We start from the raw sequence: 57,671 nt of genomic DNA, 5'->3' as shown, positions 1-57,671 counted from the left end.
CCCAAAGCGAGGCCGAAGGCACGAACGATTGTCATCACAGGCGCAAGCGATGGCATTGGAAAGTCGGCAGCTTTCACTCTGCATGCTGCTCATCAGTACGATGACTCTCCCACCGAGCTAGTTCTCGTAGGTCGTAACCCAGAGAAAACCCGGTCTGTCGCACAGCAGATTAATGCGAAGTACTACACCGCTGATTTCTCTGACCTCAGTGAAGTTCGAGCTCTGGCGCAAACACTCAAAGACAACCATCCGCACATTGATGTCCTCGCGAACAACGCTGGCGGATACTTCGATGGCCCGCTGATCACGAAAGACGGCTACGAGCTCACATGGCAGGTGAACTACGCAGCGCCGTTCTTACTGACCACACTGCTTCTCGACAAACTGATCAGCGCCAACGCCACTGTCGTCAACACCTCGTCAGTAGCTGCCCAGTACCTGAGCCGATTCTCGTTTAAAGACACGCAATCGCTCAGTCGCTTCAGTTCCCGGCGCGCCTACGGAAACTCCAAGTTGGCGCAGGTGATGTTCACTCACGAGCTGCATCGTCGCTTTCACAGCCAAGGTCTGAATGCGGTGGCGTTTCATCCTGGAGTAATTGCCACGAACTTCGCGTCCGGCACTCGCGGGCTTCTCGCACTCGGTTATCATTCGGCGGCCAGAAAGGTCATGAGCGACGTCGCAAAGGGTGGTGAGAATCTCGCCTACTTCATCGATGGCACTCCAGACATCGCGTGGAAGTCAGGGCTGTTCTACAACGACCGTCGCACTCCGGGAAAGATCCGCAAGATTGCGTACGACGATTCTTCAACGGAAAAGCTCTACGACATGACGGAACGCTACCTACAGCTGCGCGAACACTAGGGAGCTCAACGGTCCCTGTTGCGAGAGTTGGCCAAATTGGGATCGATCCTGGCCACCTACTACTCTTGTTGACCATGACCACCCTTGCCGAGGAAGCCACACGCCGCCGCACATTCGCTGTTATCGCCCACCCGGACGCTGGTAAATCCACGTTGACCGAAGCGCTGGCGCTGCACGCACACGTAATTTCCGAGGCAGGTGCTGTCCACGGCAAGGCCGGCCGTAAAGCAACCGTTTCTGACTGGATGGAAATGGAAAAGGATCGCGGTATTTCTATCGCATCGTCCGCGCTTCAATTCGAGTATGCCCCGGAGGACCATGAGGGCGAGCCTTTCATGATCAACTTGGTGGATACCCCAGGTCACGCGGACTTCTCGGAGGATACCTACCGAGTTCTCACTGCTGTCGATGCTGCTGTCATGCTTGTCGACGGTGCGAAGGGCCTTGAACCCCAGACTTTGAAGCTGTTTAAAGTCTGTAAGGCAAATGGCATTCCTATTGTCACGGTGATTAACAAGTGGGACCGCCCCGGCAAGGCTCCACTCGAGCTCATGGACGAGATCTATGAGGAAATTGAGTTGCAGCCAACTCCCCTGTTCTGGCCAGTCGGCGACGCTGGTGACTTCCGTGGCTTGCTACACCGTGGCGAAGATGGCGAAGCAATCGAGTTCATTCGCTTCGAACGCACCGCTGGTGGATCCACCATCGCATCGGAGACGCACCTTACTCCTGACGAAGCTGCAGCTGAGCAGGGTGACGCGTGGGAAACCGCCGCGGAAGAGTCGGAGTTGCTATCCGCCGACGGCGCGGATCACGACCAGGAAATGTATCTCGCCGGCGATACCTCACCAGTGATTTTCGCCTCGGCCATGCTGAACTGGGGTGTCCACCAGATTCTGGATACTCTTTGCGAGCTTGCGCCGGCTCCTGCTGCTCGCGAATCTGACCCGAACGCAGTCGCTGCTGCGGCGGGATCTGGCCAGACGGCGATCGTCGAGAAGCGTGAGCCTACCGATCCGTTTGCTGGCGTCATTTTCAAGGTGCAGGCCGGAATGGACGCGCATCACCGAGACAAGTTGGCGTTTATGCGCGTTGTGTCTGGCGAGTTTGAACGTGGCATGCAGGTGACGCATGCGCAGTCGGGCCGTTCCTTCTCTACGAAGTACGCGTTGACGGTGTTTGGCCGTACCCGTTCGACGGTCGAGACTGCCTACCCTGGCGACATCGTGGGCCTCGTCAACGCTGGTTCTCTTGCCCCAGGCGACACTATCTACGCTGGTCCAAAGGTCCAGTTCAAGCCAATGCCCCAGTTCGCGCCGGAGCATTTCCGAACGCTGCGGGCGAAGAGCCTCGGCAAGTACAAGCAGTTCCGTAAGGCAATCGATCAGCTTGATGCCGAAGGCGTGGTCCAAATTCTGCGTAACGACGCTCGTGGTGACGCAGCACCCGTCATGGCTGCTGTCGGCCCGATGCAGTTCGAGGTCATGCAGGGTCGTATGGAAGTCGAATACAACGTGGAGACCGTCACGGATCCAATTCCATACTCAGTTGCGCGTCGTACTGACGAAAAGACAGCCCCAGAGTTGGCGAAGCAGCGTGGTGTAGAAATCTTCACTCGCTCCGACGGGGCTATCATCGCCTTGTTCGGTGACAAGTGGAAGCTGTCCTTCATTGAGAAGGAGCATCCAGAGTTCACCCTTGAAACACTGGTTGCCGACTAGCGTCGCGCTGGCACCGAGGAATCGTCTCGGAACAACTTTGGTGCCAGCCACAAGCTGACGTATACAAGCCCCACTAGTACGGGAACTTCGATCAGCGGGCCAATGGTTCCAGCCAGCGCTTGCATTGATGTTGCACCGAACGTGCCGACGGCGACTGCGATTGCCAACTCGAAGTTGTTGCCTGCAGCCGTGAACGCTACCGACGCAGATTTCGCGTAGTTAAGGCCGACTGCCTTGGACGCGAACAGAGCGACAACGAACATAATGACGAAGTAGCCCAACAGTGGCACAGCAGCACGGACGACGGTGCCCGGATTCTTGGTAATCGCTTCTCCCTGGAGGCTGAACAGGAGCACGATCGTGTACAGCAGACCGATCAGAGCTAGTGGCGAAATCTTTGGCAAGAATGTGCCCTCGTACCATTCTCGACCCTTGGTCTTCTCACCGATGATGCGGGATAGGGCTCCGGCAAGCAGTGGAATACCGAGGAACACGGCGACACTGCCGACGATGGACCAGAATGAGAAATTGGCGGAGGTCGTCGGCAAGCCAAGCCACCCTGGAAGAACTTGCAGGTAGAACCAACCAAGCACGCCATAGAGAAGTACTTGGAACACAGCATTGATGGCGACGAGGACGGCGGCAGTTTCACTGTCTCCGCAAGCGAGGTCGTTCCAAACCAGAACCATCGCGATGCAGCGTGCGAGACCGACAATGATCAAGCCAGTGCGCAGCTCGGGGCTATCGGGCAGGAATGTCCAGGCGAGAGCGAACATCAGAGCGGGGCCGATGAGCCAATTCAGCACAAGTGAAATGGCCATGAGTTTACGGTCAGCGGTGATTTCGGCAGTCTTGTCATAACGTACTTTTGCTAGTGGCGGATACATCATGACCAGCAGGCCGATGGCAATCGGGATCGAAATGCTACCGATCTCCATCGCACTGAGCGCATCATTGATCCCAGGCAAGAGTCGACCCAGCACAAGGCCTAGCCCCATCGCGAGGAGGATCCACACGGCGAGCCAACGATCGAGGAATGACATTTTCGAGGCGGCTGTGTCGTGCCGTTCGACACTGTGGTCAGCTGTCTTTTCAGCAGTGTTCATGGTGGTCAACTTACTCCATATATCGATACTTGTCGATACATCTAAATGACCACGTGTTTTTCACCGGCGACGTACAGTAAAGACATGAATACCCACGACGATGAGACCTGCAGCCAATCCGCCTTAATTCAGGATTCTGCAGCAGTTGCTCCCATCGTTGACATACTCAAAGCCCTGGGTGATAAGACCCGCCTGCAACTCGCCCTGTACATCGACTCTTCGGACGAGCCGGTCTGCGCTTGTGCATTTCCAGAGGCCTTCAATATGAGTCAATCCACCGTCTCACACCACCTGGGCAGGCTTGTCGACGCCGGCATCCTCAATCGAGAAAAGCGTGGCAAGTGGAGCTTCTTCAGTATCGCCGCCTCTTTCGACGCAGAGCTCCTTGCACTCATCCAGCGGCAAATTTAAAGCCTGCACGGATCTCGATCGCCAATTCCGCCCATCCTGCATTGAGGCGCACTCCCACCTCGGGTGAATGCAACTCAATAGATGAGTGACATTCCCCACACGGCAGATTTACGCAACAATTTTGACCCTAATTTAATAATATTTATCTCCGCAGGCCATACGCTCGACATCGATTAAACCAACACCCCTGTTGCTATATAATCGCAGGTCAAGGCAGGCTTTCCTTGCTTGCCGGAATACCTAACGACCCTTAGATTCGGAGTTATCAGATACGCAGTCAGTAGTTAGACACCACCTAGGGAGTCCCATCATGACCACCACAGTTTCCGCTTGCACCGCTTCCGATTGCTCATTCAACAACGGTGGCTGCACCGCACTCGCCATCACCATCATTGACACCAAGGCACCGACGTGCGGCACTTTCGTAAACCTCGATGCCCGTGGCAAGGCGGGCGACGCCGACAGCAAGGTTGCCGTTTGCCATCGCCTCGATTGCGTCCACAACAGCGAACTCACTTGCTCTAACGAGACGGTCGAAATCACCGGCGCGGACGCACAGTGCGCTAACTACGAATCCGCGTAGTAGCATTCGCACGAGCATCGTGAGAGTGCCTACTGGCACTCAACTTCAGTAGACAGCACCCAAGAGAAGTAGCGCGCTTCAGCAAACGAGGCGCGCTACTTCTCTTTTCGAAGGCGAGCTGTCACCAAGGCGACACCTCCCCTCCTCAACCCGGTATCAGATACGCATAGAAACGTGCCGAGCTGAGGCTTCTACGGAAAGGGCCGCTAACTCCTTTTCCAGGCTTTCAAAAGTCGGGGATGTACGAACGAATGGAATTTCAACAGTGGTCACCACAAAACCGGCAACCTCCATCAAGGTCACTCCATCTTTATTGACATCAACTACGTAGATACCTTCATCGTGTTTGGTATGCAGAACATTGCCTCGAGCCGAGACAGCATACGCATTCAGCATTCCCGCGCTCGCCACTGCAACCAGGTGCGACAAGGTAACCGCACCACGCAGAACTACTGCTTCACACGCAGCGATCTCATCACCATCAACCTCACAGAGCTGCTGCGCTTCAGGTAGGAGTTCCCTGAAGTTGAACGACACTGGTCCGGCAACACCGTGGAAGAACAGTCGATCCAGATGAATGACACCTACGCGAACACGACCGTCACTTTCGCCCCATCTGATTTCGACGAGCGCATGGACACTTGATGCAACAATGTCGGCGCTGAATTCAGGGGCTTTCTTCTCGACATCCATGCGGGCAGGCATATCGCCGAACCCCACGACATCACTTTCAAGGCAAGTGAAAACCAGTTGCCCCTGGCTATTGACCCCATGAGCAAGCACTTCGATGCGAGCACGAGCATCAATTTTGTACGGCACAAGAGTCATAGCACCGACTCCCGCCAAGATGCGACACACCTGAGAAGTAGCGATGTCACGGTTCATGAAAGCTCCCCTTTTCATTAGGCAAGGCTAAACTATTTCACCTTGCCTAACTTGTCAAGGGGTTTCGACAAAACTACCAGGAAAACTCACTGGGCACGCCGGTGCCCAGCAAGTTGCTACCGTCGCTAGTCCTCCGGCAGTGGTGGCTCCTTGCGCAAATCTCGCGCCGTCGCCTTACGAACTTCCCTTGGCTCCTCATCCCTCTTGCTAAATCCAGGCAAGCCACTTCCCGCGATTCCACTAGCACCGAAAATATTCGGCAACTTTTCTAAAGCTTCTCGCCCCACGTCAATTGACCTGCGCAACACTTCACCGCCGGCTTCGCGCGTCTTCCCGAACGCATCATTTGCCATATGTTCCGCTTTACGACGGAACTCTCGGCGCTTTTCGTCCCGCTGACGCTTCACCTCAGCAATATTGTTCTGGCGCTCGCGCTCCTTTTCGAATGCTTCAACATTCTTCGACTCTGCGTCGGAAAGCGCTTTCGACGACGCCGCGGCATCATCCCATGCCTCCTCCAAAGACTCGGCGAGGTACAGCATGGAATCAATACGCTTTTCCACATCGCGCAACTTCTCGCGGTAGCCCGCCTGAATGTCGAAACGACGCATGATTCGGCGCGCGCGACCAGCAGCTTCGCGCCACGCGGCAATAGGACCCTGCTGGATCGAATCGTCCACGATGAACCTCATCGCCCATGGATCAACCTCAGGCGAGGCAAGCTTGTTGCGGACTCGCTCTTCACGGTCCAGCACTTCTTGCACGAGCATTCGCGCGCGCTCCTCTGCCTGAGAAGCACGATTAGTACGGGAGTTATCTGGTCGGAACGTCACGTGGCCTATCCTAATCAACTTCGGGTCGGGCTAGTCTATAACTATGATTACGCTGCCCGAGCTTCTGTCACCGATCGACCCCGAGGCACCACTACTTGTTGTTGCGGCTCACGAGGAAGCTGAACATCTCGACAGCGATTGGCCAATCCTACTCACCGGCATCGGGCGCATTCGAGCTACTTTTGCGCTTACCGACGTTCTCGCCCGAGGGCCACTGCCCCGCGAAATTATCAACATTGGCACGGCAGGCGCGTTAAAGAACGTGTCTGGCGTACATCGTGTTGGCCATGTTGAGCTGCATGATTTCTCACATTCGTCGATACGCAGAATCACCGGAGATACGGCATACCCGCCGATTCAACTAAATGACGATGAGGACTGCCTACGGCTGGCGACCGGCGACGTATTCCTGGAAGATCCGGCGATGCGTCGCAAGTTGGCGAAGCGGGCAGACCTCGTTGACATGGAGGGATACGCAATTGCGTGGGTGGCGCGCCGTTATGATGTGCCGGTTTCGCTCATCAAGCTCGTGTCAGACTCCGCCGGTCGAGACGCCGGAAAGCTGTGGGCAGATGGTGTCGAAGAGTGTTCCAGGGTGATGTCCGACTTCTTGAGTCGCACCCAAGTAACAAATCCCCAAGACACAAACACGCCGTAAACAAGGTAGAGCACTGCGGATGGGTAATAGCCACCGGCGAAAAGCAGCGGCACGCCAACAATATCGACGGCAATCCAGATCAACCAGAATTCGTTGATTCCGCGCGCCATACCCCACGTTGCCAGCATCGACCCGATGAAGATCCACGCGTCAGCCCACGGTCCCCACGAACCCAGTGCTTGGAAAACCTTGGCGCATGCGATCGTTCCGACAACTGCGACGAGGAGTAACCCGATGCGCTCCTGCGTGGTCGCCCACCGTGGATCGACGGCTTCTCCGCTTACATTCTGCGCGCTTGCGTTACGACGAGTCTGTCCCCACTTCCACCAGCCATACAGGCTGACAGCCATGAACATCACTTGTCGTCCTGCTTGCCCATAAAGGTCAAGGTTTTGCGGAGTATGGAAAACACCGCCGAGGAAGACAGTAAACAACAAAATGTTGCCGATGATGCCGATTGGCCATGCCCACACCATTCGTTTCATTCCAAAGTAGGCGGAACCGAGGCCGAAAACGTTGCCGACAATTTCCCTGATAAGGATCGGAGCACCAGCGATTGTGACCTGTGCCGTCAAGAAATTGTGCATGAAAAAATCCACGAGAAAAACTCCTTCTCTTCCATCCGGACTATGACCGTCGGTTTTGGATTCCAACCAAATCTGCTGACCTTCCGTGCCCGGAAGCGCTCGCGGACTTATTTCACTGACCAACTGCGAGACTGCATGTTGGTACGACCACGCGATCGTAGATCGCTGGCCATGAACTTCACCGCCGGTGGGGAATTTCGCCCCGCCCTGAGAATGTGTGCTTTACGGTAGCACTCCTGCTGTGGACGCTGGGTACTTTTCGCGGGAATTGGCCACGAGCAGTGAAACCATGAGCGCGATCTCGGCTGCCCCTGTAAAAACCACCGACTACGTACACCAGCACACATATTAGGTATGTTGAATACGCATTTAAGGCGACTCAAGCTACTGTAGTAATCATGGGAAAAGTTGCAGCGAACCACTCAGGCACAAAGGCTTCTGACAACGAGCAACTTGGTAACAAGACACCCCACGCCCAAAGGCCACGCAAAAATAAGCCCCATACCAAGGCCTCCCCCACAAAACGTCGCACCAAGCGAGCCAAGGGTTGGGTGCCAGACCAGCACGGAGCCTGGTTCATGGTTACGGTGCCGGCTCTCACTGGCGTTCTACTGTCCCCGAGTTGGACTGCTGTTGCCGTATTGCTTACGTGGTGGTTCGGCTATTTCACCTTCTTCGCAGCAGGAATCTGGATTCGATCCCGCTTCCGCGACACTAACCGGCCTCCAGTGTTCGCATACGGAGCACTTACTGCCCTCGCCGGCATTGTGGCTCTCCTCGCCGATTCGACCCTTATCCGCTGGATTCCAGCATTCTTACCACTGGTCGCCATAGCAGTGCACGAAGCGTGGAAGCGCCGCCCCCGTTCACTCCTTTCCGGAGTCTCAACGGTGATTGCGGCATGTCTGATGACGCCAGTTGTTGCGTCGGCAAGCAGCGGCGGCTTCGGACATCACGCAGCCTGGGTTGCGTTCGCCGTGTACGTGGCGTTCTTTGTAGGCACGGTCCCATACGTGAAAACCCTCATCCGCGAACGTGGCCATCGCAACTGGTTGATCGGCTCGGTGACCTATCACGTTGGAGTACTCATTGCCTCGATCATTGGAACGGCAATGGGGCTCGTCCACTGGTTTGCAATTATCGTCGCGGTAGTTTTGGTCGCCCGGTCGTACCTTATGCCGTACACAGGCGAACGCCGCAACCAGCCATGGCGTCCGAAAACGGTCGGGCTAATCGAGGCAGTCATTACCGTCCTCGTGGTTGCGGCGGCATTGCTCTGACCGCCGTTGCTTTTGAGCAACGCGGCCACGCGCAGCACTACTTCAACGTTGCGCGAAGTGCTTCGACATCAACATCGGCGGTGGACTCAGGAACGAACGCAGCATTGCGATCCTTATCCACAAGCACTGCGCGGACACCTTCAACGAAGTTTGGATGACGACGCATGTACTCGCCCAGCTTCAGCTCATTGTCCAGAGCCTCGCGGACGGTGATATCGCCAGCGTTTGCAGCGTAAAGCTCCACTGCGGCAACGTTCGACAGAACCGCACCTGAAGACAGCAGCTTCTGGAACTCCTCCACGTGCTCCGGCGAGCACTCCTTTGCAGCATCTCCTGCACCACTGGCAGCATTTGCCAGCGCCGATTCCATCTCAGCCCAAGTATTGAACCCGAAGATCGCTTCGATGCATGGACGCATTGCCTTGATCTTGGACTCGCCAAGAATCTCTGCTGCCTCAGCGTCGCTCTTCGCGAACTTTGCCAGTGCTGCATCGATGCCCTCGGCGTCGAGAAGCTCCTGGAAATCCTCCAGATCACCGTGTGCAACGAAGTGCGTGCCCCACCCTGCGTACAACAGGTCAGCTGCATTCAGTCGGTAGCCGGTAAGGCCCGTGAAACGCGCGATAGCCTTTGAGGAATCGCCATCCTGCGTCTTCACATGCTGCGAGAAGTGAGTAATACCCACATCAGGAACGAAACCGATAGCAGTCTCCGGCATAGCTGCGCTTGCTCGCTCAGTGATAATGCGGTGGGTACCATGCAGCGAAACACCCAGGCCACCGCCCATAGCAATGCCATCGATGATGGCTACGTACGGCTTCGACTCGCCGAATTCCGCGATACCGGCGTTCATGACGTACTCGTCGATGAAGAACTTCTCGCACTCATCGAACTGCTCATCGAGGATCTGCTGACGGATCGTACGCACATCGCCGCCTGCACAGAATGCCTTCGGGTGATCCGAGTACAGGACAATCTGCTTCACGACGTCGTCGTCACGCCATTCGTTCATGGCGGACGTAATTTCGTGGACCATCTCCAGGTCCAAAGAGTTAAGCGCCTTCGGGCGGTTGAGGAGCAACCGTCCGGAGACGCCGGAAACCTGTGCCACGACAGAGGCGGACTGCTGTGAGTTATCAGAAATCTGAGTCATGCCTCACAGTGTTACACACCACTAACTATTTGTGGTTGGGATTACAGAAATCCCCGCAGGCAAAAAGGATTTACTTCCGTGTAGCTACTTCTTGGAAGACTTGCTCTTCTTGTCCGACTTCTTGTCAGTCTTTTTCTCGGACTTTTTGTCAGTCTTCTTTGCAGGCTTCTTGCTCGTCGCCTGCTTTTCCAATTTCGCTGCCACATCCGGTACGTAACGGAACTCCGTGCGTGGTGGACGCTCATAGTTCGACTCGGATTCTGGTCGCTGCGGAATTTCTGGCACGTTCCATTCGATGTGCTCGTAAGGAATGGTGTTCAGCAGGTGATTGATGACATTGATGCGCGAACGCTTCTTGTCCTCCGACTCGACCGTGAACCAGGGTGCCGATGGGATGTCGGTGTGAATGAACATCTCATCCTTCGCGCGAGAGTAGTCCTCCCAGCGAGTAATGGATTCGAGGTCCATTGGAGACAGTTTCCAGCGACGCAAAGGATCTTCACGACGAGACGAGAAGCGCTTAACCTGCTCTTCGTCCGATACTGAGAACCAGTACTTGCGCAAGATGATGCCGTCTTCAACAAGCAGGCGCTCGAAAATTGGGGCCTGGTGCAGGAAGCGACGGTACTCCTGAGAGGTACAGAAGCCCATGACGCGTTCGACGCCAGCTCGGTTGTACCAGGAGCGGTCAAAAATGACGATTTCACCAGCGGTTGGCAGACGCTCAACATAACGCTGGAAGTACCACTGACCCTGTTCACGAGTCGTTGGCGCAGGAAGCGCCTCAATACGACAAGTACGTGGGTTCAAGTACTGGGTGATGCGCTTGATCGCGGAGCCCTTACCGGCTGCGTCACGACCTTCCATCACGATTACAACGCGAGCACCGGTTTCTACGACCCACTGCTGCATTTCGACGAGTTCAGCCTGGAGCCTTTTGAGCTCCTTTTCATAGGCGACTTTGTCGAGCTTCGGTGGGCGCTGGCTGTCATCCTTGGTCATGGTAAAAATACTACCTGCCAGCGCCTACCCTTTGACAATCGGGTTTGGCGGTAAATACCGCCTAAGTGAAGGTTATTTACGGGTGTAATAGCGCAAGGTGATTTGCGCAGTGAGACCCGCGAACACCATGCCGATCAGGATAATGATCGGCGCCACCATCCAAATGTCGGCATTCGTGACCGGCGCTACGAGTTGAGCGCGGTAAATATCCTGCATTGCTGGATCGACGACTGCAGCCTTGCCCGCAAACAGGCCAGCCACACCGAGTACGCCACCAAGGAACGAAGCAATAACTGCTTCCAGCACAAATGGTGCTTGCGTGAACCAACGGGTCGCACCCACCATCCGCATGATGTCGACTTCCGTGCGACGAGAGTATGCAGCGATCTGCACCATGTTTGCAATCAAGAAGACTGCGGCCAGTGCCTGCACACCGGCGATCAAGAACGCTGCGTTTCGAACGGAGTCAAGGTTCTTTGCAGCGTTATTAACGTCGTCACGCTGATCCGTGACGTACTGCACTTGCGGCATGTCTCGAACCTGATCAAGCGGAGAGGTGTCCGTCGGATCGTCGAGACGTACCAGCAGCACCGCTGGCAGTGATTCTGGAGTCGCGCTCGCGACTAGCTCAGGATCGGTTTTCTCAAACATCTTGGTGAAGTGCTCGAAGTTTTGTTGACGATTGCGGAACGTCACGGACTCAATGCCGTCCGTGCTTTCCAGCTTCGTCTTTACCTCGGCACATTCCGGCGAAGTACAGCTCAGATCGTCCGATGAAACGGTATCGCTCAGCTCTACCTGCACCTCGACGCGATCAAGGTACATGTCCTTCGTCCGGTTGGTCATGTCAGTGACCAGAATTCCGGTCGCAAGCAACGCGAGAGAAATGGCAGTGGTGATGATCATCGCAATGGTCATCGTGAGATTTCGGCCAAGGCTGGAAAATGCTTCGCCAAGCACGAGACGAGTTTTCATGATGTTGACGTCCCTCCTTTTCTTCTTCTACTAGCGGCCAAGTCCGTAGACGCCAGTGGCGTCATCACGGACCAATTTGCCGAGGGACAGTTCCAACACACGACGGCGCATTGCATCGACTGCGCCGCTATCGTGGGTCGACATAATGACGGTCGTACCCAGACGATTGATGCGGTCAAGCAGCAACATAATGTCCGCAGAGGTATCAGGGTCGAGGTTGCCTGTTGGCTCGTCGGCAAGCAGAACCAGCGGACGGTTCACAAATGCGCGCGCAATAGCCACACGCTGCTGTTCACCACCGGAGAGCTCATGTGGGTAGCGATTCGCCTTGCCTTCAAGCCCCACCATTTCGAGGGTTTCTGGGACAGACTTGGCGATCTTGTCCTTGCTCTTGCCGATCACCTGCTGCGCGAATGCCACGTTCTCGTAGACCGTCTTCTTGGGCAGAAGTCGGAAATCCTGGAAAACATAGCCGATGCGCTGACGCAATTTTGGCACTTGCCGATTAGGCATGGCGGCGAGGTCCTTGCCAGCCACCAATAGCTTGCCGGAATCTGGCTTTTCTTCACGCACCATCAAACGCAGGAAAGTGGACTTTCCTGATCCAGACGGCCCAATGAGGAAGACGAATTCACCTTTGTCGATAGTGACAGAGACGTCGTCGAGAGCCGGTCGCGTAGACGTGGAATAGGTCTTTGTTACCCGGTCGAATGTGATCACATCTAGCCACTCTAGTCACACAGGCAACACGGATCACAGTTTGGCGGGCAGCGCCACCGCTACTCTCCCCCAGTTTGCTGTGCCATTCGCCAACGAATTCCGGCCTCCAAGAAGCCATCAATGTCGCCGTCCAACACAGCTTGAGGGTTATTCACCTCAAAGCTATTCCGCAAATCCTTCACCATTTGATACGGATGCAACACGTACGAGCGCATCTGGTTACCCCACGACGCATTTCCGCCCGCGCCGAGCGCGTCCATTTCAGCCTTTTCCTCTTGGCGCTTGCGCTCCAACAACTTCGCCTGCAGGACACGCAGCGCAGAAGCCTTGTTCTGGTGCTGGGACTTTTCGTTCTGACACGTGACGACGATTCCCGTCGGCACGTGAGTAATACGCACTGCGGAGTCCGTCGTGTTCACGGACTGACCGCCAGGACCGGACGATCGGAACACATCCATCTTGATATCGGTCTCAGGAATCTCGATCTTGTCTGTCGTTTCCACAACCGGTAGCACCTCGACCTCTGCAAACGAGGTCTGACGACGGTTCTGATTGTCAAACGGCGACAGCCGCACCAGGCGATGCGTGCCCTGCTCTACCGACAAAGTTCCGTAGGTGTATTCACCGTGTACAACGAAGGTTGCCGACTTAATGCCGGCTTCTTCTGCGTAGGAAATGTCGTAGATGTCTACCTTATGGCCAGCCTTTTCTGCCCAACGGACATACATGCGCATCAGCATTTCTGCCCAGTCTGCAGCGTCAACGCCACCAGCACCGGAGCGAATGTTTATGACGGCTTCGCGCTCGTCGTATTCACCGGACAACATCGTCTGCACTTCCAACGACTCGATTGCAGTCCGAATTTCAGCGCGTTCTTCGTCGGCCAGCTCACGCGCCTCGGCGGCAGCTTCTGCGCTCTCGCCTGCTTCTTCATTGGCAAGCTCGTACATCACCGGCAGGTCGTCGAGACGTTCGCGCAACGCGGTGATCTTCTTGATCTTCGCCTGTGTTGCCGACAAGTCACTAGTGACCTGCTGTGCATGATCAGGGTCGTCCCACAACGACGGATCCGCAGCTTGATCTTCCAACTCGCGAGCACGAGTAGCGAGTTCCTCCAGATCCACGACCTTTTCAATAGTGGTCAGAATGGAATCGAGGTTGGCCAGGTCAGCATTCACGTCGGGATTAACGGGGGCATTCACGGCATCCACTGTAGCGCCCTGCACCTTAATAACTACACAGACCGTGCAGGTTCTGCAGTTTTCGGCACAATGGAACGTATGACGGAGAACAAGTCTGAATCCTATTCCTTGGCCGAACAAGCTGATTTAGCTACAGCAGTTGTGCGTCGTGCAGCGTCTCTAGCTGCCCGCATGCGAGCTGACGGGCTGGAAACCGAATTCAAGACTTCTATTTCCGATGTCGTGACCGAAGCTGACCGTACTGCCGAGAAACTCGTTGTCGAATCATTGTCCAGTTTGCGTCCGCAAGATGGAATTTTGGGCGAAGAAGGCTCGGCCAAGTATTCCGAATCTGGTTTGACGTGGGTTATCGACCCCGTCGATGGCACCTACAACTTCACCACCGGTTCAGACTATTGGTGTAGCGCGATCGCCCTTGTAGAAGGCGATCCAGAGAAACCAGAGCGAGTCATTCTTGGTGCCGTCAGCCGTCCGGCGACGGGTGAAACGTGGGTCGGTGGCCCTGATTTGCCCACCACTCGCGTGGAGGCGGATGGCACCCGCACGGAGCTAACCATTCACGATGCGACATTGAACACAGTGTGTGCTGGAACCTACTTGCATTCCACTGCTATCGATCCTGACTCACACACCCCCGAGGACATCGATTGCGCTCGCCGCTGGGCCGACGCGACGTCCCGCTTTGCGACGTGGCGGGTGATGGGGTCAGCGTCGATCGATTTGGCCGGTGTCGCAGATGGTCGCCTGGGGGCATGGTTTCAGCGCGATGTCGCTCCATGGGATTGGTTGCCGGGTTATGCCCTCGTGTGTGGCGCGGGTGGCGTGGGCACGCTCGCGGGCCGTTGGCGCGTGGCCGGTTCACAGAGCAGCGTGGCCGAGTTGGCATCAATCCTGGGTGACAGCCCTACCGTAGACTGAGGCCATGACAAATTTCGCTGATGACCTCGCTCTTGCTTTGAAGTTGGCCGATACCGCTGATGCCTTAACTATGTCTCGTTTCGAGGCCGCTGATTTGAAGGTGGATTCAAAACCAGATCTTTCGCCTGTGTCGGATGCGGACATCGAGTGTGAACGTCAGCTCCGGGACATTCTTGGCACCGAACGCCCTGATGATGAAGTCTTGGGCGAAGAGTTCGGTGGCGACGCTATTTTCGACGGTCGTCAGTGGGTTATCGACCCGATCGATGGCACCAAGAACTTTGTGCGCAACGTACCCGTGTGGGCTACGTTGATTGCTCTTCTGGAAGACGGTAAGCCGGTCGTTGGTGTCATTTCTGCCCCTGCACTTGGGCGCCGGTGGTGGGCTTCCGTGGGTGAAGGCGCGTGGAAGACTTCGATTGGTCAGGACAAGCCAAAGCAGATTCACGTCTCGGGTGTCGAGCAGGTGGCGGATTGCTCGATTTCGAATTCGTCGCTCAGCGGTTGGCAGGAGCGCGGCCTCCGCGAGAACTTCATTGCATTGACGGATGAGGCGTGGCGCTTGCGCGCATACGGCGACTTCTTCTCGTATTGCCTGGTCGCAGAGGGTGCCGTGGACGTGGCAGCCGAGCCTGAGGTTTCGCTGTGGGATCTCGCTGCTCTCGACATCGTAATCCGCGAGGCTGGTGGCACATTCACGTCACTTGCCGGCGAAGCTGGCCCCCATGGTGGCGACGCCGTGGCCACGAACGGTCTGCTTCACGACGTCGTGTTGAGCAAGCTTACGAAGTAGCTTGGGTGGCTACGTCGTAATGCGTAGTCCTTGACCTGCACCCGGGTTGGCGTTGATGTCAGCGAAGATGGCATCAATGGATGTCACCAAGGTTGGAGCGAAGAGTGCACCCTGAAGTGGGGTGACGCATGCTGGCTGGAGACGGGCACCACGGATCATTCCGACGAGAGTTTCGCCTTGGAACACAGGGGCGCCGGAGTCACCTTGGCTCGCGCACACCTGGGCTTCGATATTCGCTGGCTTCGGATTGGCGACGTCGATAGAAGTCCACGCTGGGCCACATGTTTTGCCTGTGGCGATACCAAGCTTGCACAGTTCGGATCCTGGGGCTGGCAGTGGTCCAGTCTGTGAAATGCGTGCGTTGTTGTAGTCGGCAGTGAGTTCGGCACGGTCATCGAAAACGATGACGGAGTAATCGAGTTCATCATTTACACGCTCGATGGTGCCAAATGGGCCAACTTCGATCGCGTCCATGGAGCGAACTGCAGTACCAGGTCGACCGCAGTGCCCTGCCGTGATGCCGACGAGGCGGTCTTGATTGTCCCGACCTGTAACGGTGACGGTGCAGACTTGCTCTGCTTCTCCATAGCCAACAAGCAGCGGTGTACCTGGGCCAACAAGGACACGTCCTTGGTTAGCGAGCTCTGTAGCTGCTGGTGGCGCAGTTGGCGAATCAAAGAAGCTGCCTGCAATACGGTTATGAACATTGCCGGGAGAGAGCGCCATGATCTTTGACACCAAGTCATCGCGGACAGGATGCGGATACATCGTGTCCTGGTTTTGAGTGTCAGATGGTGCAGGATTGGGGTCTGCCACTACAGCAGGTGCAAATCCCACGGCTGCCGTGAGGGCGATTGCGCAGCTTGCTAGTAGCCGGGAAGCTGTTTGCCCTTTGGAACCGTACTCGGAATCTCGCACCGTATCCTCCTGCGAATGAATTTTTCTGATTTTGAACGCTTCACAATTGTGGTCGATGTGTTCAGAGATAAGCAAGTGCAGTGGAGCACTTAGCTGCGTTTTGGCAGTAGCCGGGGTGATTATTTTGCCCTTTAAGGCGTACCCTCGGTCTGGCCTGTGAAATTCGATTGCGGAGTGACGCTTGCCTCAAAAGCAACATGATGATGCGCCCCGAGCGAATCCGCGAGAGACACGCGAAAAAGAAATCTCCCCCATTCAATCACTCCGTGGAGTGCTGAATGAGGGAGTCTTCTACAACTTTTAGTTACTCACCTCGCTAGAGGCGGTCGGCTTAGGAGTTGCGGCGGGATGCACGCATTGCAACTGCACCTGCGCCCATCATTGCTGCAGCTGCAGCAGCGATGCCTGCAACTTCAACACCAGTTACTGGCAGGGTTGCCTGCTTAGCAACAGTTGCTGGCTTTGCGGATGCTGGAGCAGCTTCCTTTTTCACGATGATCGTCTTCACGACCGGCTTTGCGGCGTCACCCTTAGCTGGAGCTGGGGTTACATCAACCACCTTGACTGGAGAAGGCTTCTTAGCATCGTCGTCCTTGCCTGGCTTCTCGTCATCCTTGCCTGGCTTCTCGTCATCGTCGCACTTATCGTCGCAGTCTGGCTTTGGAACGATAGTTACGTCGATGTCGATGTCACAACCTGGCTTATCGCACTCAGGCTTACCTGGCTCCTTGGTTGGTTCCTCGGACTCGGTTGGCTCTTCAGACTCGGTTGGTTCCTCGGACTCAGTTGGTTCCTCGGACTCAGTTGGCTCCTCGGACTCAGTTGGCTCCTCGGACTCAGTTGGCTCCTCGGACTCAGTTGGCTCCTCGGACTCAGTTGGCTCTTCGGACTCAGTTGGCTCTTCAGACTCGGTTGGCTCTTCAGACTCAGAAGGCTTCGGCGTGCACCATGGGTTGCCGGTGTTCTCGCCTTCGCCACAGTTGGCACCCTGCTGGTCATCCTTGGCGTCGTCGTCGTTTGGTTTCTTGCCGGAATTGTCCTTGCCGTCGTTCTGACCTTCGGTCTTCTCAGGCTTGCCCGGCTTGTCCTTGTCCTTGGAAGGCTTCTCGGTTGGCTCCGTGGTTGGTTCCTCGGTTGGTTCCTCGGTTGGCTCCTCGGTTGGCTCCGTGGTTGGTTCCTCGGTTGGCTCCGTGGTTGGTTCCTCGGTTGGCTCCGTGGTTGGTTCCTCGGTTGGCTCCGTGGTTGGTTCCTCGGTTGGCTCCTCGGTTGACTCAGCAGTAGCGGTATCGCAGCCAGCTACGCCCTTATTATTGCCATTCTTGCAAGGAGCACTGTCTGGACCATGGTTGGTGCCATTACCAGCACCATTAGAGTCCTCAGAATTACCGTGATCGCCATTGCCAATGTTGGATTCGACACCGGAATTGCCAGTATTGCCGTTGCCATTATTTCCAGATGGATCAGCGAAAGCAGCACTTGCACCGGAAAGCATACCTACGGCGAGCGCACCTGCAGCAACGATCGAAGAAAGCTTCTTCATAATGAACCGTCCTAAATTGAACTGGATTAAATTCGGGCTCACAACAAATTTCACGGACGAAGCTCTCGAATAGTGAGCTAACACACAAAGCGAAGCCACTACCAATAGATTTTCGTAGACCATCCTGCTGGCCTAGCCCTCAGAAAAAAAATATAACTGAGCAGCAAAGGAAATGCTGATCACCATTAAGCGAATAATTTCATCAATGCAGACAATCCATATTCCCACCTGCATTTACCGGGTGACTAATTATATTTTCCGCCATTCATTTCGGGGGTAAAGAAACGACACAATCCCCAACAAGAAACCCACACTTCACCAATTATTAACCATTTTCCAACCCCCCACCGACGTCGCCGCCAACAGCGAAACTTCCAACGAGACTTCCAGCCAAGACCCGCAACAAAGCCATGCCGCACCCCAGTCAATCAGGCCATTTACAAAAGCCAACACCAACTACTGCGCCAGCCCCATCAACTGAAGCAGAAATCGATAATCACTTGTCGCGGCCACGACTTCGGGCCGATACATTTCCGAAGAAGTGAAAGGTGTTCAAATCGATAAATGTCCGCAATTAATTTACTTCAAATTAACAAATTTAACATTTGCCACATTGGCAACATGGGCCACATTGTGTCCGCTTCTCAATTCCCCAACATTCCCCAATGCAAAAATCCCGATCCACTTTCATGAACCGGGGGCTTTTAAAATTGGTGGCGGGGACAAGATTCGAACTTGCGACCTGTGCTGTTATGTCGTCCGTTTTTAGTAATCAATGAGATGGCTCCACGATCCATCCTCGCCAGGGCCTACTGTAACCTCCGCAGTACCACCGTTCATATCTTTGCACCAGACACGATCGGCGGTGCCAGCGATACCACACGACATGGTGTATGTCTTGCCAGTTTCTCGACTAGTCGCTGTCACCGGCCAATAAGCTTCTGGATGAGTACCTGCCGTGGCAAGCATTGCTACTTCCATCGCGAAGCCACACGACGTCGATGCTCCTGCGACAACAGGTTGGCCGAACATCGTGCCACAAGTCCCGCCAATTTGACTGTCAGATGCCGACTGCCGCCCCGCTAGACCAGACCGTTGGGCGGGCAGTTTCTCTTTCGCTCGCCCCTGACTATCTGCTTTCTTAGCGTCGGACGATTCACCGAGCGTAGGACTCGGCATTTTTCCTGTGCTGTTACTCCCAACGCCTGAGCCGCCCGTTTCACCGGCTCCCATTGCAGAATCGAGTGATTCACTCTGCCCGTTGTTGGAATCAATATCCGTTGCTGTCGCCGTTGCAGAATCGAGTGATTCACTCTGCCCGTTGTTGGAATCAATATCCGTTGCTACCTTCTCCGACGTTGCCGGATCATCGTTGCCACAGGCGACGATACCGAGAACCATGAAACTCGACATCGTTGCAGCCAGGGCGCCTCGCCTGAATTTCGTTCTTAGTGATGACAAATAAACCACGTTCCTGTCGACAAAAGTATGAATGAAAAGAAACGTCAAAAACGTTTCAGAAATCTCTTTAATCAGAATACTGATGATTCACAGCAATGATTAAGATTTCCCGAAAGAGGTAGACCAACAGCCACCCCTATCGAGGCATAACCACTGATCAGCACCGCTGACCAATGAGAACGACAATGAATGGAGCCGTGTCCTAAAACGTGGTTTCATTCGAACTCTTAGCATTTAGTTCATACCTAACTGGTTACGAAGAGTTATTTTTACTCCGCATGACCCAATAAATGCTGCGTCGGCGTGACCACTACCGCTAACATGCTATGAGGGCGCTGTGCCGTATCAGCGGTCATTTACTGTTCGCTTGGGTGCTCTGGGCGCTCACGGCGCTGCTGTGGTGCTAGGGCTGGCGCTGGTGGGACTGCCGACCTTCGCGATGTTCGCCGGTGTTGGCTTTAATCCGATTTGGGAGTGGGTGCTGTCCTACAACTTCGTCGGCAAGGTTGTCGCCACCGTTGCCATCCTCGCGGTGTACTTTGTTGTGTTCTTGGCGATGTACGTTCTGTCGCTAGCGATGCTTGAGGATCGGGTAGGCGAAAAGTGGTTCGACGGGCTGAAAACAAAGGCTAGGAAGATGTGGACATCACACGACAGCTGATGTGACGGCGGTCACAAAGTTGACGTCGATGAAGTGATAGAGGGTCGCATAGAGGGCCTGTAGCAGGTCTGAAGTAAAAATAAAGCCCCCCACCGGAGCATATTGCCTGGTGAGGGGCTTACTTAGTGGCGGGGGCAGGATTCGAACCTACGACCTCTGGGTTATGAGCCCAGCGAGCTACCGAGCTGCTCCACCCCGCGCCGACTGCTTGAATACTGTAACACTGGAACCATACAGATTCCAAATCACCGCGTTCTACAGCAACTGTCAACTTTACGACGTTTCCTCAACAGCATTAACTCTGCATCGGTCGTCGTTGCCAACGAGGTTAAACCTTAACAGGCCAGTACACGCTTTGACCAATCCCCTGGTCATCGCACGTAACTGGCCTGTCACAGTCAGCAGTCGTTAGGTGTTTCTCACCAACAATTGCCTAATCCTCGCGTATTCCGTTACTGGCCATTTGCCTTCTGGTAGTCAGCGGCGGCCTTATCGAGCTCTGCGAGGGCTTCACCCTGCACAGCGTAGTCTCCCGACTTCTGCGCCTCTTCCAGCTTCTTCAGCGCGTCCGAAATGCGACCAGCAGCCTCGTCGCGGGCAGCGGTGTCAACCTTGCCGTCCCCGCCATCTTCTGGTGCCTGCGGATTCTCCGCTTCGCCTTCCTTAGGGGCATCTCCCTCTGCTGGCTTCGGCCCGTCGTCACGCTTGACATCCTCGCCCGCAACCTTGGTAGTCGCGGAAGGATCGATGCCTACCTGCTCCAGAGCTTCACCAACGGTGGCTCCATAGCCAACCTCACCGCGGTAGCTCACGAGGACGCGCAGGAGCTTAGGGAATGCCGTTTCCTGGTCCTTACGTTGCGTGTAGACAGGTTCGACGTACAGGATTTCGCCATTACCCACTGGCAGTGTGAGCAAGTTGCCGTTGGTCACAACGTTGGTGCCCTCGAGCAAGGTACGGTCTTGTGCCACCTGGTCGGCGGACATCATGGTGTCCTGTGCCTGGCGAGGACCCATCGCCTGCGTATTCGTTGGCAACGCACGAATGGTGATCTGTCCGTAAGTGCCAGGGTCCGATGAAGCCGACATATGCGCGGATAGGAACTCACGCTCCAAACCACGGAACGCGGAAATCAGCTGGAATGATGGTTCCCCGGTCTTTGGATCCGATGCGATGACGTAGTACGGCGGCTGCGACAGCCCCTCCGACTCTGGAGCTGTTGGATCCGAAGGAACAGACCAGAATGCATCGTTCGCAAAGAACACGCCTGGGTCTTCAACGTGGTAGCGCGCCATAAGTTCACGCTGCACCTTGAATAGATCCTCTGGGTAGCGCAAGTGCTCCTGCAGCTCTGCCGAGATTTCAGACTTCGGCTTTACGACGCCAGGGAATACGCCCTGCCATGCTTTTAGCACAGGGTCCTTCTCATCGTATTCGTAAAGCTCCACGGTGCCGTCGTACGCATCGACGGTCGCCTTGACCGAGTTACGAATATAGCTGACATCTGAGTTCGGCAGCGGACGTGGAGTTCCGTCAGGATTCGTTGAGTCCTGAGTCGTCTCCTGCAAGCTGGTGCGCTCGGAATATGGCATTTGCGCAAGCGTGGTGTAGCCATCGACGATCCACTTCAGTCGGCCTTCGATGACAACTGGGTACGTGCGAGTGTCCGTCGTCAACCATGGAGCAACCTTTTGCACACGGTCACGAGGGTCACGGTTATAGATGATCTTGGTGTCGTCACCGATACGGTCCGTCAGCAGGATGTTCATTTCCTGGTAACGAGCCGCGAACATTGCCCGCGAGAAGAAGTTGCCCACTCCAACGCCACCAGCACCGTCGTAGGTGAAGTTGCGACCATCGGCATCGTATTCGAAGTCCTTACCATCGCCGTTACCCCCAACGATGGCGTAATCAGCTGGAGTGTTGGCGATCACCGGACCGTAGTAGATACGTGGCTGCTTGAGATTCAAATTCATGCCGTTCGGATCCTCGGACTCGAACAGGTCGGCCACGGTGTACAGGGGGTACCCGCCTCGCGACGAGCCGGACTCTGCAGCAACTTCATCCACTTTGTTTGCAGGAGCCGCGATGAAGCCATTGCCGTGTGTGTACACAGTGTGGCGGTTAATCCAGTCAGTCTGATTGCCCTGCAAAGTTTGCGGGTTCAGTTCACGAGCAGCTACGACGAAGTCCTTCATTTCGCCGTCTACTTCATACCTATCGATAGCCAGGGTGTCCGGGAAGCCGTAAAAGTTCTTCAGCTGACGCTGCTGAGTAAAGGTTCGTGGCAGTACTTCCGGATCGAGGATACGGATATTAGACAGCGTTGCCTTGTCCTTGGCAATTGAGTCCGCGCCCTGTTCTGCAGCCTTCTCGTCTTCACCATCTGCCATTGGGGCTCCCCAGTTGCGGTCGATGGTGACCTTGTCGTCGGTAAGCCCGTAGTGATAACGAGTCGACTCGATATTTCGAGCGATGTACTCGCGTTCCTTCGAAGCACGGTTAGGCGACACACTGAACTGTTCGACAGCCATTGGCCACGCAACGCCGATCACAGCTGCAGAAACGAGCATCAGCACTGTGGCCATTGCTGGGATGGAAAGATTACGCAAGAAAATAGCTGCAAAGAATGCCGCAGCGACGACAATAGAAATGACCAGCAAGACAATCTTTGCTGGCAACAAAGCATTGATGTCAGTGTACGAACCACCGGTGAATGTAGCGTGACGTGCATTCAGCAGTTCATAACGGTCCAGCCAATACGACACTGCTTTAAGCAGCATGAAGACACCGGCCCACGAAGCAAGCTGGGCGCGCGTGACGTTTTGGACGCGGGTCTTTTCCCCAGTTGTCGGGTTACCTGCACGGATACCGCCCAGTAGGTAGTGCGTCAGCAGTGACATGAGAAACGCGATGACGACCGACATCACTAAGGTATCGACGATGAAGTTCCAGAACGGCAGCTCGAAGGCGTAGAAGCCAAGGTCCTTGCCATACTGCGGGTCCGCATGACCGAAGCTCTGTCGGTTGAGGAACAGCTGAGTTTCGCGCCAGTTTGCCTGCCCAATCAAACCGCCAAGAACACCGAATACAGCCGGGATACCGACCATGACCGGCTTCACGCTGGATTCGGCAAGTTTTCGGTACATTGCCGGTGGCGATTCCGGGTCAATTGGGCCAATATTGTCCGGTCGCCCGCGCCAGGCTAGCCACATTGCTAGCCATACCAGCCCCGCGACTATCAGCCCAACCACAATGAATAGAATCAGTCGGGTTATCCAGGTTGTGGCAAACACCCCGCGGAAGCCGACTTCACCGAACCATTGAAAATCGGTATAAATATTGACCATGATCGGAACCAGCATGGCCAGGACAGCGAGCACCATTACGGTACTGGCGAGCCATCCTGGTTTTCCGGATCCGGTTCGTCGTGGTCTGGCCATATTGACAGACAACGGCACTCCTTGATGTCACGAATTGTTGTTGACCTCTACTCTAAAGAAGAACGTGCGCAATAGAACAGCCAGATTGGGTTATGACCTTCGCCCGTAGCGAACGCATTAGATTCTTCTCGTCGGCGTATACCTATCTATATAGGTTTCTCTCGTGCCACTTCCTACCTACAGTTCGGAGTTTTCCGCTATGACTTTTGACGCTTCTAGCTTCGGCCCGTTCACTCAGCAGGCTTTGAATCGAGCCGTACGCGAGGCCGTGGAGTTTGTTCACGCCGAGGGCTGGGATGCTCGCCCATCTTTGTTTGCGTTGGTCCCGACTGAACTTGTTGCGGAAAGCCTGGATCCTTCGGTTCTCGACGACTCACCAGTCACTCTAGTCACACAGGAAACACTTCCGGAGGGGATTGACGGGGGTAGCCCGGAGCTTGCCGACTTTATTGCACGAACGACATGGCCCGAGGGTGTAGTCGGCGCCGTTTTGGCTCAGGAGATCCTCATCGTCGCCCCGGAAGACGAAGGTGCACTAGACAACATTCGACTCGATGAATTGCAGTCCACCTCCGGCCAAGGAATCGCCCGGCAAGCTCGACTTTTCTCGGGAGTACTGGCCGACGGACCATCACTGACACTCATTCAACCCCGCCCCACAGACGCTGAACTAGACGAGTGGGGCCCCTTCGCCGATGACGAGATTCGCCTCCATTCCGGAGACGGAATTGCCGACGGCGTTATCGCTGCACTCGCATCAACATTTTCATAACCAAACTCCTTACGGCCATAACCAGGTTGACAACCTCGGGAAAAACCTGTTCTATAACAGAGTGATAAAGACACCCCTGAGCGTTTCTTAGGTGTCTGCCCAGTTCTCTATTCGACCATGGAGCCCCAAAACATGAAGAAGACTATGTCTCGCCGCGTTGCTGCCATCACCGCTGCCGCAGCAACCGCAGCAACCACTGTCCTGACCGGTGGCATCGCTAACGCCCTTCCAACTGGAAACTACGTTGCGTTTGGCGACTCCTTCCCAGCTAACCCAGGCCCAGAGGACAACACCACGTGGGGTTCCTGGACCGGTTGCCCACAGGGCAACACCAATGTCTCTCGCCAGGTTGGATCCAAGGCTGGACTCGAAATCCGTGACTTCACTTGTAACGGCACCACCGCGTACGTCCCAACTGACCCAGTGAAGAGCTTGAATGCTCAGGTCGATGACGCACTTGCTCGCAACGCCATCAACCACGAGACCCAATTGGTCACCTTCTTCGTTGGCGCCAACGACTCCATGCAGGCATTCTGGGCACCTGGCGCAGTCCAGGACGAGGGCTTCAATGCTGCAATGACCGGCGCGATCCGCAAGATTCAGCAGCGCAATTCCCATGCTCGCATCCTGGTTGTCGGATACCCAGAGTTCACCTCCCGCTCCGCAGCTGATGGTCACTACGCTTGTCCAATCAACGCCTACGGCTTCGCTCCTCAGATCCCAGCTGCTCCACTGCACCAGATCGAGATGGCAACCCAGGCTCGTCAGCAGCGTGCTGCGAACGAAACTGGCGCAGGCTTCGTCAACATGAAGGACATCGCCAACATCAACATGGCAATGTGTGGCCGCGACGGAGAGCGTCTTGTCTCCGCAATCCTGGACTCTGACACCGCTCAGTACAACATGACTAACCACCTGACCCACCGCGGATCTGCGGTGTTCTCAGACGTTATCGCAAACGTTTACAAGAGCACTTTCTAAGTAGCTTTTTGAACTTCGGTTTGCTCTAAACAAAACGCCAAAAGCCACGTCGAAAGGTCGAATCGACGTGGCTTTTGACATGCGCGCATGAGCCCAAAAATAGGCACAAAAATGAGCCACACTCCCCATCGAGTGTGGCTCATCCTCGTTCTATGGGACTACCTAGTCACAACCCCAACCGATTTGCCTAGCGCCAATCATCCCAGGCGGAACGATTCGTTCCACGCCCATTCGAGCCTGGATTGCGCGGAGGCTCGTTAGGTGGAGTTGTACCTCTCGCTGGCTGATCATCGCTGACCACGGGTGTCGCTTCGTTCTGATCCGCATCAGTCACTGCAGTGCCACCAGAATTCATGCCGGCATCGTCACCAGCAGCAACACCTTCATTAACTGACTCTGCTGCGCCGTTGCCAGCGTCGTCAAGCGTTTCCTTTGTAGTCTCCGAAGGCTTTCCACCACGCATCATCCGGCGAACCCACCAGAACAACAGAGCGAGAATCAGAATGGTGGCGGCAAGAATTGCCCACATCCACCACTGCCAGTTCAGGCCGGAATCGTCGAAGAACTGTTCGTCGGATGGATCCATAGGAACTTGATGACCACGAACAATGAGGCGGTGCGTGTTGATTCCATACGGAGTACACGTGACCAAAGTGACCAGGTCCTCCCCTTCGACAGGTTCGAGAACTTCTGTCTGGTCGGGAGTTACCACGCGAATCGAATGAACTTCGTACTTCAGTTTGTGGCCAGCAACGGCAATATAGAAGGCATCGCCTTCCTTGACCTTGACCAAGTTGTCCCACAACGTTGCATTCGACAATCCAGTATGGCCGGACAACACGGAGTGCTTACCAATGCCGCCTACCGGCAAATCTGTGCCGAAAAGGTGGCCAACACCGCGCTGCAAAACCGCGTCTGAAGTGCCGTGATAGATAGGCAGATCAGAATTGATACTAGGAATAATGATGCGGCCCATGGCATTTGCCTGGTTGAGCTGCTGCTCATAGCGCTGATACTCGGGATTATCCGTGGCGGCACGAGACGACCACGCATCCATAATCGGACCCGTATTCTTCGTGTCGTTGTAGACATGCGCTTCTTCCCACGCAGTGTCCTTCACTTCCTGAGGAATATCTTTCTCCAACTTGGAGTACTCCTCGGCAGCTTTGAGCTGTCCCATGTTGTTCCATTGCGTTGCGACGACCGGGTACAACAACACTCCCAGCCCCACCAAGATCAACAACACTGGGAGCAGAACGCCCCTGCGCTTGCGCTTGACCTCCGACTTTCCAGCGGACTGCGCATCAGGCTGGCCAGCTGCTGACGCTGCGCCCTTACGCTTCGTAGCCGAACGATTCGCCATACTTACTCTCCCAGCACAAAAGCAGAAATTCGGGGAACGCCATAATGAGGTTTACCCCTTGGCTAGTCTATCGCTCAGCGGGATTGTGAACGTTACGTGAGCAGGCAAAATGTGGTGAACGCCATGTATTTCGACACAGCTCGAACCATCAGTGACATAGTGGAAACTATGAAAGCGACCTTCATTCACGGGCCGGGCGATATTCGCGTTGCGGAGATCGATAAACCGACCAGCAAGGATTCCACCGACGCTGTTATCAAGATTGTCGCAACCTGCGTGTGCGGCTCCGACCTGTGGCCGTATCGCGGTCACGACGACATTCCAGAACCACGCCAGATGGGCCACGAGTACGTCGGCATCGTTGAAGAAATCGGCAGCGAAGTCCGCACTGTCAAAGTAGGTGATTTCGTCATTGGTTCGTTCTGTCTGTCCGACAACACCTGTGACATCTGCACCGCCGGTTACCACTCACGATGCGTCAACGGCGGTTTCGTCGGCAAGGCGCAAGCCGAGTACCTGCGAGTTCCGCTTGCCGACGGCACTCTCGTCGCAACGCCGTCCCAACCAGATGCCGACCTCATCCCTTCCCTACTGGCGGCCTCGGACGTGCTGGGCACCGGCTGGTTCGCAGCGGATGAAGCTCAAGCTGGTCCAGGCAAGACCGTGGTTGTCGTCGGTGATGGAGCTGTTGGTCTGTTGGCTGTCCTTTCTGCGAAGCAAATGGGTGCCGATCGAATTATTGCGATGAGTCGACACGCTGACCGACAGGCACTGGCCCGAGAGTTCGGTGCCACCGACATTGTCGAAGAGCGTGGGGATGACGGCGTCGCAAAGATCAAGGAACTCACCGATGGTCTCGGCGCACATTCGGTCATCGAGGCTGTGGGAACGCAGGAGTCGATGATGCAGGCGATCAAGGCATGCCGCCCAGGCGGACACGTCGGCTTCGTCGGTGTCTCACACGATGTCGCAATTCCTGGAGATTCCCTGTTCGCCAGCGAAGTTCACTTGATGGGCGGGCCGGCACCAGTGCGTAAATACTTGCCAGAGCTGATTCAGCTGATCATGGATCGCAAGATTGAACCCGGCAAGGTGTTCACCAAGACCGTGCCTCTCGACGACATCGCCGAAGGCTACCGCGCCATGGATCAACGCGAGGCCATCAAGGTATTGGTGCAGCCATGACCTCCCAGAAAATCATCCCGAGCATTTGGTTCAACCGCACTGCCGACGAAGCAGCAGCTTTCTACACATCAGTATTTCCCGACACCACGATCGTGCAGACCGTGCGCTACCCCGAAACTGGCTTGCTGCCTTTCCAAGAAGAATTCGCAGGCCAGACGCTGACCATCGATATCGACATTGCTGGCACACGATTGTCGCTGATTAATGCGGACGAACATTTTGCGCCGAATCCGTCGATAAGCTTTGTTCTGAACTTCGACCCCAGTGTGCTGCCGGATGCGAAGGCACAGCTGGAGCGAGCGTGGGAACAGCTTGTCGATGGCGGGCACGTGCTCATGCCGCTTGGCGAATACCCGTTCATGACGCGCTACGGTTGGCTGGCTGATCGGTTCGGCGTGAACTGGCAGCTCTGTCTGACCGATCCGGCGGGTGATCCGCGGCCGTTCGTGACTCCGCAGCTGCTGTTTGTTGGCGAGGCTCCGCAGGCTGAGGCTGCGAGTGCCAAGTACATCAAGCTTTTCGACGGATCCCGTGGTGCCACGCTCCCCAACCCGGACGTGCCGGGCGCTGTGATGTACAGCGATTTTCAGCTCGCCGGGCAGTGGTTCTCAGCGATTGATGGCGGCCGTGACCATGAGTTTTCGTTCAGCGAGGGCGTGTCCTTGCTGGTCGAAGCCGATGGGCAGGAAGAGCTCGATCGCTTGTGGGCTGCGCTGTCGGCGGTACCTGAAGCTGAAGCATGTGGCTGGTGCAAGGACGAATTCGGGGTGAGTTGGCAGATTGTGCCCGCAAATCTGGGAGAGCTCATGCAAAAGCCGGGAGCGTACTCCCGGCTGATGGGTATGAAGAAGATCGTTATTGACGACTTCTAGTGGTTCGGTCGCTTCTGATGGCTCGTGAGCCTAGTGGTTCGCGAACCTAGTCGGCCTTCTTAGGCTCCACGTTGAAGCCCCAGTCGACGCCGAAGCGATCCTTCAAACCGCCGAACATCGCGCCCCATGCTTGAGGTTCGAGTGGCATGGTGACGGTGCCGCCTTCTGCGAGGGCATTGAACTGCTCGACCATCGCGTCTGTGTCATCTCCCCATACGCAGATGGTGACGCGCTGTTGGGTGTCGTCGTCAGAATGCTCTGGGCTGTCTGCAGCCATGAGATCCCAGCCTGCGTCGGTGACGAGGTGGCCGTGCATGATGCCCGGATTGTCGGAGCCCATGTTGGACCATGGGAGGGTGTTTGGGGTGCCGCCGAAAACGGATGCGTAGAAGTTCAGTGCTTCTTCAGCCTGGCCAGTGAAGCCAATGTATGGCGTCGCGTTGATCATGTCCTAAAAGTAGACCTGTGCTGGTGCAGGTGCAATGGGTGTGGTGGCGGGGCGGAGTTGTCGGCACGGAAGGCGATCTACTTTCGCATCTGCCGAATCGCGATGATAGCGGCCACCACCATGATGATCAGCCCAATCCCGCCCAGACCTGGAGAATCATCTTGCTCGCCAAGGTAGACGACAAACGCGCCTAGACCTACGAGCAGAATGGAAATGAGATACGGCACGAGTTTCATAGATTGAATAGTACGAGAACTCTCAAACTCCAAAGAAAAATCCCCCTAACCTGCATTAACAGGTAGGGGGTTAAGTGGAGCTGCCGGGAATTGAACCCGGGTCCATCGCCACCTCGCCAGGACTTCTCCGTGCGCAGTTTGCACGGTCGTCTCTACTCGACCCTTCGGCTCAGGCAAACATGTCCGAATGACGGGCCCAGTCACAAGTAAGAAGATCCCTGCTGCACCTTGCGACCAACACAGCAGGCAAGCCCTTTTTAGTCGATGCCAGGGTCCGAACCAAAGGGCAAGCCCGGTCTGACAGACACGCTAATCGCTAATTAGGCAGCGAGTGCGTAGTCGCGCTGAGTATTCTCGGCGCTTATATAGTTGCTACGACGCTTACGGTGGTCTCTAGCCTGCACCGGCACGCTTCCCCTGGCTCGCTGTACGATGTCGAAACCAAAAATCAGCCCCTCAATCGCCCATCCCGGCGCGGGTGCGCGTACATCAGCGCTGGATGGATATATTAGGATAACGCTTTGCGACGACCGTCGTCAAGCAGCACCTATCCAGTGATGCCCTTGACTCGTCGGCCCAACTCGCGCGTGATTTCGCGTTCCTCAGTGCGACGTTTAATGTCCTGGCGCTTGTCGTAGTCCTGCTTACCCGCAGCGAGACCGAGTTCAACTTTGAGGCGGCCGTCCTTGAAGTAAAGCTTCATCGGCACGAGGGTTTTATTGCCGTCGCGTACTTTGCCCCACAGTGAATCGATCTCCCCGCGATGCAGCAGGAGCTTGCGGTTACGACGAGGCGCGTGGTTCATCCACGAGCCATGCGAGTACTCCGGAATGTGGAGACCACGCAGCCAGACTTCGCCGTCATCGATAGTGGCGAAGGCGTCGTTGAGGGAAACACGTCCCTCACGGATGGCTTTGACTTCGGTGCCGACGAGTACAACACCGCACTCGTACGTGTCCAGGATGTTGTAGTCATGCCGGGCACGCCGATTAGTGGCAACGACCGAATTGTTGGCCGATACCTTTTCTTTCTTCGACTTCTTTTTGCCCATAACCTGGACAATCCTAGTTCGTCGGCGGGCATGGAATCAAAACAATTGGGCAATGTTTTCGGGAAAACCGGGCACTCGTGGATGTGATGTCCCTTAACGTCGAGTTAATTCCATTAAAAGTCTGTGAGGTTTTCATGAGTATTGACGCAGCACAACGGGACGCTGCCAGACCTGCCGATGTGAACGAAAATAGTGGCTCTAGCCAGAGCACAACTGGGAACGAAGCAAAGGGCTTCTTGGCGACGCTAGAAAGAGTCGGCAACGCACTCCCCAACCCATTTTGGTTGTTTGTCATTCTTGCAGGCGTAGTCATCATTTCGTCGTGGATTGGCTCCGCTGCTGGCATGACTGCGAAGGATCCGGCTACCGGTGACACCATCGCGGTTCAAAACTTGGCCACCGCCGAGTACTTCCAAAAGATGGTGACCGATGCCGTCACGAACTTCACTGAGTTCGCGCCACTCGGACTCATTCTTGTGTGCATGCTGGGTGTCGCAATTGCCGAGTATTCAGGCCTGATTGGTTCCGCGATTCGCGCTGCAATCGCGAAAGTTCACTCCCCGATGCTGCTGACTTTTGTGGTCGCACTCGCGGGTGTTACCGGTTCTATTGCCTCGGATGCCGTCTACGTAATCCTCATTCCGCTCGGCGCTGCATCTTTCAAAGCCGTGGGACGCAACCCCATCGTTGGTGCGATGGTGGCCTTCGCAGCTTCGTCGGCAGGCTTCAACGCCTCACTCGTCCTGAACATTACCGACGTGCTTCTCGCCGGCATTTCGACGACTGCCGCCGCATTCGTCGACCCCGAGTACGTGGTATCACCGCTGGCTAACTACTTCTTCACGATGGCATCGTCTATCGTGCTGGCCGCGATTATCACGGTGGTCACTGAGTTCTTCATTACGAAGCATGTTGCCAAAACCATCAATGACGAGCACATTAACCACGAAGCTGCGGAGTTCACGAAGCCCGGAGCAAAGAAGGCTGTAGCCGAGGCAGATGCCAAGGCAAACGCGGAGAACCATGCCTCTGGTGACTCCACTGACGATCGCGAGCAGCTCAAGCTTGATAGCAATGAACGCCGAGGCTTGGCGTTCGCGGGCATTATGGCGGTCATTGCGCTGGCGTCGTGGACAGCATTCCTTGTCATCCCAGGTTCGCCACTGCGCGGTGAAGGCGATGGCATCTTGAACTCACCTCTGCTGACCGACATCGTGGTGTCCATCGCGATCTTCTTCGCTGCGACGGGCATTGCATATGGCGTTGGTGCGAAAACAATCCGGTCGTCGTCAGATATTCCAGACTTCATGGAGCGAGGCCTGGATACGCTCACCGCGATGATGGTGTTGTTCTTCGCGGTTGCGCAGTTTACGGCGTACTTCAAGTGGTCGAATCTCGGTCAGTGGACGGCGATCATGGGTGCCGAATTCCTGACTACGGCTGATCTGCCACCGCTGGTCTTGTTCGCAGCGTTGGTGCTGCTGGTTGCAGTACTTAACTTGCTGATCACCTCTGGCTCAGCACAGTGGGCGCTCATGGCACCCGTTGTGGTCCCGATGCTGATGTACGTCAATGTTTCGCCGGAAGTTGCACAGCAGTTGTTCCGTATTGGCGATTCGCCAACGAACATCATCACGCCGATGTCGCCGTACTTCGCTTTGGCACTGACCTTCTTGCAGAAGTACTACAAACCAGCAGGCGTCGGCACCTTGATGTCACTGGCACTGCCATATGCAATTTCGATGCTTGTCGGCTGGTTCCTGTTCTTCGTGATCTGGTACCTCGCAGGCATTCCGCTTGGACCAGGCGTTCCGGTGCGTTAACGAACCTCGGGTTCTTCCACATCGTTTCGCCCGGCCTTTCTGCCGGGTTTCTGGCTCCGACCTGGTTTCAACATCACAATATGCGTCGTGACGGCAGCACCCAGCAACACGAAAATGGCCCACACCACTGGTTTGCCAATGAAAAATGCAGACGCCATAAGACCAATCCACAATAAGGCCAACGTGCGTGCCTTGTGCGCACGGGTCATCGTGCCGTCGTAATAGTTGCGAAGGTATGGGCCAAATAGTCGATGGTTGAGCAACCATTGCTGCAAGCTGTCAGAGCTTCGCGCGAAACAAAACACCGCAAGTAGTAGGAATGGTGTAGTCGGCAACAATGGCACCACAATGCCAATCGAACCCAGCGCGACACTCAGCACGCCGATGCCGATGTACACATACTTCACGGCGGCAATTTTAACGTAAGCTAACTTCACAAAACCGAGAGGAAGCTGTTTTCCGTGCCTACCAAGCACTTGTCTTTTACTGGTTCCACTGGAGAGTCGCTCGCGGCTTCCGTCGATCTTCCCGACGGACACATTCGCGCCTGGGCGCTTTTCGGTCACTGCTTTACGTGCAATCGACAAGTACGAGGCGCTTCGCGCACCTGCAAAGCACTAGCTAAACAAGGAATCGCAGCATTTCGGTTCGACTTCACTGGCCTCGGCGAATCCGGTGGCGACTTCGGCGAGACGACGTTTCTGACCAACGTCAATGACCTCATCGCAGCCTACGAATTCATGGACTCGCACCCAGAATTGCAGGCGCCGTCACTCCTTGTCGGCCATTCCCTCGGTGGCGCCGCTGTACTTCGCGCCGGGCAGGACATGCCGAAGGCCAAAGCCGTAGCCACCATTGGCGCCCCATTTGACCCGGCCCACTCCATCTTGCGCATCGCCGAAGACATCAGCACTGTCGACCAATACGGAACCCAGAACCTCAATATCGGCGGTCGCGAGGTTCCGATTTCCCGAGAGTTCCTCGAAGTCCTCGCGGAGACGAACCCGGAAAGCTACGTCGGAAAGCTTCGAAAGCCGTTGTTGATCTTGCATTCTCCGACGGACCAGGTAGTGGGAATTGATAACGCGCAGAAGATATTTCAGGTTGCGAGGTATCCGAAGTCGCTGATGAGCCTCGACCGGGCAGATCATTTGCTCACGAGAGCGAAGTCCGCCTCCCGAGCTGCAGATCTGATTCGCGTGTGGGCTGAGGAATATTTGCCCTTTGACTAGGCGTTAGGGAACTCCGTTAACCGAAGTCCTGCGTGAGTGCCATTCACTGTGAAATACTTTGTTCCATGAACGGACACGATGAAGGTGACACAATCGCACCTCCCCAGTGGGAATGCGCAGTTGGAACCATCGAGGGTCTGTACGAACAGGTTCCGATGGCAAGTGGGAAAACGGCAGGATATTCAGTAGTTGCGCGCGCATTAGGCATCCCCTACGCCTATGCCGAGCGTTACCAACGCCCGCAGCACACTGGGCATTTGGCGGATCATTTTGGTGAGGCATTCCAGGCCACGACGCCGGCACCGATGTGTCCACAAAATCCGCCGACAGCAGCAACGCAGCTCGTCGCGCCTGCCGATGATCCACTAGGACAGGACGAAAATTGCCTCCGTCTTTCCATCACCACACCGTCCGGCATTCCAGTGAAGGACAAGAACAATAGCCAGCATTTCTGTGGCCTTCCCGTAGCAGTTTGGCTTCATGGCGGTGGCAACGTCGCCGGTGGCGGCGATGCTGGGCGCTTCAATCCCAGTCGCTTTGTCGCCGAGCACGAGATCATCGTTGTTGACCTCACGTTCCGTTTGGGCGCTTTCGGCTTTCTAGGCACAAGCGATGATGCCGATGCGTCCAACTCAATTTCGCCAAACTTGGGGCTTTACGACATCCGCAGCGCGCTGAAGTGGATCCGCACGAACATTGATCGCTTCGGTGGCGACCCCAGCAATGTCACGCTCATGGGTCAGTCAGCAGGTGCCGACCTAGCCATCGCGATGATGGCCGCCGAGGGCGCCCGCATCATGGGCGCGCCCCTCGCCGAGAAGAACGCTTTTGAGCCTCTTTTCCATCGAGTCATTTTGCAGAGCGCCCCGTTCGGTTTCTTGGAAAGTTTCACTTTGCCGCCCGGACATGGAGAGCCGTCGCCACGTGCACTGATGCATGAGGCAATGCGCACTGAGGCACGCCTTCCTGCACCTGATGCGCCTGTCAGTGAAGTGCTGGAAGCCGAGAAACGCGGGCTTGTAGCTGCTGCCGACTATCCGAATGGAAAGGCCATGCCGTTCGGTCCCAGCTATGGGTTCGCGCCACTCCCATCTGCCGAGGATTTCGAACAATGCATTGCCGACGTGTCACCGCACATCGACATTCTTGCGGGTCGCAGCACTCGCGAGGCTGCGCTGTTCATGAATTCAGACGAACGCATCCAGTCCATGAGTGACATTCCTCTGGTCGGCAAGAGACTTGCCGAAAAGGCGATTCTCCACTACTCACGTAAGACATATTCCCCACGCCGTTTCACCACCATGTATGCGCGTCGTGGAGGTCACGGATTTCGGTACCTGTTCGATTGGGGCGCGCCGAGCAATCCTTACCGAAGTGTGCACTGTTCTGAACTTCCCTTGCTGTGGGGAAACGAAGAAACGTGGGAGAACTCCGCGCTCATCGATGGCCTGAGCTGGGAGCAGGTAGAAGTGGACGGCTATGCACTACGTCGCGCGTGGGCAGAGTTCATCCGGTTTGGTCGATTCTCCAAGGAGGTCACGCAACAAACTGCCCACTTCCTCCAGCTGGAACAGACGTACTAACCTCGAACCAACCTCGCGCTAATTGCAAACGGTAATCCTTTCTGTTTTCGCAGGTAGACAAGGGTTTACCGCCCCGGCTAGGGTGGCAATCATGAGCGAGCAGTCTTCCGAACACAACGCCCACAGCCACGATCACGAACACGATCACGATCATTCGCATGTGCCCAGTTCTCCTCGCCGCTTAATCGCGGCCACCGCGGTAACACTCACAGTTTTCTTCGCTGAGCTCATCGGCGGGCTGGTGTCCGGCTCCCTCGCACTGCTTGCCGACGCCGGCCACATGCTCACCGACGCAGCTGGCCTACTCATGGCGCTTGCTGCTTTGTTTATCGGTCGTCGCAAAGCTAATGATTCCGCGACTTTCGGGCATCGTCGTGCCGAGGTATTCGCAGCTCTCGCCAACGCAATCAGCGTATTGGTCATCGCAGGTTTCATCGTGTGGGAAGCGGTCAAACGATTCGGGGCGGGCGCGGAGATCAATACTCAACAGATGTTGATTATCGCGATTGTCGGCCTGATCGCTAACCTCATTGGCATGTGGCTGCTCTCGGAACCAGCCAAGGGTTCAGTCAATATTCGCGGCGCCTACCTGCATGTTCTCGTTGATGCCGCAGGTTCCGTCGCGGTGATCATTTCTGCGTTGCTCATCGCAGCCACCGGCTGGACCTCCGTCGACGCAGTAGTATCGCTGATCATTGCAGCGCTCATCGTTCCACGATCACTAAAACTCGCGCGCACGTGCGTGTCCATCCTCATGGAGCACACACCTGACGACGTCGACATCACCACAATCCGCCAAGCACTGGAGAGCCTCGACGGCGTTGTCGACAGCCATGATCTTCATGTGTGGTCACTATCCGGATCCGAGACACTGCTCACTGTGCATTTGGTCACGGACGGACATTGCCACGGCAACTGTGACGAGACCACACTGCTGGATCGTGCTCAGACTATGCTGGCTACCCAGTTCGGAATCGAGCACTCAACGATTCAGATCGAACACGTGGATCACGTGCATCACGAGTTTGAAACGCACTGTTAGACAACGCGCTCTATCCCTCTAGCTGCTCTCCCAGTTCCAGCCATTCCATTTCCAATTCGTCGCGTTCTTCGCGGACTGCTGCTGCTGCCTTATCCAACTTCGCCAGTTTCTCGGTATCCAGGTTGGCAATGTCAGCACTGGCTTCCGCCATCTGCGCATGCATCTTCGCTTCCTTTTCAGAAAGCTTCGCCATTTTGCGCTCCAGGCTGTTCATCTTCTTTTGCACAGCATGAGCTTCGGCAGCAGAAATAGCGCGTTCGGCAGACTCAGCGCGTTCGTTGGTTGACTCTTCTCCGGCCCCAGCAGCACGCGTCGGCGCAGCACCAGTGACACCGCTTGCAGCCAAAACTTTGCGACGCTCCAAGTACTGCTCAATCCCACCCGGCAAGTTCGTGAGCGTGCCATCGCCGAACAGCGCCCACGTGGAATCACACACGCGCTCAATGAGATAGCGGTCGTGGGAAATGACCACAAGGGTGCCCGGCCATGAATCAAGGAGATCTTCGAGTTCCTGCAGCGTGTCAATGTCGAGGTCATTCGTCGGCTCGTCGAGAAGCAGAATATTCGGCTCGCTCATCAACACCCGGGTGAGCTGGAGCCGGCGACGCTCGCCACCAGACAGATCCCCCACCGGAGTGCGCTGGCGCTTCGGCGAAAATCCAAGACGCTCTGCAAGCTGCGACGCCGTCAGCTGCTTGTTGCCCAGATCGATGTACGTTGCAACGTCCTCTATTGCAGTGAGCACGCGCATGTCCGTTGGCAGATCGTCGAGTTCCTGGCGCAACCACCCCATGCGGACAGTCTTGCCTTCGATCCGTCGCCCCTCGTCCAGCGGGTGCTCACCGGCGAGCGTGCGCAGCAGAGTCGTCTTTCCCGAGCCGTTCACGCCAACCAAACCGATGCGTTCGCCCGGCGCGAGCCGCCATGTCAGATCCTTCACCAGCTGTCGCCCATCGGGCGCAGAGAACGCAGCATGTTCCAACTCAACAACGACTTTGCCTTGACGACGCTTCGAAAACGCCATCAATTCCACTGAGTCACGGGGTTGTGGCACATCCGAAATCAACGCTTCAGCAGCCTCGATGCGGTAGCGTGGCTTCGAAGTTCGCGCTGGTGCACCACGGCGCAGCCACGCAAGTTCTTTACGCGCGAGGTTCTGCCGACGCTGCTCGGCTGCATCTGCCTGTCGCGCACGTTCGGCACGAGCAAACGTCCAGTCGTTATAACCGCCGTCATACATATCGACGACCCCGTCATGCACTTCCCACGTCTTCGTGGCCACGGTGTCCAAGAACCAACGGTCGTGCGTAACAACTACCAAAGCCGACCGTCGCGACATGACGTGATCTGCAAGCCACTGCACACCTTCGATATCAAGGTGGTTCGTTGGCTCGTCCAAAATGAGCAAATCCAGGTCCTGGACCAACGCAGCTGCGAGGTTTACGCGACGGCGCTCGCCACCAGACAACCCGCCTACACGGGTTTCCAGCCCCAGATCATTAATGCCCAGTCCCTCAAGCACATTTCGTACCTTCGCGTTGCCCGCCCACTCGTGTTCGGTCAACCCGAGTGGCGCAATGACGCAATCGAAGATGGTCGCTTCCGGATCTAACTCGGCACCCTGCGTGACGTGCGCCATGGCCAATTCATTAGCGCGCGATACTCGACCGGAATCCGCAGGTTCAACCCCCGCCAAAATCTTCAGCAAAGTGGACTTGCCACCGCCGTTCAAACCGACGACGCCGATGCGGTCGCCAGTTTGAATGCCCAACGACACTCCGTCGAGAAGTGTCTTTAACCCGAAGGCCTTGGAGATATTTTCACAATTAATCAAGTTCGCCATGATGGCCCTAATTGTGCCAGATCCTGCGGATTCAACTGGAACCGGCGACGACCGCGCCATAGCACGTGCCGGACACCGCCAGTTCTCCCGCGAGATCAATCGCGGAATCCCGATCGCGCCCTAAAAAGGCGATCGCCGGCCCGTTGAAACACAGCACTGCCCCGGCGGCGGGTGCACAGTTCAAACCTGAATTCGCGTGCGATTTCACTCGTCGGACTTTCGGCACCAACGTGGCCGCTGCTGCGTCGAAGTCATTGCGTAATTGTGCTCCGATACGCATCACATCGCCCGCAATCAAGGCTTGCTGCAATTGCCTGGCACACACCGCATCGGCCGCCACCAAGCCTTCTGTGGAAGCATCCTTGACACGGCCTAATTCCTCCAGCGTTGCCACCGAATCTGCGACGCTCACGGAATCTCGTTGCAGCGCAATTGCCCACCACTGATCACCGCGCGCCAGCACCCGCGTAGAGACAACGTCTGACAGCTTTCCAGTCCCCACTTCGAGCGAGCCTCGTACGCTATGCATTCCCCCACGCATGCTCAGAGGCGCAAGCGGATCCAGCTCAGCCGCCGCCGTGGACAGCTGATGTTCATCCGGTTGCAGCTCCAAGGCCTCAGATACTGCCACCACGGCTGCGGCACAGGTCGCAGCCCGTCGCCCCAAGCAGTCTGGAATCTCCGTACCCACGGTTGCGGTAAACGGCACTGTTTCCGCATGCGGGGATTGCTTTCCGACGACCGCTAGTACAGCTTCCCTGACCACATCGGGCAGCGATGCCGTCGGCACAGGGACATCAGACCACGTCAGCTCCACGGTTGCATGCATCGATACTGCTTGCACGATCATCAGCATCTCAAGCACCCGTTCACCAGTTGTGCTCGTAGCTTTTGCCAGTTCGCAGCGAAGCGTCAACAATGCGGGCGCAGATGCGGTCACCGTCTGTGCGTCTCGATGAGCGGAAATCATGTGGCAATCCTAAGGCTGAACTGCAGCATCTGCGAAAACCACCGCCACAGCCGAAGTTCATGTGATTCACTTTTCCTACAGAAAGAAAGGACACCGTGATGGCTGACACTGGTTTTCCTGATGCCGATGCCCACGCTGATTTCTCCAGCGCCCGGCGCCGCGCTCGCATCGGCCGGACGATCGCTAGGCTGCGTGGCCAACCCGATGATGTCACCCAAGTCCTGCCTTACGACGAAGTCGTTGAGGCTCTTGGACGCACCGGGACGACTGACCACGGGTTGTGTCTGGTGCCTGTCGTGAACATCGTTGGGTCGGTTGATCGCACGCAGCATTTCGACCGTTCCTTTCGTCCCACCTCATCAGTAACCCGCGCTCGTTGGGCGAAGTTGAACGCTGCACAGCGTCGTGGAGAATCGGTCCCGCCCGTCGTGCTGCGCAAAATCGGCACAATGTACTTCGTGGTAGACGGCCATAATCGTGTATCTATTGCGCGAGCGCGCGGAGATATCGACATTGCTGCTCACGTGACGGAAGTCCATACCCGCGTGGATCCATCGGGAATCCAAGGCAATCGAGACATTGTTTTGAAATCTCACCGCCGTGTCTTCATGACTCGAGTTCCACTCCCCCACGAACACGCCGTCGCCATCTCGTTGCCCAATCCGTGGAAGTACGCGGAACTGGCCGAGTGCGTCGAAGCATGGGGGTTCCGTGTCATGCAAGCAGATAAGCAGTATTACGACCGCGAGACTATCGCGCAGCGCTGGTTCAACGAGGAGTTTCACCCGGTGGTCACTGCAGCCCGTGCCAGTGACATCGCGCCTCATCACACTGACGCAGAGCTGTACTTATGGATTGCCAACGAACGCTATCGGCTCATCCGAAAGCACGAATGGCCCGATGACGTCTTCACGAAGATTCGCGAAGAAGGCACCGGGCCAACGTGATATTCGATTAGTTAATCGGTCCGTTTGCTACTGCCGAGTGGTTACTACCTTGTACATCATCGTGAAGCGCAAGGTTTTCCCCAGTTTCCGCATCAAAAACGGAGATCTTCTCCGAGTCGAACCACAGCGTCACCTTCTCGCCGCGTCGAGCTTGCGACTCGGCAGACAATCGCGCAACGAGCTTTCCAGACGCAATATCTGAAATCCCTGCATCAGACACTGCAGCCGACGAACTTAGGTCCGCATCTGGCAGTGCAAAGTGAATGAACGTATCAGCACCCATCGATTCCAACACGTCGACAGTGACATCCGTTGTCGTGCCACTGCCCGCTTGCGATTCGTCGACAAGCGCAGCGTCTTCGAAGGTCTCAGGGCGAACACCAACGATTACCTCGCGATCTTGCGCACCCGACAAACGATTCTTCAAATCTGCAGACACCGGCAGCGTGCCCAGCGCAGTCTCAATGGAATCACCGCGCAGGGCGCCCGGCATAAAGTTCATCGATGGTGATCCGATGAAACCAGCGACAAAGAGATTCTTTGGATTTCGGTACAGCTCCTGAGGAGCTCCCACCTGCTGAATAACGCCACCCTTCATTACGACGACACGGTCGCCCAGCGTCATCGCCTCCGTTTGGTCGTGAGTGACATATACGGTGGTCACACCCAGTTTGTCCTGCAACCGGGAGATCTCGGCGCGCATCTGCACACGGAGCTTCGCGTCCAAGTTGGACAACGGCTCATCCATGAGAAACACCTTCGGACGGCGCACAATCGCTCGTCCCATGGCCACACGCTGACGCTGACCACCAGACAAGTTCGATGGCTTGCGATCCAAGAACTGCTCCAAGTCAAGGACACGTGCAGCATCATCGACCTTCTCGTCGATCTCCGACTGCGGTCGCTTCGCCAACTTCAATGGAAATGCAATGTTCTCTCGAACAGTCATGTGCGGGTACAAAGCATATGACTGGAACACCATCGCAATATCGCGATCCTTTGGAGCCACATCGTTAACGCGCTTGCCACCGATAAGCAGGTCACCGTCGGAGATGTCCTCCAGCCCAGCAATCATGTTCAACGTGGTGGACTTTCCACAGCCAGATGGCCCAACGAGGATGATGAACTCTCCATCTTCAATCTTCAGGTTCGCATTATCGACGCCTACTTGACCGTCGGGGAACCTCTTGTACACATTCTTTAGCTCAATTTCAGCCATGACAGGTCTATCCCTTCACTGCACCGGAGGTCAGGCCGGCGACGATACGACGTTGGAAAATAACAACGAAAATGATGATTGGAATGGTGATGACAATTGCTGCCGCAGCAATCGACCCTGTGGGCTCTTCGAACTGCGAGGAACCCGTGAAGTTTGCCATCGCAGCTGGTGCGGTACGAGCCGCTTCCGTGGATGTCAATGACACCGCAAGCAAAAAGTCATTCCACGCAAAAATGAACACCAGAATGGCCGACGTCACGATGCCTGGAATAGCCAACGGCGCTACCACCATGCGAAACGCTTGAAAAGGAGTCGCACCATCCATTTGCGCAGCCTTCTCCAACTCCCACGGAATCTCCTTGAAGAACGACGACAGAATGAAGATCGCCATCGGCAACGCAAACGTGATGTACGGAAGAATCAAGCCGGCCCACGTATCAAAAAGTCCTAGCTTTCGTTCAATGTCGAACAACGGGCTAACCAGCGAGACCTGCGGGAACATCGCAATCAGAAGCGATACGCCCAGGATCAACGACTTACCCGGGAACTCCAATCGAGCAATTGCATACGCCGCCATCGTGCCGATGATGACCGCAATAATCGTCGTAATGAGTCCAATGCCAATCGAGTTAAGCAAGGCGCGGGTGAACTCAGACGTTTGGAAAATGCCCTTGTAATTGTCCAGGGTCCATTCGCGAGGAATGAAGTGCCCGTCATGGAGAGTAGCGGTTGTCTTGAAGGACAAACTCGCAATCCACACCACTGGAATCAAGGCGTACAGCACCACCGCGATGAGTGCGATGGTCCACGCCACTTTCTCTTTACTAGTTGCAGAATTCATGGCGATCAGTCCTTGCCCTGGCCCGGTGACGAGGCACCAAGTCCCTTAACGAAGATGAAAGCGATAATGGCAACGCACAGGAAAATCAGCACCGAAATGGCTGAACCAATGCCGAGGTTGAACGCTTTAAACAGGTTGTTGTAACCCAGAATCGACACGGAACCTGTACCGTTGTTGCCCTTGGTCAGAATGAAGATGTTGTCGAACACTCGGAACGCATCCAAGGTTCGGAACAGCAACGCGACCACAATTGATGGCTTCATTAGCGGCAGAGTGATCTTGAAAAGTCGCTGCCAGAAGCCAGCTCCATCGAGTGCTGCGGCTTTGAGAACGTCGTCAGGAACAAGCGCCAAACCGGCGAGCAACAGCAGAGCCATAAACGGAGTGGTCTTCCAGACCTCGGCGATAATCACGATGAAGATCGACGGCCACTGCTCGGTCAACGGCGCCGAACCGTCAGGCAAAAGGTTTGCCAAGTAGCCAGTCCCCGGAGTCCAGGCGTAGTTCCAGGAGTACGCAGCTGCAACAGTCACAATGCCGTACGGGATGAGGACCACGGTGCGGATAATGCCGCGCCCGAAAATGGCTCGGTGCATCACCATCGCGATAGCCAAGCCCAAGATGAACTCAATGATCACCGACACCACCGTGATGAAGACGGTGACCCACAGTGCCTCCCACCAGTACGACGAAGTCAGTACCGACACGTAATTGGACAGTCCTACGAACTCGCGATCTTCAGGGAAACGAAGATCGTAACGCTGCATCGACAGCCACACAGCGTAAATGATCGGGTACGCAGTCACTGCCAACATCAAAATGATCGATGGAGCAACCAACCACAGCCCTAGCCGACGCTCGGCACGACGACCGTCCGAGTAATGCTGCTTATTCTTCGTTGTGTGTTTCGTGGCGTTACTCATCACGGCACCAAACCTTCAGAGTTAACGGCATCCTGCATTTCGGTCTGCAGTTCGTCGATAAGCGTGCCAGCATCAATATCCTGTGGCGGGCTGATGCGGGAGGCCAGCAAAATCGACATCGACTGGTATGCCGGCGACTGCGGACGAATTGCTACCGAGACATTGCGTTCATCCGGCAGGAGTGCCTTTTCTTCAGGAGTAATCTCTTCCGGTTCCAGTTTGGAAACGGACTCGAAGATCTCCTTATAGAACGGATATTCCTTCTCAAATTCAGGGGTCGCCTCGGTGTACAGCTTCGTCAGCGTAGGCGGCAAACCACCTGTCAGTGCGTTGTGCATCTGATTCTCTTCGTTGCGCAGGCATTCGATAGCCTCGAATGCCTCCTTCTGATACTTCGAGGTCGACGGCACCGCAAGATTCAAACCACCAATAGTCACCTTCGACGGCTTATCTGCGTCGAGGCCTGGGAATGGTGCCCATGCAATGTCATCAGCTACTTCCTTCGCCTTCTTGTCACCGCTGGCTGCCTTTTCCTTCACGCCTGCGTAGACGAACGGGTAATTGACCTGCATGAATGCGTCGCCACGGTCAAACGCCAGTCGTGCTTGGTTTTCATCCAACTGCGACATGGAAGGGTCTGCGCCCTTGGCAGTCGCGACCCGGTGCATAGTTTCAAGAGCACGCTGACCAGCATCCCCATCACCAATGGTCACGGTCTTGCCGTCTTCACCGATCATGGATCCGCCAGCCGATTCCAGCATCGAATTCAGCCACACGACGGCACCTTCGAACTGCGCAGCCTGTACTCCGATGTACGAGGGCTTGCCTTCATCAGCGAGCTTCTCTGCATGATCGGCAATGTCATCCCACGTCTTCGGTGGCTGAGGCTGCCCATCCGGCCCCTTCGGCATCAGCGATTTCCGGTACCACATCAACTGGGTGTTGGTATTGAGCGGAGCACCATACATCGTGTCCTTCCACGTTGCAGTCTCCAGCGGGCCGGACAGCGTTCCGTCTGCTACACGCTTTGCGACGTCGTCAGGGAACGGCACCGCCCACCCTGACTCAGCAAACTCAGGCGTCCATGTGACATCGAGCGCCATGATGTCGAAGGAATCATCGCCACCGACGATTCGTCGCGCTAATTGCAGTCGCTGATCATCCGTTTGTTTCGCGGAGACATCATACTCAATTGTGTAGCGCCCACCAGCAGCTTCCGTGCAGTTTTTGGTAGCCGCAGAGTATTGGTCAGCGCCGTCGGCCGGTCCCATGAATCTCAGGATTGGGGTGCCTTGTGCTTCGGGGCTACACGCTCCGAGCACTGGAGCAGCGAGTGCTAACGCGGATAAAAGCGCGGTACTTCGTGTGCGCCATCGCCCTTTCTGCGATGGACTTGTCATTCTAACCATTGTCATCAGCTCCTCACATTGGGATGTGATCGTGCTTTGGCGACAACTGTAAGAGCACTACTGCTGCAAAATTGCTGCGTTTCTCAAATTTGATTCTGTGCCGAAAAGATCTGAACGCCCCATCATGAGCAACATTGACGCAGCGTACGAGCCGGTTCTTAAGGAAAATCTCACCAACAATTGGGCAAACTCTTTACACAACTGTTAGGAACTTAGGTCACCCGTTATCCAACTGTGTCACTGTTGCCAAACGCACGAAGTCAGAAATATCGAGTTTTTCCCCACGCAATGTCGGGTCGATTCCCGCCGCAGTCAACGCCTCTTCTGCTGCAGTTCCCGATCCGTAGACCCCAGACAACGCTGCCCGCAGTGTCTTACGACGCTGTGCAAAAGCGGCATCAATGAGTGGCCACACAGCGTCCCGCATCTGCGCAGTGAGAGGCCATGGCGCTGCTGGAGCCCCTTCGTGCCCGTACATGTCAATACGCACCAGCCCTGAATCAACCTTTGGCGCCGGCCAAAACACATGGGGCCCAATCGCACCCGCACGCTTTACTGCCCCATAGAACGACGCCTTTGCACTGGGTACACCGTAGATCTTGGACCCTGGCTGTGCTGCTAGCCGGTCAGCCACTTCCGACTGCACCATGACCAACACCCGTCGAATAGAGGGGAACTCAGCCAACATGTGAAGCAGCACAGGAACAGAAACGTTGTATGGCAAGTTTGCTACCAAGGCCGTCGGTAGCTGAGGAGCATCGGCAAAATCTGCCTGCGTCACCTGCATCGCATCTTTGTGTACCAAATACAGTGGACGATCTGGAGCACACTCCCCCACTGTCTGTGGCAGCCGACCTGCCAACCGGGAATCAATCTCGACGGCTGCAGCGCGTCCGCAGTGCTCGAGCAGACCAAGCGTGAGCGAGCCAAGCCCCGGCCCCACTTCAACTGGGTAGTCCTCCGGCGATAGATCCGCAGCGGTAACAATCCGACGCACGGTGTTGGCATCATGCACAAAATTCTGGCCCAACTTCTTTGTTGGAGTCAGATCAAGTTCAGCCGCCAATTCGCGGATTTCTACAGGCCCAAGGAATCGCACAGTGTCTATTAAACCCTACGTTGCACAGGAACTAGTCAAACGGCAACGACGCCAGAGGTGGGGAAAGCCCCACGCACTGACGTCGTCACGTGAATTGTGAAGTCGCAGAAGAACTGCGGAAGTTTTAGAGCAGGCCCAGCTGTGCCGAGCAAGCTGGCCATGCGCCCCAACCCTGGGAAGCCTGAACCTTCTCAGCGATAGCGATCTGCTGCTCACGCGATGCACCTGCAGCGGTTGGAGCGTATGCGCCACCACCGTATGCCTGCCAAGTCTGTGGGTGGAACTGCAGACCACCAGAGAAACCATTGCCAGTGTCAATGTGCCAGTTGCCACCGGACTCACACTGAGCCAGGGAGTCCCAGACCGAACCGTTTGCAACCGCTGGAGCTGCTGCCGCAGAGGAAGCTGCGGAGGATTCCGACGAAGCAGCTGGAGCTGCCGATGGACGAGCCTTGGTGCCCTGTCGAATGACGGTTGCAGTAGGAGCCTTAACCTCGGTCTCCTTCAGCACCTCGCGTGCCATTTCAACACCGTCACGAGTGGTGACCTTGACCTCGACGAGCTTTTCGCCAGCGACACCCTCGGTGTCTACAACGCGCTCATCCTCGTAGAGATCAGCATCTTCAACAACCTGCTCGGTTGGCTCGATAGCCTTGGTCTCTTCAATGGTCTTCTCGATGATGCGGGAAACGTCAACGAGCATGCCGTCGGTCAGCTTGGTGTCTACCGAAGGGGAAACCGTGTCAGACTTACCCAACTTGATGCCACGCTGCTTCAGCACGTCACCTACAGTCGCGGCAGCAATGTTCAGTGGCTGCTCCTTGCCACCGTCCTGCAGAACAATGTCCTTTGCAGTGGTGATGGAGAGCTTGATGCCCTCAGCTGGGATACGACCCTTTGGAGCGTCGATATCATCAGTGTCAGCCACGTTTGGCAGGGACTTGATGAGCTCATCCACAGATACCGCGTTCGTGGTGATCTGGGTTTCCTTGCCATCTACAACGAGGTGGACAGGCTTTGCGGAACGGTAGACAAGCTTGCCACCGTCCTTCAGGTTACCCTGCTCGCGGACAATGTCCTTTGGTCCAGCAGTGATACCTGCGCGGTCGAGAATGCGCTGCTGATCACCGTAGATGGTGGAGACCTGCTGGATCTCACCGTCGATGTCGACAGTGACATTCTGGTAGCCAGCCGCTGCGACGCCACCGGTAGCTGCGAAGGCGACGGTCAAGCCACCTGCGACCAGCTTCTGTGGGGTCGAGATCTTGTTGTTCTGACGGTTGATGTGTTGCTTCTGATTCGCCACGAAGGTTTCCTCTGTCTGCGCTTGGGTGCGTTGGGCGGTCGGTGTCTGAATCGCGCTAGCGAGCGTGATCCGCACGTGACCGTTTCTTGCCTGTCACAATTCTTCGGTAACAATACGATAAAGGACGCGTAAATGTCCAACAACAAACCCAAAAGAGTGACGTATCACTCTTTTTCACAAGCAGTAGTACCCCCAACGTCGCCACAAGCATTTCTTGCACAACATATGGAAACAACCGTCACAGAACTATTAATTCAGTTCGATGCCATAAACCCTGGCGGCATTGTCAGTTAGCTGCTTCGCCATCACTTCAGCGGGCAGGTCACGTACTTCTGCCATCGCACGGGCCTGCCACCCAATGAAGGCGGACTCATTTCGCGCACCCCGGAAAGGCTCCGCAGTCATATAAGGAGCGTCCGTTTCCACGAGCAACTGCTCCACTGGAGCCTCGGCGACCGCTTGTCGCAGCTCGTCGTTACGTTTGAACGTGACATTGCCCGTGAAGCTCAGGATGTACCCACGCTGCAAAGCCTCACGAGCAACATCGATGGGCGAACTAAAGCAATGCAGGATGACAGTATTGTCGTAGCCCCGCAGCTGCTCCATCAGGTCCTCGTCCGCATCGCGATTATGGATCATCAGTGGCTTCCCCACCGACTTCGCTAGTTCCATATGCCAGGCCAGCGACTCGAACTGTTCATCTCGAGAAGCGCAGTCCTCCATCTTATCGATCCAATACCAGTCCAGACCCGTCTCACCGATCGCAACCACACGCTCATCCTGCGCCATCTCAGTGAGGCGCTGCTTTGCGACGTCGTCAAGCTGCTGAGCCTTCGTCGGATGGATAGCAACCGCCGCCCAGACACGTGGATCCATGTGCGCCGCAGTGAAAGCGAGTTCCGTTTCCGGCAGGCCATCGCCAATTGTACAAACGCCAATAACCCCGGCTGCTGCAGCGCGGTCCATCAAAGCAACAACGTCGGACTCTTCGCGCGCCCCACAGGAGGCGAGATGCGTATGCGCATCAAAGAGAGGAGTAAGGAATGGTGCCGGTTCCGCAATGCGACGCTTCTTCTTGGACATACGCACATTGTTTCATAGCCAGCCGCGAACCCCATGCGCGAGCATTAGAGAACACCAGAGAACGTTAGCGACACGTAAAAGCGATTCGAGATTGTGTATTTGGTCACAAGATATATACCCCCACACAATTAAGGGGCACCATACGGGGCACGACACCTACAATCACCGACCGTGCGCCTGCCGAACAAAAACACAGTTCACACACATCGTGACACCTCCCCCAATCAAGGCACGGCACTAATAGGGAAATCCAGGCTACGCAAATGGATTACCCCGTTAATAGATTTGCGGTTAATCTCACAGGTCGTTAAGTGACAACTCAACGAAACTAAGCGGTAGAGTTCGATACATGCCTAACTCTGTTAGTAGTAACGGTTCCTCGCCGTACCGCGGACGCAAGACCGGGCCTAAGCCAAGCTTCAGCATCGATGACGCAATCAAGTCAGCACTTGAAGTGGGTCTGGAGCAGTTCACACTCGCCGAGGTTTCGAAGAAACTGGGAGTCTCCGCGCCATCCTTGTACCGCGTGGTTCCATCCCGCGACGCGCTGGTTGACCGGTGCATGGAATACATCGCATCACAGTTCCGCCCACTGAACCTTGATGGTTCCTGGGAAGAAGTCGCACGCGATTTCGTCGACGGCAGCTGGGAGCTCATGGACGCTTACCCAGGCACCGACCACATACTGTTTAGCCACCCAGGCACGCTGGTCCACTTCCAACCCCGCGTTCAGTCTCTCGCTGGCGCACTGCGGGAGAAGGGCGCACCATGTGCGGAGGAAGAAATCGACTTTGTTGTTGATTTCTTGACCTCAACCTGTGCTGGCACCCACCTTGGAATGACGGCGCTGAAGGCTACACGTGAAGCAAACGCACAGGCATTGGATCAGGTGAATCACCAGGTGCTTCGCCAGGCTCGTTCAGAAGCGATTGAGAAGAACTCCGACTTCGCAACGGCAACGTTGGATGCTCGTGGATACCTCGATAAGAAGGTTGACTTCATCATCGCCGGAATTAATGCTGGCTTCCTCTCCGCACGCTAGTTTCCACCTGAACTAGTTACATCTCGCAGGCATATTCTTTTGCTAGACAGTTCAGCGGGTACACACCTATCAAAGTGTGTACCCGCTTTTTCGTTGCTAGCGTTAAACTTATGCGCCCACAGGAGCTTTATCACCAGGTTGGTATGACCCACGAGGGTCTCAGTGGCATTGTTGATCAACTACGCCAGCTCATCGCTAGCGCCGAGGTGTGGGATCCAAACAACCTACTTGTCGACGACTCGTCGGTACGCACCTCTGAAGACACGGTGGCAACCGTCATCGAGGAACTCCGCCGTGCAGCCGATGCCATGGACTTGGGCATCGGCCATCTGGAAGCAGCGTGGTCAGCGAGTTCATTGCTCGGCGAATCCTAGATTACTGAAGTACGCACCAGCCGGTGTCGCTACTTCACTACTGGAGCCCACTCTGGGCCAGTTTCGGCCAACTCTGGGTCGAGCTTCATAAACAGAGGCTTTGGCTTTGATAGCGAGGTTCCTGGAACCATGTCGTAACGGCCCCACGTTGCCTTCTGATTGACATAGTCGCCCATGATGACTGGGTACGTGCGCCCAGCTTCCGGAATCCCCACACCAACTGGGTCAACTGGCATATCGTCCTGAACCTCACGGACCTCCGGCATCGCTGCCCAAATACCCTCGCCACCCAAGGTTTCAAATACCTTCTGTGCGCTAGCTGGCAGGAATGGTGTCAACATGACGTTGCAGTCTGCAACAACCTGCAATGCGGTCCACAGCACCGTCGCCAAGCGATCTCGCTGCGACTCGTCCTTCGCCAACTTCCACGGTTCCTGCGCTGCAATGTAAGCATTTGCCTCACCAACCAGGTGCATGACGGCTGTAATACCCGCACGGAACTTCGACAGTTTCAGGCTCTCACTGACGGAGTTGAAGGTCGTATCTGCGAGGTCGATGAGCGCGCGGTCGTCGTCAAGTAGTTCAGCCGGAGCTGGTACTTCCTTGAAATTCTTGTGCGCCATGGACACAGTGCGGTTGACCAGGTTGCCCCAACCGTTCGCGAGCTCGTTATTGACGCGGCGGACAAACTCATCCCACGTGAAGTCGGTGTCTTGATTCTCTGGGCCAGCAACTGCGATGAAGTAACGCAGCGGATCGGGACCGAACTCCTTCAGGAAGTCCTTGACATAAATGACAACACCCTTGGAAGACGAGAACTTTGAACCAGACATGGTCAGGTACTCAGACGAGACAACTTCCGTTGGCAAGTTCAATGCACCGAGCTCGCCGGCGGTACCGGAACGGGAGCCTTCGCCACGGTAACCAAGCAACTCAGCTGGCCAGATCTGGGAATGGAACGTGATGTTGTCCTTACCCATGAAGTAATAGGACAACGCATCGTCTTCGTTCCACCACTTGCGCCACGCTTCGGGATCACCAGTGCGGTAGGCCCATTCGATAGACGCAGACAGGTAGCCCACCACAGCATCGAACCAGACATAGAGCTTCTTGGCGTTGTTGTCGCTCCAACCATCCAGCGGGATTGGCACGCCCCAGTCGATGTCACGAGTCATGGCACGCGGGCGGATGTCGTCAAGCAGGTTCAGCGAGAACTTCAGCACGTTCGGACGCCAATCTTCGCGTCCCTTCAGCCAGTCTGCGAGAGCGTCGGCAAGCGCAGGAAGGTCGAGCAAAAAGTGCTCAGTCTCAATGAACTTCGGGGTTTCACCGTTGATCTTGGATACTGGATCGATGAGATCGGCAGGATCGAGCTGGTTGCCACAGTTATCGCACTGATCGCCGCGGGCACCGCCCGCGCCACAAATTGGGCACGTTCCTTCGATGTAGCGGTCGGGCAAAGTACGGCCTGTGGACGGCGAAATCGCACCCATCGTGGTCTGACGAACCATGTAGCCGTTGTCATGCAGACCGCGGAAGAGTTCCTGGACGACTGCGTAGTGGTTCCGAGTCGTCGTACGCGTGAACAAGTCGTATGACAACCCCAGCCCGGCCAAGTCATGGACGATCTGGCTGTTGTAACGGTCCGCAAGTTCCTGAACCGTCACGCCTTCCTTCTCAGCCTGCACGAGCAGTGGAGTTCCGTGCTCATCGGTGCCAGAAACCATCAGCACATCGTTGCCACACATTCGCTGGTAGCGGGCAAAAACGTCCGAAGGAACACCGAAACCTGCGACGTGCCCGATATGACGGGGACCATTCGCGTACGGCCATGCGACAGCTGTGAGGATGCGAGACATATATACAGAATAATCCATCACCTGGGTCATCCCCATTTACCCTCGATCGATGTCCTACGCTTGTCATTTGTGAGTGCTCAAACACCAGTCTCCAGCGACGGAAAACCTGTCGACAGCAACAAGATTGACGCTGCCAGTGTCATCCTCAATCTCGTGGCTGCGGGATACCGGCCAGCGGCTCTGATTGGTGATTGGTTTGGGTATGAGGCAGTGATTGCGCCGGACATTTCGGTTCGCACCATGGATCCTGTTGATCTCTTCCCTACTGCGGAAAACGCGCCGACATCTGTCGCAGAGTTAACCTGCGAGCCCGGTGGTCGTGGCACTCCTCACAATTCCCCCTGGTTCTTCGGCGTTCGCCCCTATTCCGGTCCTGCTTTCGGAGGGATCTCTAGATCAGTACTAGTACTTAACGACGGCTCCTGGCACGCCATCAACGTCCCCGCCGACGTGCAACGTCATGCCTTCAGTGGTGCTCGTGAGGCCACCGCGCCAACAATTGCATGGGACAACGGCAACGAGTCTGCTCACACCCGTGGGGTAACCGCCTGCAAGGAGGCAATTCGAGCTGGTGAGGTCTACCAAGCCTGTATCTCTACCCGCTTCTATGGCGAGCTCACTACAGATGCGTCACTCGTGGCCTCTGCACATTGGTTCGCCACCAAAGTACGAGAGTTCTCCCCGGCACGAGCTGCGTTCATTCCTGGGTGCCCGTCGCAAAGCGTACCGACGGTGGCGTCCCTGTCGCCGGAAGAATTCCTGATTCGCAACGGAGGCACTGTCACCGAAACTCCGATCAAGGGCACTTTGCCGATTACTGCCGATCCTGCCGAGCTGCTGGCAAGTGACAAAGACGTGGCCGAGAACATCATGATCGTCGATCTTGTCCGCCATGACCTGGGTCAAATTGCACGTACCGGTGGTGTCCGGGTCACTGACTTGCTGTCAGTTCGACCTGCCCCGGGTGTCTGGCATTTGTTCTCGACGGTGGAGGCAGATATTCCGGAGGCGCTGCCTCATGCCGATGTCATCGAGGCATGCTTCCCCCCTGCATCCGTGACCGGCACTCCTAAACTCCGCGCCCAAGAATTGCTGGCCACGTGGGAGCCTGTTGCCCGAGGGGTGCATTGTGGCTGTATTGGTGCGTCGACAGGCGCACAACTGGAACTCAGCGTGGCCATTCGCACGGCCGAATTTTACGACGATCCCGCCACCAATATCGTCCGCGTTGAAGCGGGAATTGGTGGCGGGATCACGATCGACTCTCAGCCTGCGCAAGAATGGGCAGAGATTCAATCCAAAGTTGCGCCGCTGTTTGAGTAGCTGATCTTCTACTTAGTAGTCCTTCGTCATTTTCATGCGGCGGACTTGACGGTGTTCTCGCTTATCTTGTGCCTCGCTGATGCGACGTTCGCGAGCCATCTTCAACGCAAATCGACGCTGTTCGCGGTCATCCAAGTACATCGGGTCTTCCATGAGCCCCTTCACCAGAGAAACCATCAGCAACAAAATAACGATGACAAACGGGCTTGCGGCCAGAATAGTGACGTTCTGCAAATTCGACAGGGCATCCTCGCCACCCGTGAGGAGAAGAATCATGGCAATAGCTGCGGTACCGATACCCCACATTGCCGTGATTGGGCGTGACGCCGTTTCGCGACCGTTCTGACTCATCGTGCCCATGACAGTCGATGCCGAGTCTGCGGAAGTAACGAAGAATGTTGCCAACAAAACCATTGCCAAAAGCGATGCAGCGAATCCGCCTGGAAGCTGATCCAGCAGGTTAAACAGCTGTCCTTCGGCACTGCCGTCACCCCAGATCGATGTTCCGTCCTGCTCATGGTGAATAGCAGTACCACCGAAGATGGAAAACCACACCACCGACACAATCGATGGAACGAGGACCACGGTGAAAACGAACTCACGGATAGTACGCCCTCGCGAAATACGAGCAATAAACATACCGACGAACGGAGTCCACGAAACCCACCATGCCCAATAGAAGATGGTCCAGGAGCTTAGCCACTCTCCAGCGGTGCCATCAACTGAGTTAGCAGTTCGAGAGGCCATTTCGAAGAACTGCGAGAGGTACGAGCCCAGTGCCGTTGGCATCATATTCATGATGATCACCGTCGGACCAAGGACGAGAACGAACAAGGCAAGAATTGCCGCGGCAACCATATTGAAATTGGACACGTATTGAATACCCTTGCCCACGCCCGACAAAGCAGACGCCAAGAATGCCACACCTAGTACCAGGATGATGCCCAACCACAACCACATAGATTCGGTGCTGATCATGCCGGTGTACTTCAGTCCAGCAGAAATCTGCATAACCCCCAGACCCAACGAGGCTGCTGTACCGAATACCGTCGCAAAGATTGCGAGGATGTCGATGAACTTGCCGATACCACCTTCTGCCTTTTTGACACCGATCAGCGGAATGAAAGCTGCGGAGATCAGCTGTTTGCGTCCCAGCCGGTAGGAACCATACGCAATAGCCAAACCAACGATGGCGTAGACAGACCACGGATGCAGAGTCCAGTGGAACATCGTGGAAGCCATCGCCGTGCCTACTTCTTGCTTCTCGTGTCCTGGCACGCCATCGCGATAGAAGTTCAGAGGTTCTGCCACACCGTAAAACATCAGGCCGATTCCCATGCCGGCAGCGAACATCATCGCAATCCAGCTCGGAGTCGAAAACTCCGGTGCTTCAGCTTCTCGTCCTAGTCGGATATGCCCAAACTTCGACATCGCAATGAAGAAGATGTAGAAGACGAAAACTGTACTTGCAAGGACGAACAACCAGCCAAAGTTGGTGACTACCCAGCTGAGGGAATTGCCTGCAAAGTTGGAAAACGAGTCTGGACTGATCAAGCCCCACAGCACAATAGCCAGAATCGACAACGCAGCTGGGATCGTCACTCCCAAATCAACGCCGGGCTCTTTTTCAGCTTGTCCTATTAATTCTTCGTGGTGTGGATCGGTCATTCTTCTAGCTTGACCGTGTGCGCAGGGTCTTTTCAACTTGTATTCATGAAAATATGAGGTTTCTCTTGTTAATCCTCAGACACCACCACTGAAGTTTCTGCAGTTCACGTCAAGTTATGGCGACCCAACATCACAGTTTCCTAACAATCCCAGAGTGGATCACCCGTTAGTGACTGTTCGTCACCATTAGCGTGCGCTTAGAACTGCCTCGTAGAGTTCCCGATGCTTCGTCATGCGTGCGCTCTTTGCCACGGCCTTGCAGGCATCCTTCAGGCGGACACCATCCGCTACTTGATCCTCCACGAGTTGCACCAGTTCTTCCATGGACATCGTGGCCGACGCCGCTTCAGCGCCTTCAATGACAACCGTAATTTCTCCGCGCACTCCACCCGCAGCCCACTCAGCGAGCTCTCCGAGGGTGCCTCGCTTGGTTTCTTCGTACATCTTCGTCAGCTCACGACTCACCGCTGCCCGGCGCGACGGTCCTAACACTTCAGCTGCGTCAGCTAACGTCACGGCCAACCGATGTGGTGATTCAAAGAAGCAACACGCACGTCGTTCAGCCTTCAGAGACTCCAGCCATTCCCGACGAGCTCCCTGCTTGCGTGGTGCGAACCCATCAAAACAAAAGTGCCCGACCTTCAGCCCGGACAAGGCAAGCGCAGTCGTCACTGCACTCGGCCCAGGAATACATGTCACCGGCAGGCCTTCATCACGCGCTGCCGCCACCACTGCCAAACCTGGATCCGACACCACCGGCATGCCTGCGTCCGTCACCACTAACACCCGCTGGCCGCTGCGGGCGGCGTCGAGAAGCTCAGTAATACGGAATTCCTCGTTGTGGTCGAAATTCGACACCACGCGACCACGGATCTCAATGTTCAACGCCGATGCCAAGTTGCGGGCGCGACGAGTGTCTTCCGCTGCAATGACATCCGCCTCAGCCAAAGCACTGCGCAAACGATCGGTTGCATCACCGATATTTCCCAGTGGAGTAGCTGCAAGTGTGATTCCTGGCTCGAGTACCGACATACTGCGATCCTATCCGTAAGCAGAGATTCCTAATGACATTGCCTAAACTCGTAACAGTGGACGGGACTCAAACAATTTCGGTAGAAAAACCTCATCGCGCACGCGCGCGACGTGAACCAAAGTCACTCCGTACGCCAGTACGTTGGACGACGGCAGATACGTGGGTTTTCGCTGTTATTGCACTGGTGACTGCTGTTTCTCGCTTCACGTGGATTTCCCATCCCACTGACGAGGGCACTCCTCTATTCGATGAAAAGCACTACGTACCGCAAGCATGGCAGATCCTCCAGTCCACTGGTGATCCGATATCTGGTGGTATCGAGAACAACCCTGGCTTTGGTTTAATCGTCCATCCACCTGTTGCTAAACATGTCATTGCTATCGGCGAATGGCTCTTTGGGTATACGCCACTTGGTTGGCGATTCATGTCCGCTGTCGCAGGTGTTCTCGTCGTTATGGCATTGATGGACATTGTGCGACGACTCAGTGGCTCTACCCTTGCAGTCACCATCGTCGGTATGTATGCCGTGCTGGACGGCGTCTTGTTTGTGTCTTCGCGCGTCGGCATGCTGGACATGATTCAAGCAGTGTTTGTCATCGGTGCGGTATGGGCTCTGATGCTCGACCGGGACGATGTAGTCTGTCGCCTCCGCGAAAATCGTGATGCTGGAACCATTCTGGACTCCCCCATTGGCCCGTATCTCGGTTGGCGGTGGTGGCGTCTGGCAGCCGGCATTTTGCTGGGGCTATCGCTAGGCGTGAAGTGGTCGGGGCTCTACTACATCGCTGGACTTGGACTCTGGAGCGTGTTTTCCGACCTCGTTGACCGAAAGCGCGCCGGAGTGGACAAGCCTGTCACTGGTGCTCTCGGTCGCGACACCGCACCAGCGCTACGAGACCTCGTCCTCGTGCCACTCATCGTCTACTTTATGTCGTGGCGTTCCTGGTTTGCCGAAGAGACCTCGGTGTACCGTCACCAGAATCCAGCCGACCGCGATCCAGGTCCTCTCGGCTTCGACTGGCTTCCCGAACCTATTCTGAATTACCTGCATTACCAGCGGGGCGTGCTGGAATTCCACGGCTCACTCACCACGTCCGGTGGCCATGAGCACCCGTGGGAATCGAAGCCGTGGGAATGGCTGGTTTCATGGCGCCCCATGCTCTACTACTCCACTGAGACTCAGTGTTTCGGGGATCGGGATTGCAAGGGTTGGCTCATGCTATTCGGAACGCCACCAATCTGGTGGTTGCTCGTTCCGGTCATGGTGTGGGCTATGTGGCGCTGGCTGGTCAAGCAAGATCATCGCTACGGAATTGCCGTTGTTGGATTCGTCGTGTCGTGGGTGCCATGGGCTATCGCGTACGACCGCCAAATGTATTTCTTCTATGCGACTGCGCTTATTCCTTTTGTCCTTATCGCATTCGCGTTGATTGCAAGTGACCTCGCACGTTGGACTGTCAAGGGACGTCGGGTGGGACTGGCTTTGGTATCACTCCACGCGGGCCTTGTCCTCGCCTCGTTCGTTTTCTGGCTCCCCATCATGACTGGTATTCCGCTGCCAGAGGACACATTCAATCTGCGCTTCTGGCTGCCAAGCTGGAAGTAGTGAGCTTTGCGACGGCCCCGTCACACCACTATGACCACCGTGACTGAGGTAGTCCTGGGACCGGGTCACCAGATGCAGCTCGCCATGCTTGAGCGAATGCAGCTGGGGTGAAGCCACCAAGCCAGACCATGCCCAGGGCAATCGCAGAAAGAATCATCAACACCATGCCGGAAGCATCTGCCACGGTGAACGCACCGAGAATCATGTCACGGGTGCCAAAGCCAAACGAAAACATGGCAATAGCGCCGTAGACCGGCATCATGCCCATCGCGGCTTGTGGTCGCCATGATGCCCAGAACAACCCCACTGCCAACGCCAGGCGAATAGCTGCCAGTTCGACAGCAAGGCGAGCGCCTTCCGCCATTGGATCCAGCGTCGAGGTGATCGATGCCGACTCGAAACCAAACATGTCTTCATAAGCAGCATTAACCGACTGCGCAATGTCGCTGGCATGCACCAGAGACATGATCGCCCACGCCACCCATAGCAAACCCAGAATCACCAAAACAACACGTGCGCTACCTGACATGAACAGCCATGCGCGTTCGCGGCGACGTCGCTCTGGTTCGACCGTCGACAAGATCCTTTCTGATAGATCATCCAGATTCAGATCCACCGCGCCTGGGGTCGAGTTCACTTCGCTGAACAGACCTGACGACGACGCTGGCCCCATCAACAACGATCGATTCAGGGAGACTGCCTTTTCAAACCAGGCCTGGCACTCTTGGCATGCATCGAGGTGAGCATCGACGACGTCGTCGTCAGCTCCCGAGGTTTCGCCATCGAGTCGAGCAGACAACGCTGCCCTGACACGTTCGCAATCC

The 57,671-nt window shown here is 55.8% G+C and carries 51 protein-coding genes, 1 tRNA gene, 1 other RNA gene, 2 pseudogenes and 1 riboswitch (2 of these 56 running past the window's edge); of the genes and pseudogenes, 22 read left to right on the top strand and 33 right to left on the bottom strand.

What is annotated here, in order from left to right; all coding sequences use genetic code 11:
• Both WG938_RS07455 and WG938_RS07450 read left to right on the top strand, forming a co-directional pair.
• A protein-coding gene (locus tag WG938_RS07455) for an SDR family NAD(P)-dependent oxidoreductase (RefSeq protein ID WP_339979285.1) crosses the window boundary here: on the top strand, positions 1-864 show its 3' portion. 72 nt of this gene lie to the left of the window's left edge; 864 of the gene's 936 nt are visible here — the last part of the coding sequence; the start codon falls outside the window, past its left edge; the stop codon is at positions 862-864.
• A gap of 74 nt (positions 865-938) precedes the next feature.
• Positions 939-2,585 (top strand): peptide chain release factor 3, encoded by a 1,647-nt coding sequence (locus WG938_RS07450; protein WP_339979283.1) that lies wholly within the window; start codon positions 939-941, stop codon positions 2,583-2,585.
• On the opposite strand, the gene arsB is transcribed toward WG938_RS07450, so the two are convergent.
• Positions 2,582-3,628, bottom strand: a complete 1,047-nt coding sequence (gene arsB, locus WG938_RS07445; RefSeq protein ID WP_339979643.1) for an ACR3 family arsenite efflux transporter — start codon at positions 3,626-3,628, stop codon at positions 2,582-2,584. The genes WG938_RS07450 and arsB overlap by 4 nt on opposite strands.
• 147 nt (positions 3,629-3,775) lie before the next feature.
• Here arsB and WG938_RS07440 point away from each other — a divergent pair, with 147 nt between their 5' ends.
• Positions 3,776-4,102 (top strand): ArsR/SmtB family transcription factor, encoded by a 327-nt coding sequence (locus WG938_RS07440; protein WP_339979280.1) that lies wholly within the window; start codon positions 3,776-3,778, stop codon positions 4,100-4,102.
• A gap of 310 nt (positions 4,103-4,412) precedes the next feature.
• On the top strand, positions 4,413-4,685 hold the full coding sequence (locus WG938_RS07435; RefSeq protein ID WP_339979278.1) for a DUF1540 domain-containing protein: 273 nt from the start codon (positions 4,413-4,415) through the stop codon (positions 4,683-4,685).
• Positions 4,686-4,841: 156 nt separating this feature from the next.
• Here WG938_RS07435 and WG938_RS07430 read toward each other — a convergent pair whose 3' ends face one another.
• Together WG938_RS07430 and WG938_RS07425 are read right to left on the bottom strand one after the other, a co-directional pair.
• Positions 4,842-5,570, bottom strand: coding sequence for a hypothetical protein (locus tag WG938_RS07430; protein WP_339979275.1), 729 nt, complete (start codon positions 5,568-5,570; stop codon positions 4,842-4,844).
• A gap of 125 nt (positions 5,571-5,695) precedes the next feature.
• Positions 5,696-6,403 carry a hypothetical protein gene (locus tag WG938_RS07425; protein WP_339979272.1) on the bottom strand — a complete coding sequence of 236 codons (708 nt, stop codon included), beginning with the start codon at positions 6,401-6,403 and terminating at the stop codon, positions 5,696-5,698.
• 43 nt (positions 6,404-6,446) lie between these two features.
• Between WG938_RS07425 and WG938_RS07420 the strand changes: the two are divergent.
• A pseudogene (locus WG938_RS07420) lies at positions 6,447-6,959 on the top strand (nucleosidase); the annotation flags it as partial.
• Here the strand turns inward: WG938_RS07420 and pnuC are convergent.
• Positions 6,902-7,648, bottom strand: coding sequence for a nicotinamide riboside transporter PnuC (gene pnuC / locus WG938_RS07415; RefSeq protein WP_339979641.1), 747 nt, complete (start codon positions 7,646-7,648; stop codon positions 6,902-6,904). The pseudogene WG938_RS07420 and the gene pnuC overlap by 58 nt on opposite strands.
• Positions 7,649-7,667: 19 nt before the next feature.
• Positions 7,668-7,867: riboswitch (FMN riboswitch) on the bottom strand.
• 332 nt (positions 7,868-8,199) lie between these two features.
• On the opposite strand from pnuC, the gene WG938_RS07410 reads away from it, so the two are divergent.
• A complete protein-coding gene (locus WG938_RS07410; protein WP_339979640.1) occupies positions 8,200-8,928 on the top strand; it encodes a YwiC-like family protein in 729 nt (242 codons plus the stop codon).
• 37 nt (positions 8,929-8,965) lie between these two features.
• Here the strand turns inward: WG938_RS07410 and WG938_RS07405 are convergent, their stop codons facing one another.
• The 5 genes from WG938_RS07405 to prfB all read right to left on the bottom strand — a co-directional run bounded on the left by WG938_RS07405 (position 8,966) and on the right by prfB (position 13,980).
• Positions 8,966-10,081 (bottom strand): enoyl-CoA hydratase/isomerase family protein, encoded by a 1,116-nt coding sequence (locus WG938_RS07405; RefSeq protein ID WP_339979270.1) that lies wholly within the window; start codon positions 10,079-10,081, stop codon positions 8,966-8,968.
• An 84-nt stretch (positions 10,082-10,165) separates the two neighbouring features.
• Entirely contained in the window at positions 10,166-11,083 is a 918-nt protein-coding gene (ppk2, locus tag WG938_RS07400; protein ID WP_339979268.1) for a polyphosphate kinase 2, read from the bottom strand.
• Positions 11,084-11,155: 72 nt separating this feature from the next.
• Positions 11,156-12,058, bottom strand: coding sequence for a permease-like cell division protein FtsX (ftsX, locus tag WG938_RS07395; RefSeq protein WP_339979266.1), 903 nt, complete (start codon positions 12,056-12,058; stop codon positions 11,156-11,158).
• Between the two features lie 30 nt (positions 12,059-12,088).
• Complete coding sequence (gene ftsE, locus WG938_RS07390; RefSeq protein WP_339979264.1) at positions 12,089-12,778, bottom strand: cell division ATP-binding protein FtsE; 690 nt, start codon at positions 12,776-12,778, stop codon at positions 12,089-12,091.
• A gap of 59 nt (positions 12,779-12,837) precedes the next feature.
• A complete protein-coding gene (gene prfB, locus WG938_RS07385) occupies positions 12,838-13,980 on the bottom strand; it encodes a peptide chain release factor 2 (RefSeq protein ID WP_339979262.1) in 1,143 nt (380 codons plus the stop codon).
• A 69-nt stretch (positions 13,981-14,049) separates the two neighbouring features.
• Here prfB and WG938_RS07380 point away from each other — a divergent pair, with 69 nt between their 5' ends.
• Together WG938_RS07380 and hisN are read left to right on the top strand one after the other, a co-directional pair.
• Positions 14,050-14,898 carry an inositol monophosphatase family protein gene (locus tag WG938_RS07380; RefSeq protein WP_445228216.1) on the top strand — a complete coding sequence of 283 codons (849 nt, stop codon included), beginning with the start codon at positions 14,050-14,052 and terminating at the stop codon, positions 14,896-14,898.
• 4 nt (positions 14,899-14,902) lie between these two features.
• Positions 14,903-15,691, top strand: coding sequence for a histidinol-phosphatase (gene hisN, locus WG938_RS07375; protein WP_339979257.1), 789 nt, complete (start codon positions 14,903-14,905; stop codon positions 15,689-15,691).
• 9 nt (positions 15,692-15,700) lie between these two features.
• On the opposite strand, the gene WG938_RS07370 is transcribed toward hisN, so the two are convergent.
• The 3 genes from WG938_RS07370 to WG938_RS07360 form a co-directional block, all read right to left on the bottom strand.
• Entirely contained in the window at positions 15,701-16,609 is a 909-nt protein-coding gene (locus WG938_RS07370) for a trypsin (protein ID WP_339979255.1), read from the bottom strand.
• A gap of 331 nt (positions 16,610-16,940) precedes the next feature.
• Positions 16,941-18,149, bottom strand: a complete 1,209-nt coding sequence (locus WG938_RS07365) for a PT domain-containing protein (RefSeq protein ID WP_339979252.1) — start codon at positions 18,147-18,149, stop codon at positions 16,941-16,943.
• A gap of 765 nt (positions 18,150-18,914) precedes the next feature.
• Positions 18,915-19,562, bottom strand: a complete 648-nt coding sequence (locus WG938_RS07360) for a hypothetical protein (protein ID WP_339979249.1) — start codon at positions 19,560-19,562, stop codon at positions 18,915-18,917.
• 385 nt (positions 19,563-19,947) lie between these two features.
• Between WG938_RS07360 and WG938_RS07355 the strand changes: the two genes are divergently transcribed.
• Positions 19,948-20,271, top strand: a complete 324-nt coding sequence (locus WG938_RS07355) for a hypothetical protein (protein ID WP_339979247.1) — start codon at positions 19,948-19,950, stop codon at positions 20,269-20,271.
• A gap of 126 nt (positions 20,272-20,397) precedes the next feature.
• Here WG938_RS07355 and WG938_RS07350 read toward each other — a convergent pair.
• A tRNA-Met gene (locus tag WG938_RS07350) sits at positions 20,398-20,471 on the bottom strand.
• Between the two features lie 252 nt (positions 20,472-20,723).
• Positions 20,724-23,726, bottom strand: a complete 3,003-nt coding sequence (locus WG938_RS07345; protein ID WP_445292901.1) for a UPF0182 family protein — start codon at positions 23,724-23,726, stop codon at positions 20,724-20,726.
• A gap of 187 nt (positions 23,727-23,913) precedes the next feature.
• Here WG938_RS07345 and WG938_RS07340 point away from each other — a divergent pair, with 187 nt between their 5' ends.
• Both WG938_RS07340 and WG938_RS07335 read left to right on the top strand, forming a co-directional pair.
• Positions 23,914-24,486, top strand: a complete 573-nt coding sequence (locus WG938_RS07340) for a PPA1309 family protein (RefSeq protein WP_339979242.1) — start codon at positions 23,914-23,916, stop codon at positions 24,484-24,486.
• 132 nt (positions 24,487-24,618) lie between these two features.
• Positions 24,619-25,467: a GDSL-type esterase/lipase family protein gene (locus WG938_RS07335; protein ID WP_339979240.1), complete on the top strand. Its 849-nt coding sequence runs from the start codon at positions 24,619-24,621 to the stop codon at positions 25,465-25,467.
• Between the two features lie 442 nt (positions 25,468-25,909).
• On the opposite strand, the pseudogene WG938_RS07330 reads toward WG938_RS07335, so the two are convergent.
• A pseudogene (locus WG938_RS07330) lies at positions 25,910-26,830 on the bottom strand (class C sortase); the annotation flags it as partial.
• Between the two features lie 168 nt (positions 26,831-26,998).
• On the opposite strand from WG938_RS07330, the gene WG938_RS07325 reads away from it, so the two are divergent.
• Entirely contained in the window at positions 26,999-28,015 is a 1,017-nt protein-coding gene (locus WG938_RS07325) for a zinc-dependent alcohol dehydrogenase family protein (protein WP_339979238.1), read from the top strand.
• The gene (locus tag WG938_RS07320; protein ID WP_339979236.1) at positions 28,012-28,887 is read left to right on the top strand and encodes a VOC family protein; all 876 of its coding nucleotides are present in this window, start codon (positions 28,012-28,014) and stop codon (positions 28,885-28,887) included. The genes WG938_RS07325 and WG938_RS07320 overlap by 4 nt, the downstream gene beginning before the upstream one ends.
• A gap of 46 nt (positions 28,888-28,933) precedes the next feature.
• On the opposite strand, the gene WG938_RS07315 is transcribed toward WG938_RS07320, so the two are convergent.
• The 4 genes from WG938_RS07315 to smpB form a co-directional block, all read right to left on the bottom strand.
• A complete protein-coding gene (locus tag WG938_RS07315; RefSeq protein WP_339979234.1) occupies positions 28,934-29,335 on the bottom strand; it encodes a VOC family protein in 402 nt (133 codons plus the stop codon).
• A gap of 77 nt (positions 29,336-29,412) precedes the next feature.
• The gene (locus tag WG938_RS07310) at positions 29,413-29,571 is read right to left on the bottom strand and encodes a hypothetical protein (protein ID WP_339979231.1); all 159 of its coding nucleotides are present in this window, start codon (positions 29,569-29,571) and stop codon (positions 29,413-29,415) included.
• A 72-nt stretch (positions 29,572-29,643) separates the two neighbouring features.
• Positions 29,644-30,027, bottom strand: a transfer-messenger RNA (tmRNA) gene (gene ssrA, locus WG938_RS07305).
• Positions 30,028-30,118: 91 nt separating this feature from the next.
• On the bottom strand, positions 30,119-30,622 hold the full coding sequence (smpB, locus tag WG938_RS07300) for an SsrA-binding protein SmpB (protein ID WP_339979229.1): 504 nt from the start codon (positions 30,620-30,622) through the stop codon (positions 30,119-30,121).
• A 134-nt stretch (positions 30,623-30,756) separates the two neighbouring features.
• Here smpB and WG938_RS07295 point away from each other — a divergent pair, with 134 nt between their 5' ends.
• The gene (locus tag WG938_RS07295) at positions 30,757-32,445 is read left to right on the top strand and encodes an AbgT family transporter (RefSeq protein WP_339979227.1); all 1,689 of its coding nucleotides are present in this window, start codon (positions 30,757-30,759) and stop codon (positions 32,443-32,445) included.
• On the opposite strand, the gene WG938_RS07290 is transcribed toward WG938_RS07295, so the two are convergent.
• Positions 32,442-32,852: a YbaN family protein gene (locus tag WG938_RS07290; protein WP_339979224.1), complete on the bottom strand. Its 411-nt coding sequence runs from the start codon at positions 32,850-32,852 to the stop codon at positions 32,442-32,444. The two genes, WG938_RS07295 and WG938_RS07290, sit on opposite strands and share 4 nt — an antisense overlap.
• Positions 32,853-32,906: 54 nt before the next feature.
• Here WG938_RS07290 and WG938_RS07285 point away from each other — a divergent pair, with 54 nt between their 5' ends.
• The 3 genes from WG938_RS07285 (at position 32,907) to WG938_RS07275 (ending at position 36,302) form a co-directional block, all read left to right on the top strand.
• The gene (locus WG938_RS07285; RefSeq protein WP_339979221.1) at positions 32,907-33,677 is read left to right on the top strand and encodes an alpha/beta hydrolase family protein; all 771 of its coding nucleotides are present in this window, start codon (positions 32,907-32,909) and stop codon (positions 33,675-33,677) included.
• Positions 33,678-33,742: 65 nt separating this feature from the next.
• Positions 33,743-35,260, top strand: a complete 1,518-nt coding sequence (locus WG938_RS07280; protein WP_339979219.1) for a carboxylesterase family protein — start codon at positions 33,743-33,745, stop codon at positions 35,258-35,260.
• Between the two features lie 91 nt (positions 35,261-35,351).
• Positions 35,352-36,302: a cation diffusion facilitator family transporter gene (locus tag WG938_RS07275; RefSeq protein WP_339979217.1), complete on the top strand. Its 951-nt coding sequence runs from the start codon at positions 35,352-35,354 to the stop codon at positions 36,300-36,302.
• Between the two features lie 10 nt (positions 36,303-36,312).
• On the opposite strand, the gene WG938_RS07270 is transcribed toward WG938_RS07275, so the two are convergent.
• The gene (locus WG938_RS07270) at positions 36,313-38,145 is read right to left on the bottom strand and encodes an ABC-F family ATP-binding cassette domain-containing protein (RefSeq protein ID WP_339979215.1); all 1,833 of its coding nucleotides are present in this window, start codon (positions 38,143-38,145) and stop codon (positions 36,313-36,315) included.
• A 31-nt stretch (positions 38,146-38,176) separates the two neighbouring features.
• Positions 38,177-39,115, bottom strand: a complete 939-nt coding sequence (locus WG938_RS07265; RefSeq protein WP_339979212.1) for a hypothetical protein — start codon at positions 39,113-39,115, stop codon at positions 38,177-38,179.
• A 95-nt stretch (positions 39,116-39,210) separates the two neighbouring features.
• Between WG938_RS07265 and WG938_RS07260 the strand changes: the two genes are divergently transcribed.
• Positions 39,211-40,062, top strand: a complete 852-nt coding sequence (locus WG938_RS07260; RefSeq protein ID WP_339979210.1) for a chromosome partitioning protein ParB — start codon at positions 39,211-39,213, stop codon at positions 40,060-40,062.
• A gap of 7 nt (positions 40,063-40,069) precedes the next feature.
• Here WG938_RS07260 and WG938_RS07255 read toward each other — a convergent pair whose 3' ends face one another.
• From WG938_RS07255 to WG938_RS07225, 7 genes are all read right to left on the bottom strand, one after another.
• Positions 40,070-41,281 carry an ABC transporter ATP-binding protein gene (locus tag WG938_RS07255; protein ID WP_339979208.1) on the bottom strand — a complete coding sequence of 404 codons (1,212 nt, stop codon included), beginning with the start codon at positions 41,279-41,281 and terminating at the stop codon, positions 40,070-40,072.
• Positions 41,282-41,288: 7 nt separating this feature from the next.
• Positions 41,289-42,122: a carbohydrate ABC transporter permease gene (locus WG938_RS07250; protein ID WP_339979206.1), complete on the bottom strand. Its 834-nt coding sequence runs from the start codon at positions 42,120-42,122 to the stop codon at positions 41,289-41,291.
• Between the two features lie 5 nt (positions 42,123-42,127).
• A complete protein-coding gene (locus WG938_RS07245; protein WP_339979204.1) occupies positions 42,128-43,045 on the bottom strand; it encodes a carbohydrate ABC transporter permease in 918 nt (305 codons plus the stop codon).
• Positions 43,045-44,454: an extracellular solute-binding protein gene (locus WG938_RS07240; RefSeq protein WP_445292900.1), complete on the bottom strand. Its 1,410-nt coding sequence runs from the start codon at positions 44,452-44,454 to the stop codon at positions 43,045-43,047. The genes WG938_RS07245 and WG938_RS07240 overlap by 1 nt, the downstream gene beginning before the upstream one ends.
• Before the next feature lie 217 nt (positions 44,455-44,671).
• Positions 44,672-45,562, bottom strand: a complete 891-nt coding sequence (rsmA, locus tag WG938_RS07235) for a 16S rRNA (adenine(1518)-N(6)/adenine(1519)-N(6))-dimethyltransferase RsmA (protein ID WP_445292911.1) — start codon at positions 45,560-45,562, stop codon at positions 44,672-44,674.
• Positions 45,563-45,677: 115 nt separating this feature from the next.
• The gene (locus WG938_RS07230; protein WP_339979198.1) at positions 45,678-46,859 is read right to left on the bottom strand and encodes a transglycosylase family protein; all 1,182 of its coding nucleotides are present in this window, start codon (positions 46,857-46,859) and stop codon (positions 45,678-45,680) included.
• A 249-nt stretch (positions 46,860-47,108) separates the two neighbouring features.
• Positions 47,109-47,942: a TatD family hydrolase gene (locus tag WG938_RS07225; RefSeq protein WP_339979197.1), complete on the bottom strand. Its 834-nt coding sequence runs from the start codon at positions 47,940-47,942 to the stop codon at positions 47,109-47,111.
• 349 nt (positions 47,943-48,291) lie between these two features.
• Here WG938_RS07225 and WG938_RS07220 point away from each other — a divergent pair, with 349 nt between their 5' ends.
• Positions 48,292-48,984 (top strand): TetR/AcrR family transcriptional regulator, encoded by a 693-nt coding sequence (locus WG938_RS07220; RefSeq protein ID WP_339979196.1) that lies wholly within the window; start codon positions 48,292-48,294, stop codon positions 48,982-48,984.
• A 110-nt stretch (positions 48,985-49,094) separates the two neighbouring features.
• Positions 49,095-49,358 (top strand): hypothetical protein, encoded by a 264-nt coding sequence (locus WG938_RS07215; RefSeq protein WP_339979194.1) that lies wholly within the window; start codon positions 49,095-49,097, stop codon positions 49,356-49,358.
• 29 nt (positions 49,359-49,387) lie between these two features.
• Here the strand turns inward: WG938_RS07215 and metG are convergent, their stop codons facing one another.
• Positions 49,388-51,217 (bottom strand): methionine--tRNA ligase, encoded by a 1,830-nt coding sequence (gene metG, locus WG938_RS07210; RefSeq protein ID WP_339979192.1) that lies wholly within the window; start codon positions 51,215-51,217, stop codon positions 49,388-49,390.
• Between the two features lie 69 nt (positions 51,218-51,286).
• Here metG and WG938_RS07205 point away from each other — a divergent pair, with 69 nt between their 5' ends.
• The gene (locus WG938_RS07205; protein WP_339979189.1) at positions 51,287-52,540 is read left to right on the top strand and encodes an aminodeoxychorismate synthase component I; all 1,254 of its coding nucleotides are present in this window, start codon (positions 51,287-51,289) and stop codon (positions 52,538-52,540) included.
• Between the two features lie 12 nt (positions 52,541-52,552).
• Here the strand turns inward: WG938_RS07205 and WG938_RS07200 are convergent, their stop codons facing one another.
• Positions 52,553-54,208: a BCCT family transporter gene (locus WG938_RS07200; protein ID WP_339979186.1), complete on the bottom strand. Its 1,656-nt coding sequence runs from the start codon at positions 54,206-54,208 to the stop codon at positions 52,553-52,555.
• A gap of 186 nt (positions 54,209-54,394) precedes the next feature.
• A complete protein-coding gene (rsmI, locus tag WG938_RS07195; RefSeq protein ID WP_339979183.1) occupies positions 54,395-55,240 on the bottom strand; it encodes a 16S rRNA (cytidine(1402)-2'-O)-methyltransferase in 846 nt (281 codons plus the stop codon).
• Positions 55,241-55,296: 56 nt separating this feature from the next.
• Here rsmI and WG938_RS07190 point away from each other — a divergent pair, with 56 nt between their 5' ends.
• Positions 55,297-56,847 (top strand): dolichyl-phosphate-mannose--protein mannosyltransferase, encoded by a 1,551-nt coding sequence (locus WG938_RS07190; protein WP_339979181.1) that lies wholly within the window; start codon positions 55,297-55,299, stop codon positions 56,845-56,847.
• Positions 56,848-56,875: 28 nt separating this feature from the next.
• On the opposite strand, the gene WG938_RS07185 is transcribed toward WG938_RS07190, so the two are convergent.
• Positions 56,876-57,671 carry the 3' portion of a zf-HC2 domain-containing protein gene (locus WG938_RS07185; RefSeq protein ID WP_339979178.1) on the bottom strand. The gene runs 2 nt beyond the window's last position, so the window shows 796 of its 798 coding nt (coding positions 3-798); its start codon straddles the right edge of the window (only 1 of its three bases is visible, at position 57,671); its stop codon occupies positions 56,876-56,878.

The sequence above is a fragment of the Corynebacterium sp. H113 genome (assembly GCF_037572315.1).
Lineage (GTDB): Bacteria > Actinomycetota > Actinomycetes > Mycobacteriales > Mycobacteriaceae > Corynebacterium.
This window is presented reverse-complemented; position numbering and strand designations above follow the sequence as displayed.

Excerpts from the sequence above, each read along its gene's own strand:
- WG938_RS07310 (WP_339979231.1), bottom strand. The coding sequence starts at position 29,571 with ATGAAACTCGTGCCGTATCTCATTTCCATTCTGCTCGTAGGTCTAGGC.
- WG938_RS07315 (WP_339979234.1), bottom strand. The coding sequence starts at position 29,335 with ATGATCAACGCGACGCCATACATTGGCTTCACTGGCCAGGCTGAAGAA.
- WG938_RS07200 (WP_339979186.1), bottom strand. The coding sequence starts at position 54,208 with ATGACCGATCCACACCACGAAGAATTAATAGGACAAGCTGAAAAAGAG.
- WG938_RS07430 (WP_339979275.1), bottom strand. The coding sequence starts at position 5,570 with ATGAACCGTGACATCGCTACTTCTCAGGTGTGTCGCATCTTGGCGGGA.
- pnuC (WP_339979641.1), bottom strand. The coding sequence starts at position 7,648 with ATGCACAATTTCTTGACGGCACAGGTCACAATCGCTGGTGCTCCGATC.
- ftsX (WP_339979266.1), bottom strand. The coding sequence starts at position 12,058 with ATGAAAACTCGTCTCGTGCTTGGCGAAGCATTTTCCAGCCTTGGCCGA.
- WG938_RS07360 (WP_339979249.1), bottom strand. The coding sequence starts at position 19,562 with ATGTCGAGTTTCATGGTTCTCGGTATCGTCGCCTGTGGCAACGATGAT.
- WG938_RS07435 (WP_339979278.1), top strand. The coding sequence starts at position 4,413 with ATGACCACCACAGTTTCCGCTTGCACCGCTTCCGATTGCTCATTCAAC.
- WG938_RS07225 (WP_339979197.1), bottom strand. The coding sequence starts at position 47,942 with ATGTCCAAGAAGAAGCGTCGCATTGCGGAACCGGCACCATTCCTTACT.
- WG938_RS07255 (WP_339979208.1), bottom strand. The coding sequence starts at position 41,281 with ATGGCTGAAATTGAGCTAAAGAATGTGTACAAGAGGTTCCCCGACGGT.
- rsmI (WP_339979183.1), bottom strand. The coding sequence starts at position 55,240 with ATGTCGGTACTCGAGCCAGGAATCACACTTGCAGCTACTCCACTGGGA.
- WG938_RS07245 (WP_339979204.1), bottom strand. The coding sequence starts at position 43,045 with ATGAGTAACGCCACGAAACACACAACGAAGAATAAGCAGCATTACTCG.
- WG938_RS07250 (WP_339979206.1), bottom strand. The coding sequence starts at position 42,122 with ATGAATTCTGCAACTAGTAAAGAGAAAGTGGCGTGGACCATCGCACTC.
- WG938_RS07295 (WP_339979227.1), top strand. The coding sequence starts at position 30,757 with ATGAGTATTGACGCAGCACAACGGGACGCTGCCAGACCTGCCGATGTG.
- WG938_RS07240 (WP_445292900.1), bottom strand. The coding sequence starts at position 44,454 with ATGGTTAGAATGACAAGTCCATCGCAGAAAGGGCGATGGCGCACACGA.
- WG938_RS07265 (WP_339979212.1), bottom strand. The coding sequence starts at position 39,115 with ATGATTTCCGCTCATCGAGACGCACAGACGGTGACCGCATCTGCGCCC.
- WG938_RS07325 (WP_339979238.1), top strand. The coding sequence starts at position 26,999 with ATGAAAGCGACCTTCATTCACGGGCCGGGCGATATTCGCGTTGCGGAG.
- WG938_RS07380 (WP_445228216.1), top strand. The coding sequence starts at position 14,050 with ATGGAACGTATGACGGAGAACAAGTCTGAATCCTATTCCTTGGCCGAA.
- WG938_RS07440 (WP_339979280.1), top strand. The coding sequence starts at position 3,776 with ATGAATACCCACGACGATGAGACCTGCAGCCAATCCGCCTTAATTCAG.
- arsB (WP_339979643.1), bottom strand. The coding sequence starts at position 3,628 with ATGTCATTCCTCGATCGTTGGCTCGCCGTGTGGATCCTCCTCGCGATG.
- WG938_RS07450 (WP_339979283.1), top strand. The coding sequence starts at position 939 with ATGACCACCCTTGCCGAGGAAGCCACACGCCGCCGCACATTCGCTGTT.
- WG938_RS07320 (WP_339979236.1), top strand. The coding sequence starts at position 28,012 with ATGACCTCCCAGAAAATCATCCCGAGCATTTGGTTCAACCGCACTGCC.
- WG938_RS07270 (WP_339979215.1), bottom strand. The coding sequence starts at position 38,145 with ATGGCGAACTTGATTAATTGTGAAAATATCTCCAAGGCCTTCGGGTTA.
- WG938_RS07215 (WP_339979194.1), top strand. The coding sequence starts at position 49,095 with ATGCGCCCACAGGAGCTTTATCACCAGGTTGGTATGACCCACGAGGGT.
- WG938_RS07275 (WP_339979217.1), top strand. The coding sequence starts at position 35,352 with ATGAGCGAGCAGTCTTCCGAACACAACGCCCACAGCCACGATCACGAA.
- ppk2 (WP_339979268.1), bottom strand. The coding sequence starts at position 11,083 with ATGACCAAGGATGACAGCCAGCGCCCACCGAAGCTCGACAAAGTCGCC.
- WG938_RS07280 (WP_339979219.1), top strand. The coding sequence starts at position 33,743 with ATGAACGGACACGATGAAGGTGACACAATCGCACCTCCCCAGTGGGAA.
- WG938_RS07340 (WP_339979242.1), top strand. The coding sequence starts at position 23,914 with ATGACTTTTGACGCTTCTAGCTTCGGCCCGTTCACTCAGCAGGCTTTG.
- WG938_RS07405 (WP_339979270.1), bottom strand. The coding sequence starts at position 10,081 with ATGACTCAGATTTCTGATAACTCACAGCAGTCCGCCTCTGTCGTGGCA.
- WG938_RS07220 (WP_339979196.1), top strand. The coding sequence starts at position 48,292 with ATGCCTAACTCTGTTAGTAGTAACGGTTCCTCGCCGTACCGCGGACGC.
- WG938_RS07365 (WP_339979252.1), bottom strand. The coding sequence starts at position 18,149 with ATGAAGAAGCTTTCTTCGATCGTTGCTGCAGGTGCGCTCGCCGTAGGT.
- smpB (WP_339979229.1), bottom strand. The coding sequence starts at position 30,622 with ATGGGCAAAAAGAAGTCGAAGAAAGAAAAGGTATCGGCCAACAATTCG.
- hisN (WP_339979257.1), top strand. The coding sequence starts at position 14,903 with ATGACAAATTTCGCTGATGACCTCGCTCTTGCTTTGAAGTTGGCCGAT.
- WG938_RS07335 (WP_339979240.1), top strand. The coding sequence starts at position 24,619 with ATGAAGAAGACTATGTCTCGCCGCGTTGCTGCCATCACCGCTGCCGCA.
- metG (WP_339979192.1), bottom strand. The coding sequence starts at position 51,217 with ATGTCTCGCATCCTCACAGCTGTCGCATGGCCGTACGCGAATGGTCCC.